This is a genomic window from Solidesulfovibrio magneticus RS-1 (assembly GCF_000010665.1).
Lineage (GTDB): Bacteria > Desulfobacterota > Desulfovibrionia > Desulfovibrionales > Desulfovibrionaceae > Solidesulfovibrio > Solidesulfovibrio magneticus.
Genome location: NC_012796.1, coordinates 4176333 through 4234003, shown reverse-complemented (window position 1 = coordinate 4234003; position 57671 = coordinate 4176333). Strand labels below are relative to the sequence as shown.

51 protein-coding genes and 1 pseudogene are annotated in these 57671 nt (G+C 56.5%); 20 read left to right on the top strand and 32 right to left on the bottom strand.

The features are described 5' to 3' along the window. Positions 1-288 precede the first annotated feature (288 nt). The 3 genes from DMR_RS17525 to DMR_RS17515 all read left to right on the top strand — a co-directional run bounded on the left by DMR_RS17525 (position 289) and on the right by DMR_RS17515 (position 6029). Positions 289-1134 (top strand): cyclase family protein, encoded by an 846-nt coding sequence (locus DMR_RS17525; protein WP_015862380.1) that lies wholly within the window; start codon positions 289-291, stop codon positions 1132-1134. Between the two features lie 969 nt (positions 1135-2103). Further along, a complete protein-coding gene (gene fdnG, locus DMR_RS17520) occupies positions 2104-5154 on the top strand; it encodes a formate dehydrogenase-N subunit alpha (RefSeq protein ID WP_015862379.1) in 3051 nt (1016 codons plus the stop codon). Positions 5155-5303: 149 nt separating this feature from the next. Then, entirely contained in the window at positions 5304-6029 is a 726-nt protein-coding gene (locus DMR_RS17515; protein ID WP_015862378.1) for a 4Fe-4S dicluster domain-containing protein, read from the top strand. Positions 6030-6355: 326 nt separating this feature from the next. On the opposite strand, the pseudogene DMR_RS25815 reads toward DMR_RS17515, so the two are convergent. The 11 genes and pseudogenes from DMR_RS25815 to DMR_RS17475 all read right to left on the bottom strand — a co-directional run. Then, positions 6356-6481: pseudogene (locus DMR_RS25815) on the bottom strand (transposase); the annotation flags it as partial. A gap of 112 nt (positions 6482-6593) precedes the next feature. Next, positions 6594-7022, bottom strand: coding sequence for a hypothetical protein (locus DMR_RS24740; RefSeq protein WP_148208477.1), 429 nt, complete (start codon positions 7020-7022; stop codon positions 6594-6596). Between the two features lie 38 nt (positions 7023-7060). Beyond that, positions 7061-7768: a cytochrome c biogenesis CcdA family protein gene (locus DMR_RS17510; protein WP_015862377.1), complete on the bottom strand. Its 708-nt coding sequence runs from the start codon at positions 7766-7768 to the stop codon at positions 7061-7063. A gap of 12 nt (positions 7769-7780) precedes the next feature. Further along, complete coding sequence (locus DMR_RS17505) at positions 7781-8149, bottom strand: thioredoxin family protein (RefSeq protein WP_043601013.1); 369 nt, start codon at positions 8147-8149, stop codon at positions 7781-7783. A 404-nt stretch (positions 8150-8553) separates the two neighbouring features. Beyond that, positions 8554-8784: a thioredoxin family protein gene (locus DMR_RS17500; RefSeq protein ID WP_015862375.1), complete on the bottom strand. Its 231-nt coding sequence runs from the start codon at positions 8782-8784 to the stop codon at positions 8554-8556. A gap of 37 nt (positions 8785-8821) precedes the next feature. Continuing rightward, positions 8822-9910 carry a permease gene (locus tag DMR_RS17495; RefSeq protein ID WP_015862374.1) on the bottom strand — a complete coding sequence of 363 codons (1089 nt, stop codon included), beginning with the start codon at positions 9908-9910 and terminating at the stop codon, positions 8822-8824. Positions 9911-9995: 85 nt separating this feature from the next. Continuing rightward, positions 9996-10379: a putative zinc-binding protein gene (locus DMR_RS17490; RefSeq protein WP_015862373.1), complete on the bottom strand. Its 384-nt coding sequence runs from the start codon at positions 10377-10379 to the stop codon at positions 9996-9998. 99 nt (positions 10380-10478) lie between these two features. After that, positions 10479-10793 carry an ArsR/SmtB family transcription factor gene (locus DMR_RS23860; RefSeq protein ID WP_015862372.1) on the bottom strand — a complete coding sequence of 105 codons (315 nt, stop codon included), beginning with the start codon at positions 10791-10793 and terminating at the stop codon, positions 10479-10481. Between the two features lie 211 nt (positions 10794-11004). Continuing rightward, entirely contained in the window at positions 11005-11304 is a 300-nt protein-coding gene (locus DMR_RS17485; protein WP_043601010.1) for an NHLP leader peptide family RiPP precursor, read from the bottom strand. 136 nt (positions 11305-11440) lie between these two features. After that, positions 11441-12538, bottom strand: coding sequence for an ACR3 family arsenite efflux transporter (gene arsB, locus DMR_RS17480; protein WP_015862371.1), 1098 nt, complete (start codon positions 12536-12538; stop codon positions 11441-11443). 21 nt (positions 12539-12559) lie between these two features. Continuing rightward, positions 12560-12907: an ArsR/SmtB family transcription factor gene (locus tag DMR_RS17475; RefSeq protein WP_015862370.1), complete on the bottom strand. Its 348-nt coding sequence runs from the start codon at positions 12905-12907 to the stop codon at positions 12560-12562. A 250-nt stretch (positions 12908-13157) separates the two neighbouring features. On the opposite strand from DMR_RS17475, the gene DMR_RS17470 reads away from it, so the two are divergent. The 4 genes from DMR_RS17470 to DMR_RS17455 all read left to right on the top strand — a co-directional run bounded on the left by DMR_RS17470 (position 13158) and on the right by DMR_RS17455 (position 18769). Next, positions 13158-13910 (top strand): 4Fe-4S dicluster domain-containing protein, encoded by a 753-nt coding sequence (locus tag DMR_RS17470; protein WP_015862369.1) that lies wholly within the window; start codon positions 13158-13160, stop codon positions 13908-13910. A 12-nt stretch (positions 13911-13922) separates the two neighbouring features. After that, entirely contained in the window at positions 13923-15059 is a 1137-nt protein-coding gene (nrfD, locus tag DMR_RS17465) for an NrfD/PsrC family molybdoenzyme membrane anchor subunit (RefSeq protein ID WP_015862368.1), read from the top strand. Positions 15060-15068: 9 nt separating this feature from the next. Beyond that, entirely contained in the window at positions 15069-18218 is a 3150-nt protein-coding gene (locus tag DMR_RS17460) for a molybdopterin-dependent oxidoreductase (RefSeq protein WP_015862367.1), read from the top strand. A 122-nt stretch (positions 18219-18340) separates the two neighbouring features. Then, the gene (locus DMR_RS17455) at positions 18341-18769 is read left to right on the top strand and encodes a universal stress protein (protein WP_015862366.1); all 429 of its coding nucleotides are present in this window, start codon (positions 18341-18343) and stop codon (positions 18767-18769) included. A 145-nt stretch (positions 18770-18914) separates the two neighbouring features. On the opposite strand, the gene DMR_RS17450 is transcribed toward DMR_RS17455, so the two are convergent. Then, on the bottom strand, positions 18915-19484 hold the full coding sequence (locus tag DMR_RS17450; RefSeq protein ID WP_015862365.1) for a sigma-70 family RNA polymerase sigma factor: 570 nt from the start codon (positions 19482-19484) through the stop codon (positions 18915-18917). A 120-nt stretch (positions 19485-19604) separates the two neighbouring features. Here DMR_RS17450 and DMR_RS23855 point away from each other — a divergent pair, with 120 nt between their 5' ends. Then, the gene (locus tag DMR_RS23855; RefSeq protein WP_015862364.1) at positions 19605-19970 is read left to right on the top strand and encodes a transposase; all 366 of its coding nucleotides are present in this window, start codon (positions 19605-19607) and stop codon (positions 19968-19970) included. Beyond that, entirely contained in the window at positions 19942-20439 is a 498-nt protein-coding gene (locus DMR_RS25810; protein ID WP_148208504.1) for an IS5 family transposase, read from the top strand. The genes DMR_RS23855 and DMR_RS25810 overlap by 29 nt, the downstream gene beginning before the upstream one ends. On the opposite strand, the gene arsM is transcribed toward DMR_RS25810, so the two are convergent. Further along, positions 20365-21204, bottom strand: a complete 840-nt coding sequence (arsM, locus tag DMR_RS17445) for an arsenite methyltransferase (protein ID WP_015862362.1) — start codon at positions 21202-21204, stop codon at positions 20365-20367. The two genes, DMR_RS25810 and arsM, sit on opposite strands and share 75 nt — an antisense overlap. 405 nt (positions 21205-21609) lie before the next feature. Here arsM and DMR_RS17440 point away from each other — a divergent pair, with 405 nt between their 5' ends. Next, a complete protein-coding gene (locus tag DMR_RS17440) occupies positions 21610-22083 on the top strand; it encodes a periplasmic heavy metal sensor (protein WP_015862361.1) in 474 nt (157 codons plus the stop codon). 341 nt (positions 22084-22424) lie between these two features. Here the strand turns inward: DMR_RS17440 and chrA are convergent, their stop codons facing one another. From chrA to DMR_RS17405, 7 genes are read right to left on the bottom strand one after another with little or no spacing between them, the layout of a single operon-like run. After that, a complete protein-coding gene (gene chrA / locus DMR_RS17435; RefSeq protein ID WP_015862360.1) occupies positions 22425-23717 on the bottom strand; it encodes a chromate efflux transporter in 1293 nt (430 codons plus the stop codon). A gap of 17 nt (positions 23718-23734) precedes the next feature. After that, positions 23735-27181 (bottom strand): PEP/pyruvate-binding domain-containing protein, encoded by a 3447-nt coding sequence (locus DMR_RS17430; protein ID WP_052279011.1) that lies wholly within the window; start codon positions 27179-27181, stop codon positions 23735-23737. Positions 27182-27199: 18 nt separating this feature from the next. Continuing rightward, positions 27200-28357, bottom strand: coding sequence for an MFS transporter (locus DMR_RS17425; RefSeq protein ID WP_015862358.1), 1158 nt, complete (start codon positions 28355-28357; stop codon positions 27200-27202). Then, complete coding sequence (locus tag DMR_RS17420; protein WP_015862357.1) at positions 28338-28910, bottom strand: HDIG domain-containing metalloprotein; 573 nt, start codon at positions 28908-28910, stop codon at positions 28338-28340. Before DMR_RS17420 ends, DMR_RS17425 begins: the two co-directional genes overlap by 20 nt. A 1-nt stretch (position 28911) precedes the next feature. Then, positions 28912-30099 carry an MFS transporter gene (locus DMR_RS17415; protein WP_015862356.1) on the bottom strand — a complete coding sequence of 396 codons (1188 nt, stop codon included), beginning with the start codon at positions 30097-30099 and terminating at the stop codon, positions 28912-28914. Between the two features lie 53 nt (positions 30100-30152). Then, on the bottom strand, positions 30153-30704 hold the full coding sequence (locus DMR_RS17410; RefSeq protein WP_015862355.1) for a ferredoxin domain-containing protein: 552 nt from the start codon (positions 30702-30704) through the stop codon (positions 30153-30155). 15 nt (positions 30705-30719) lie between these two features. After that, a complete protein-coding gene (locus tag DMR_RS17405; protein ID WP_015862354.1) occupies positions 30720-31676 on the bottom strand; it encodes a chromate resistance protein ChrB domain-containing protein in 957 nt (318 codons plus the stop codon). Between the two features lie 360 nt (positions 31677-32036). Between DMR_RS17405 and DMR_RS17400 the strand changes: the two genes are divergently transcribed. Continuing rightward, positions 32037-32582 (top strand): recombinase family protein, encoded by a 546-nt coding sequence (locus DMR_RS17400; RefSeq protein ID WP_015862353.1) that lies wholly within the window; start codon positions 32037-32039, stop codon positions 32580-32582. Between the two features lie 364 nt (positions 32583-32946). On the opposite strand, the gene DMR_RS17395 is transcribed toward DMR_RS17400, so the two are convergent. The 4 genes from DMR_RS17395 to DMR_RS17380 all read right to left on the bottom strand — a co-directional run bounded on the left by DMR_RS17395 (position 32947) and on the right by DMR_RS17380 (position 36887). Beyond that, a complete protein-coding gene (locus DMR_RS17395) occupies positions 32947-33396 on the bottom strand; it encodes an RrF2 family transcriptional regulator (RefSeq protein WP_043601007.1) in 450 nt (149 codons plus the stop codon). 324 nt (positions 33397-33720) lie between these two features. Beyond that, positions 33721-34872, bottom strand: coding sequence for a trans-sulfuration enzyme family protein (locus DMR_RS17390; RefSeq protein ID WP_015862351.1), 1152 nt, complete (start codon positions 34870-34872; stop codon positions 33721-33723). Positions 34873-34906: 34 nt separating this feature from the next. Next, complete coding sequence (locus DMR_RS17385; protein ID WP_015862350.1) at positions 34907-36037, bottom strand: trans-sulfuration enzyme family protein; 1131 nt, start codon at positions 36035-36037, stop codon at positions 34907-34909. A gap of 13 nt (positions 36038-36050) precedes the next feature. Beyond that, positions 36051-36887, bottom strand: coding sequence for an ATP-binding cassette domain-containing protein (locus DMR_RS17380; protein ID WP_015862349.1), 837 nt, complete (start codon positions 36885-36887; stop codon positions 36051-36053). A gap of 294 nt (positions 36888-37181) precedes the next feature. On the opposite strand from DMR_RS17380, the gene hydE reads away from it, so the two are divergent. The 8 genes from hydE to epsC all read left to right on the top strand — a co-directional run bounded on the left by hydE (position 37182) and on the right by epsC (position 44925). Continuing rightward, on the top strand, positions 37182-38261 hold the full coding sequence (gene hydE / locus DMR_RS17375; RefSeq protein ID WP_015862348.1) for a [FeFe] hydrogenase H-cluster radical SAM maturase HydE: 1080 nt from the start codon (positions 37182-37184) through the stop codon (positions 38259-38261). 111 nt (positions 38262-38372) lie between these two features. Next, on the top strand, positions 38373-39338 hold the full coding sequence (cysK, locus tag DMR_RS17370) for a cysteine synthase A (protein ID WP_015862347.1): 966 nt from the start codon (positions 38373-38375) through the stop codon (positions 39336-39338). Positions 39339-39383: 45 nt separating this feature from the next. Next, the gene (locus DMR_RS17365) at positions 39384-40259 is read left to right on the top strand and encodes a HesA/MoeB/ThiF family protein (protein ID WP_015862346.1); all 876 of its coding nucleotides are present in this window, start codon (positions 39384-39386) and stop codon (positions 40257-40259) included. After that, positions 40256-40480 (top strand): sulfurtransferase TusA family protein, encoded by a 225-nt coding sequence (locus DMR_RS17360; RefSeq protein WP_015862345.1) that lies wholly within the window; start codon positions 40256-40258, stop codon positions 40478-40480. The genes DMR_RS17365 and DMR_RS17360 overlap by 4 nt, the downstream gene beginning before the upstream one ends. A gap of 129 nt (positions 40481-40609) precedes the next feature. After that, positions 40610-41695, top strand: coding sequence for a quinolinate synthase NadA (nadA, locus tag DMR_RS17355; RefSeq protein WP_043601004.1), 1086 nt, complete (start codon positions 40610-40612; stop codon positions 41693-41695). A gap of 12 nt (positions 41696-41707) precedes the next feature. Further along, complete coding sequence (locus DMR_RS17350; RefSeq protein WP_015862343.1) at positions 41708-42871, top strand: cysteine desulfurase family protein; 1164 nt, start codon at positions 41708-41710, stop codon at positions 42869-42871. Between the two features lie 15 nt (positions 42872-42886). Then, positions 42887-43990, top strand: a complete 1104-nt coding sequence (locus DMR_RS17345) for an XdhC family protein (RefSeq protein WP_015862342.1) — start codon at positions 42887-42889, stop codon at positions 43988-43990. Next, a complete protein-coding gene (gene epsC, locus DMR_RS17340; protein ID WP_015862341.1) occupies positions 43987-44925 on the top strand; it encodes a serine O-acetyltransferase EpsC in 939 nt (312 codons plus the stop codon). The genes DMR_RS17345 and epsC overlap by 4 nt, the downstream gene beginning before the upstream one ends. A 479-nt stretch (positions 44926-45404) precedes the next feature. Here the strand turns inward: epsC and DMR_RS23845 are convergent, their stop codons facing one another. Next, a complete protein-coding gene (locus tag DMR_RS23845) occupies positions 45405-46535 on the bottom strand; it encodes a GGDEF domain-containing protein (RefSeq protein WP_015862339.1) in 1131 nt (376 codons plus the stop codon). A gap of 777 nt (positions 46536-47312) precedes the next feature. Here DMR_RS23845 and DMR_RS17335 point away from each other — a divergent pair. Further along, positions 47313-48416, top strand: a complete 1104-nt coding sequence (locus tag DMR_RS17335) for a tetratricopeptide repeat protein (RefSeq protein ID WP_043601001.1) — start codon at positions 47313-47315, stop codon at positions 48414-48416. A 125-nt stretch (positions 48417-48541) separates the two neighbouring features. Here the strand turns inward: DMR_RS17335 and DMR_RS17330 are convergent, their stop codons facing one another. From DMR_RS17330 to DMR_RS23825, 7 genes are all read right to left on the bottom strand, one after another. Continuing rightward, positions 48542-49225, bottom strand: coding sequence for a hypothetical protein (locus DMR_RS17330; RefSeq protein ID WP_148208476.1), 684 nt, complete (start codon positions 49223-49225; stop codon positions 48542-48544). Next, positions 49222-52911, bottom strand: a complete 3690-nt coding sequence (locus tag DMR_RS23840) for a DEAD/DEAH box helicase (protein WP_015862336.1) — start codon at positions 52909-52911, stop codon at positions 49222-49224. The genes DMR_RS17330 and DMR_RS23840 overlap by 4 nt, the downstream gene beginning before the upstream one ends. 209 nt (positions 52912-53120) lie before the next feature. After that, positions 53121-53723: a UPF0149 family protein gene (locus tag DMR_RS23835; protein ID WP_015862334.1), complete on the bottom strand. Its 603-nt coding sequence runs from the start codon at positions 53721-53723 to the stop codon at positions 53121-53123. 295 nt (positions 53724-54018) lie between these two features. Next, the gene (locus DMR_RS23830) at positions 54019-55245 is read right to left on the bottom strand and encodes a MucR family transcriptional regulator (protein ID WP_015862332.1); all 1227 of its coding nucleotides are present in this window, start codon (positions 55243-55245) and stop codon (positions 54019-54021) included. Beyond that, positions 55223-55996 (bottom strand): hypothetical protein, encoded by a 774-nt coding sequence (locus tag DMR_RS24735; protein ID WP_015862331.1) that lies wholly within the window; start codon positions 55994-55996, stop codon positions 55223-55225. Before DMR_RS24735 ends, DMR_RS23830 begins: the two co-directional genes overlap by 23 nt. Further along, on the bottom strand, positions 55983-56444 hold the full coding sequence (locus DMR_RS24730; protein ID WP_015862330.1) for a hypothetical protein: 462 nt from the start codon (positions 56442-56444) through the stop codon (positions 55983-55985). The genes DMR_RS24735 and DMR_RS24730 overlap by 14 nt, the downstream gene beginning before the upstream one ends. A gap of 25 nt (positions 56445-56469) precedes the next feature. Further along, entirely contained in the window at positions 56470-56727 is a 258-nt protein-coding gene (locus DMR_RS23825; protein ID WP_015862329.1) for a J domain-containing protein, read from the bottom strand. Positions 56728-57671 lie beyond the last annotated feature (944 nt).

The following is a 57671-nucleotide window of genomic DNA, read 5'->3' as shown; positions in this document are numbered from 1 at the left end:
GATTCGGGGGCTTTTTTTATGGTCTCTGGGCCTGGAAGGGGACGGTGGTAGGGGCTTGTTCGGGCTGCCAATGGGCCGGAGGACGGCGCGACGTCTGTCGCAGGATAGGGCGGCACGGGGCCTGAGTCTGGCGTCCCAGTGCAACCCACGAACGCTTCCCAACGGTCGAGGATGTGGGCGAGGGAGCGCGTTTGAACAGCGCCATTTGACGCGCCCGACAAATGGCGGCAGACAAAAGGGGATAAGGGAACGAGACTTGCCAAGCTGACCAACGCGGAGGGAGAATCCATGCAGCAAAAGGACCTTTTCACGGTTTTGCTACGGTGTTTCCTGGCTGTCTGGCTAACCTTATCCCTCGCCCCCAAAGCCCTGGCCGGCGGGGCCATGACTCTGGACGACGCCTGGCGGGTCATCGCCTCCAAGCGTTTCGTGGACCTCACCCACGCCTTCGCACCGGGCATCCCCCATTGGAAAGGCTTTCCCGACGAGCAGCGCGAAACTCTCTATGGCTACGCGCCGGGTCAGGGCTCGGCCGGCAGCGGCTTTTTCGCCGAGACCTTCACCCACGTCGGCCAGTGGGGCACCCATGTCGATCCGCCGGCCCATTTCGTCAAGGGATTGCGCACCGTGGACCAGATCGACGTCAAGGAAATGCTCCTGCCGCTGGTGGTCATCGATGTAAGCGCCAAAGTTGTCGGGAACCCCGATTACACCGTCACCATGGACGACGTGCGTGCCTGGGAATCCCGCCACGGCCCGGTGCCGGCCGGCGCGTTCGTGGCCCTGCGCACGGGCTGGGGCAGCCGCTGGCCCGATCAGGCGGCCATGCAGAACAAAGACGCGGCCGGGGTAGCCCATTATCCGGGCTGGAGCCTGGAAGTGCTCAAGTACCTCTACGAAGAACGCGGCGTCACGGCCTCGGGCCACGAAACCACGGATACCGATCCGGGGCTGGCCGTCTCCCGGGACGACTATTCCCTGGAGACCTACATCCTCTCCCGCAACCACTACCAGATCGAGCTTCTGGCCCATCTCGACGCCGTGCCGGAAGTCGGGGCGCTGGTGGCGGCGGCCTTCCCCAAGCCCCTGGGCGGATCTGGATTTCCGGCCCGGGTGTTTGCCATCCTGCCGTAACGGGAAGCCTGGGCGAACGATACGATACTGTACGCGGCAAGCTCCCTGGTAAGGAAGCCTGGAAAACAATCCGTTGCAGTTCGTCGCCTGGATCAATGGCCAGTAAAGCCTATGCACATCTTCGCAAGATGGAAGACAAGAGCTTGCTCGTATCGCAATGGGAAACCGAAGTCCAAAGAAACCAAGGAGAGTCTATTCTATTTCGTGCCAAGGAAAAATTAGACTATGCCAGTGGATGACAGAAATTGCATTTGACCTTGCCTCGCTATTTGAACTCGTTGAACGATACAGAATGCTGGTTGGTCAACATTGAAGACAGATAACTATTTGTATTGTTATGCATTTCTTTGCCGCCCAGAAAGTACGGCTAGGCCCGAGCAGGTCACCTTGGTCATTTCTTTAGCGGCGTCAAAATTCCCTGGCCCCAGGACCTGTTGTCACTCAGCTGTCGGTAATCATAATTAAAAAACAATATGTTGCGGCGCAAGCTGTGCCAACCCTTGAGCAATCACGCTTTGGTTGACCCTTCGTGACATGTTCGTAATAGCATAATTCAGTATCCACAGAAGACCAGAAAGGAGGAAGCGTATGGCCAGTCGTCTTTGAGTCCGATCCGCACACGTGGCACCGATGATGTTGTCGGAGGCTTACCGTGCCGTGGACCGGCATGACTACTTAAACAAAGAAGCTGGCGCATGTCTCCGCTTCTTCCCTGTTGGTTGGAGGTCCCGCTCATGCGGGAAAAGCAGGAATCCGTATTGCCTTTCAGTGGGCTTGGCTTTGACCTGACCTGCCTTCTTGCGGCCCCGGTCACGTTGCTTCGCTGCGATGTCCGGCCGAGGGCTGTTTCGTATCTTCCCCTTGCTCCCCACATTCCCACGCCTCCGTACGGTTACGCCCTGCTTGTCCTCCTTGGCCGGGAGACTCGGGGACGATGACGCCCGCTCATGCGCCTCAAGGGAGGATGCCATGGGAATCCAACGTCGAGATTTTCTCAAGATCGCCGCCGCGGGCAGCCTGACGGCCGCTTTTGGCGGATTGGGCTTTGATCTGCGGCCGGCTCAGGCCGCAGCCGAGGTTCTCAAGCTCAAAGGGACCAAGCAATCCACGTCCATTTGCTGTTATTGCTCGGTCGGCTGCGGTCTGATCGTCAGCACGGCCAAGGATGGGGCCGGGCGCGCCGTCAACGTCGAAGGCAACCCCGATCACCCCATAAACCAAGGGGCCTTATGCGCCAAGGGCGCGAGCATCTGGCAGCTCACGGAAAATGACCGGCGCTCCCAAAAAGTGCTTTACCGCGCGCCCAGTTCGGACAAGTGGGAGGAAAAGACCTGGGAGTGGGCCATTCCGGAAATCGCCAAGCGCATCAAGGCCACCCGCGACGCCGGTTTTGCCGAGAAAAACGCCAAGGGCGAGGTCGTCAACCGCTGCGAAACCATTGCTTCTGTCGGCTCGGCCGCCTTGGACAACGAGGAGTGCTGGGTGCTCCAGGCCTTCATGCGCGCCCTGGGCCTGACCTACATCGAACATCAGGCCCGCATCTGCCACAGTTCCACGGTTCCGGCCCTGGCCGAATCCTTCGGTCGCGGGGCCATGACCAACCACTGGATCGACATCGGCAACGCCGACTGCGTCCTGATCATGGGCGGCAACTCGGCCGAAACCCACCCGGTGGGCTTTCGCTGGGTGGTCAAGGCCATGGAGAAGGGGGCCAAGCTCATCCACGTGGACCCGCGTTTCACCCGCACCTCGTCCAAGGCCGACATCTACGCCCGGCTGCGTTCCGGCACGGACATCGCCTTTCTCGGCGGCATGATCAAATACCTCCTGGAAAACGAAATGTTTTTCAAGGAGTACGTCACCGAGTACACCAACGCCTCCTTCCTCGTCGCGCCGGATTTTTCCTTCAGCGAGGGGCTGTTCTCCGGCTTCGACCCGGCCGCCCGCAAGTACGACAAGAACAAATGGGCCTTTGTGCTGGACGAAAACGGCGTCCCCAAGCGCGATTTGACCTTGCAGGACCCGCGTTGCGTGCTGTCGCTGTTAAAGGGCCACTACGCCCGCTACGACCTCAAGACCGTCTCCAGCGTCACGGGCACCCCGGAAGATAAACTGGTCGAAGTGTATAAGACCTACGGCGCGACCGCTGCCGCCGAAAAATCCGGCACCATCCTCTACGCCATGGGCTGGACCCAGCACACCGTCGGCGTGCAAAACATCCGCACCATGGCCATGATCCAGCTGCTTCTGGGCAACATCGGCGTGGCTGGCGGCGGAGTCAACGCCCTGCGCGGCGAATCCAACGTCCAGGGCTCCACGGACCAGGGCCTGCTGTTCCATATCCTGCCCGGCTACCTGCCCACGCCCCGGGCCAACCAGAAGGCCTACGCCGACTACCTCGCCGGCATCACCCCCAAATCCGGCGATCCCAAGAGCCTCAACTGGAAACAGCATCAACCCAAGTACATGGCGAGCCTGCTGAAGGCCATGTACCAGGACGTCGAACCGGCCGCCGCCTACAACTGGCTGCCCAAACTCGACGCCGGCCAGGACGCCTCCTGGCTTACGCTGTTTGACCAGATGCAAAAAGGCAAGTTCAAGGGGTTCTTTGCCTGGGGCATGAATCCGGCCGCCAGCGGAGCCAACTCCAACAAGACCCGCGACGCCCTGACCAAGCTCGACTGGATGGTCAACGTCAACCTGTTCGACAACGAAACCGGTTCTTTCTGGAAGGGACCGGGCATGGACCCCAAGAAGATCAAAACCGAGGTTTTCATGCTCCCGGCCTGCGTCTCCACGGAGAAGGAAGGCTCCATCACCAACTCCGGCCGCTGGATGCAGTGGCGCTACCAGGGGCCGAAACCCCTTGGGCAGTCCAAGCCTGACGGCGACATTGTCTACGAACTGTTCCTGGCCGTGCGCGAAGCCTACAAGAAAAGCAAGGGCGCGTTCCCTGAACCGATCCTTGGGGCCAACATCAAGGACTGGGGCGACGGGCACGTGTTCGAGCCGCACAAGGTGGCTCGGATGATCAACGGCTATTACCTTAAAGACGTCCAGGGCAAGGGACCGGACGGCGCGGACATTGTCTTTAAGGCGGGAAGCCAGGTCACGAGCTTTGCCAACCTCAAGGACGACGGCTCCACGGTCAGCGGCGACTGGGTCTACTGCGGCTCCTATACCGACCCCGATCCGGCCACGGGCAACAAAGCTGCCCGCCACTCCCTGGAGCAAACGCCGGAGCAGGCCAAGATCGGCCTCTACCCCAACTGGACCTGGGCTTGGCCGCTCAATCGCCGCGTGCTCTACAACCGCGCCAGCGTGAGCGCCAAGGGCGTGCCCTACCAGCCGCAAAAGCCGGTGATGACCTGGGACGAGGCCGGCAAGAAGTGGGTCGGCGACATCCCGGACGGCAACGGCGCGCCGGGCGCGATCCATCCGTTTATCATGCAGCAGCATGGCCTGGGCGCGATCTACGGGCCGGGCCTCAACGACGGGCCTTTCCCCGAACACTACGAGCCCATGGAAGGCCCCCTGGCCGTTCATCCGTTCTCCAAGCAGCGGACCAACCCGGCGGCGCTTATCTTCCCTGGCGAAGAGGCCAACCGCAGCGTGGCCGATCCGAACTTCCCCGTCGTCTGCACGAGCATCCGCGTCACCGAGCACTGGCAAACCGGGCTTATGACCCGCTGGACGCCGTGGCTTCTCGAAGCCGAGCCGCAGATGTTTTGCGAGATGAGTTTCGATCTGGCCAAGGAACGCGGCATCCAAAACGGCGACAAGGTTATCCTCAAAAACAAGCGCGGCACGCTATGGGCCATCGCCATGGTCACCAACCGCATGAAGCCCATGACCATCATGGGCAAGGTCACGCATCAGGTGGCCATCCCCTGGCATTACGGCTGGGTCTGGCCGGCCGACGGCGGCGACTCGGCCAACCTGCTGGTCCCGTCGGTCGGCGACGCCAACACCGGCATTCCGGAAAGCAAGGCGTTTATGGTCAACGTGGCCAAGGCGTAAGCCAAAGAGTGCCTGGGATAGAAAGGCAGGAGGCCCTGACCTCCTGACAACCAGAGACGCGCATCGCCAAGCGCGCCCGGCTTCCTCGCTTCCGACCGTCAACCGGGAAGCAGATCGTGGAGCCGCGCCGCCTGGAAAGGAGACTGACCATGTCTGGAAAGTCGTTTTTCGTGGATTTGACGAAATGCACCGCTTGCCGGGGCTGCCAAGTGGCTTGCAAGCAATGGAAACAACTGCCTGCGGAAAAGACGCGCCAACTCGGGAGCCATCAGAATCCGCCCGACCTGTCGTACACGACGATTCGTCTGGTGCGTTTCACGGAGACCGGAGATGGCGACGCCTTCTCCTGGCTCTTTTTTCCCGAACAGTGCCGCCACTGTGTGGATGCGCCGTGCAAGATGGCGGCGGAATCCTCTGGAAACGGGGACGCGATTTTGCAGGATGCCGACACCGGGGCGGTCATCTACACGGACAAGACCAGTGAACTGGACTTCGATTTCATCCGTAGCTCCTGCCCTTACGATATCCCGAGGCAGGACGCCGCCACCAAGCGCATCAGCAAATGCGACATGTGCATCGACCGGGTACGCGGCGGGATGCTCCCAGCCTGCGTGAAAAGCTGTCCCACCGGGACCATGAACTTTGGCGACCGGGAAGAAATGCTGCAACTCGCAGGCAAACGGCTAGCCGAGGTGCAAAAGGCCAAACCCAAAGCCAAGCTGGTGGATATGGAGCAGGTGCGGGTGATCTATCTGGCCGAGATGGAGCCCAAGACCTATTACAAGTTCATGGCCGATGCCGGCGGACCGAGGATGTACACAAGGTTTGCCGCATTGAACAAGTTCCTTGGACCGTTGCGCCAATTGCGAGGATAACCGTTCTGTAGCAAAGGTGGATGAGGGGCTTGTTCTGCCAGACAGGCCCCTTTTGTATTGAGCGTCCGGCAGAGGCGCTTGTAGCTGAAAGGCAAGGCTGAACACATCCGAATCATAACGATGAAGGAGCGAATAAAGAAGAAAGTCCTGCCGGAGACCGCTGCACAACGCTCTGAGGTTTTTGAATTCCGTCTTTCTGGTTTTTTTGAGCGTAAAATCGGCAGTTTTGCGTGCTTTACCGTAGGTCTCAGGCTGTTTTCGCCTCCTTTGGCAGTCTTCGCCGCAAAAGGAGATGCCTGTCCTCAGCAGGCTGCCTTTGGAACGGCTTATTTCAGGTTGAAGGCCATGGCGTTCAGGGGAAACTCCAGCCCGACCTTGGTCCGTCCGAGGTCTCTCGCTCGGAAAAAGCCGTGGCCTCGCTTGAGAGTGCCGAAGGCTCGCTCCCCTTTGAACGGACGCTGCTGACCTGGCGGTTGAACTCGTGTTGCACCACTCCAGCTGCATACCCCTCCAGCCCTGACTTGGCTGCAAGTGTACGGGTCAAATCGCTTGGCAGGCGAGAGATCAAATCAGAAAGGATTGTTTGCGAAGCAGGATAGGAATGGGGTCAGGCATATCGGGCTGAATTCCTCTATCAAAATAGAGGGCCACGATATTGCGTGCAATTGGCTTGTGGAAAGGAACAGGCAAAAGCGCGAGCGGGATACCCGGGGCTTCTGCTGTTTCAAAGGCAGGAGCATAGGGCTTCTTGCATAATTTCGACGAAGCCAAGGGACACTGGCCATTGCCCTCGATGGATTTCCTCACTTTGGAGCAACACGAAACGGGACCTGAAGGGTCTGGCGTACCTTTCAAGGCAAGGTTTTCATGAGCCATACTTGCCCGGAGCGGGCCAACGACCCTGGTGACATAGCACTCAGGCACTGGAGCAAGCATCCCCATGATAAACACCATGGAAATAAGCGTGCTCACAAATGCGTTACCTTTATGCATGTCCCTTCCTTAAATCCATGACCAAACAGTTGGCAAACTCAGGCAGCTAGAAACGGCATGGCCATGAAGTAGATTCCGAGAAGCGCGATCATTGCCCCGGCGGTTTTCCGGAACCAGGTTCCTCCGTGGCGCATGGCCCCATTTTCCAACCAACGCTGCACGAGCGCCGTTGAACTGCCGGCCACCACGATGGGCAGGCAGTGCCCGATGGCGAAGAGCACTATGAGCACCACGCCGGTGAGGATCTTTTCCTGAATGGTGATGATGGCCAGGATGGGAGCGATAAAACCGAAGGTACACGAACCGGACAGGACGCCGTAGGCCAAGCCGAGGAGAAACGCTCCGCCAATGCCCTTGACCTTGAGCTTGCCCATCATGCCGCCGGAGATCGAGCACTTGGCCACCCCCATCATGTCGAGGGATACCCAAAGCAGCACGGCCCCGACGAGGATTGTCCAGTATGGCCCGATATCGCCGAGCATTCGTCCAAGGAGCGTACAGAGAATCCCGATGGCTGCTATGGTCACAAACAGGCCGGAGGTAAAGGTCATGGCATAGCGCGCCGCCTCCCGCCCCTGGATGATTCTGCCTTGTCCGGCGACATAGCCGACGATCAAGGGAATGGAAGCAAGGTGGCAGGGGCTAAAAAGAACACTCACCAGCCCCCAGAGGAAACAGCCCGCTGCGGCAACAATGAGGCTGCCGGTCATCCAGGTGTTTATGGTCAAAAAAAGTTGGTCCAGCACGTGATGTTCTCCTTACTGGGCCAACAATTTATCCAACTTCTCTCTGATCGCATCTTTTTCCATGAATCCCTCGTGGCGATACGTTTCTTTCCCCTCTTTATCGTAAAAGATTTGCGTAGGTATAAGCTTCAGTCCAAATTTAGCCCCTTGGTCTCTATGCTCCCACACATCGATAAAAAGGACTGCCGCTTTCCCTTGATATTCTTTTTCCAATTCTTCCAGAATAGGAGCCATCATTTTGCACGGGATGCAGGCCTTGGCTCCGATATCAACCATGGTCACCATGCCCTTGGCCGGGACCTCAGGAACGGGCGAGGCGGCGAAACAAACCCCGGCGCCAAGGACAATGACGAGAGCAAAACACATTGCGACATGTTTCATCGTGGTCTCCTGTTAAACGTTTGTGGTGTAAAAAGCAGGAATCATGCCATTATTTTTAGCGTATATTTCCAAATGCTTGTCCAGAGACCTTCTTTTTTTGTGCAGCATGTGCAAAATTACTATCCATAATAAACGGAGTGCCTGTCTAGTTGCGAGACACTTTCACTGGCAATATCATACTTACATGCTATGCATAGAGAAATAATACAGCCAATGAATTTGATCGTGCACGGTGGTCGCCCGCGTACCTACGCGAAGAACCGAACGCCTCTTTGAAAGCGTACGCCATCATCCGGGCGGTCCCGGGATAAACAATCTCCAGGATGGGCGCAGGTGACAAGATGACCGCCAAGCCAACCAAAGAGGAAAAGACCAGCGCCGGGTGTGTTTTTGGGACCTGCCGCCTACTTGAGCCAGGAAAGGACGTCGGTTTTAGAGGGCACTTTGCCCACCACTTTGACCTCGCCATTGATGACGACTGCCGGCGTCGAAAAGACGCCAAAGCTGGCGATCTGCTGAAAATCCGCCACTTTTTCCACGGTAGCGTCAACTCCGGATTCCGTGACGGCCTCCAGGACGACTTTTTCCGCTTCCTTGCATTTGGCGCATCCAGGACCAAGAACTTTGATTTCCATGACTATCCTCCGATGATTGATTCCGCGTTACAAGTCCTTAGTAAAGATAATTGAAAAGGTATCCCACAAAAGCAATTCCCAACCCAACGACTCCAGCGAAAACCATGATAAGGCGCGGCTTGAGTACTTTTCGCAGGATGATCATCTCAGGCAGCGACAAGGCGATCACCGCCATCATAAACGCCAGGACGGTGCCGAGCGCCGCACCTTTTCCAAGGAGCGCTTCAACCACCGGCACAATTCCTGCGGCGTTGGAATACATGGGAATGCCGACCAGGACCGCCGCCGGCACTGACCACCAGGCATCCTTGCCCATAATCGAGGCCATAAAGCCTTCCGGCACGTAGCCGTGGATGCCCGCGCCAACGGCAATGCCGATCACAACGTACAGCCAGACCTTGCCGACAATGTCCTTTACGGCATGGAATCCGGCTTCGATGCGGTCTACCCAGGTCTGATTGTCTGGAGGAAGAGCCGAGGGATCAGTCCGGATTTTCATCACCCAGTCTTCAATGTAGGGTTCCAGATTGAGCTTGCCGAGCACCCAACCCGCAACCATGGCTACGGCCAAGCCGGTGCCGAGATAGAGGGCGGCCACCTTCCAGCCGAGCAGGCCGTAGAGCAGAACCAGGGCAATTTCATTGACCATCGGGGCAGAAATCAGAAAGGAGAATGTCACCCCCATGGGCACGCCCGCAGTGACGAAACCAATAAACAGCGGCACAGCCGAGCAGGAACAAAAGGGCGTGACGATGCCAAGGAGGGCGGCCATGACGTTGCCGGCGGATTCACGCTTGCCGGCCAGAATGCGCCGCGTGCGTTCGGGCGTGAAAAAAGTGCGGATGACGCCCACGCCAAAGACCACCAGGGTCAACAGCATGAGCACCTTGGGCGTGTCGTAGAGCAAGAATTCGACGGAGTCGCCAAGATGGCTTCCCTGGGCGATCCCCAGGACATCATAGGTCAACAGACGAGAAAACCCGGGCAGCATGCCGTACGCCACCCACCAGATGACCAAGGCCGGCGCAAGCAGCAAGAGATAGCGGGCAAGCTTCCCGTCGCGAGGGCGTGAACCTTCGGCTACGGCTTCCGTGGCGCAGCAGGTCTTTTTTTCAAGCGGTTCCATGCAAATAACTCCTCAATTGCCGCTTACGCGGCCGGGCCGCCGGAGCAGTCCGCCAGATTCGCGCAGGCCTTTGGTGAAAAAGCGGTCAGGACAGATTGGCGAAATGCGGTGCCACGGCCATGGCCGCCGTCATCACCCGCTCCTCGGTCACGGGGCTTTCCCCTTTTTTAAAACCCAGATCGGCCAACTGCACATGGCCGAAGTCGGTGAATCCGGCCTCTTCCAGCGACTTGCGGGCGCAGTTGAGGGGGCAGCCGTCAATGGCCACGATCTTGGACGCTGCTTCCGTGGTCTTGAGGATGCCGCTGACCCGCCCGCCGATGCCGGCCAGACAGAACATCTTGGCCACGCCGTCCGCCGTGAGTTTCCTGGCGACTTGATCCGCCAAGGCCCCGACGTCAGCCCCGCCGGAGCAGGCGAACAACAGTTTGGGGGCGGCGGAACAGCAGCAGCTTTTTTTCTCGGACATGGGTTTCTCTCCAGCGTTTTGCAAGACGACCTCCTGCGAGAGGCAATCTTGACGGTATTTGTATGTTTTGCCAAATAGCAAAATATCAGCGCAAAAAAATCACCCGGCATTGGAGTCTGAAGACTCGCCTGGCGAGTGCGAACAAACCTGCTTAACACATGAGAAAAGCCCTAAAACGCAGGGGGTTAGCAGGCGATAGTAGACCTGCATCCCCCTTTTGTCCGAAGCGATGATCCCTGCCTCGCGAAGCTGGCTCAAATGCTTGGATATTGTCGAAATATCCGCGCCGACCATCTTCGTCAATTCACAGACACAGCGTTCTCCTCGCGAAAGCTCGTCAACAATAAACAGGCGGGTTTCATGGCCTAATGCCTTGAAGACCTTGACTTGCGACGAAAATTTTCGCGTTGGCATCGAATCTCCATCCCTCAATCGTTTTCTATTTGGCAAAATAGCCAAAAGCAAGTTCTTGTCAAGCTCCTCCCGGGAGCTGAGTGGGCGCCATGCCGCTCCGGCGTTTGTTGCACCTGTAACGCAAGTAAAGCGGTTGGAATAGATGATCGTATCAATAAGACAACAAGCGTATGAATATGTAATTGCTGCAAGATATTGTCAGGGGTGACATTTATTTTGCACACCCGGCCGCAGGATTTTTGCACGTTTTGGGGTCACATCCTTGGACTTCGACCCCATCCACTTCGCACACCGCCACATATGGGCTCAAGAATTTGACGCCTTCCTTGTGCGTTGGCAAAACAAGCCACACTTCTGTCGGAGTCGATTCTACAACGTTTACAGTGACGTCATCCGGGATAACGATGCCCTCATCGGCTAAAGCTTTCTTTGGTTCCGCAAGCAATCTTTGCTTAAACTGATTATCCGAAGAAGCCTTCTCTACTATGGAATTCCAGTTGTTGATGTCCATGTTCGCCTCCTGAGTTAAAGTGATATCACCGATATGTCGTACGACTTTATGATCCAGTGGCTGCATTAGACCAAGCCAACACTCCACTCGTAACAGAAGCCTCGCCTACATAGCCGAAGCCAGCATGGTTTTCATGTTATCGCTCAGGCGGACAGGCGACATGACAGATGCCGGTCGGCGTTTCCACAGCATACGGAAAGTACTTGCGCCGGAAAAATAGCGCGACATTCACAAGCGCGATCAGCACCGGCACCTCCACGAGGGGGCCGATGACGGCGGCAAAGGCCTCGCCGGAGTCGATGCCGAAAACGGCAATAGCCACGGCAATGGCCAGCTCAAAATTGTTGGATGCGGCGGTAAAACTGAGCGTCGTCGACTGTTCGTAAGTCGCTTTGGCCTTGGCCGAGAGATAAAATGAGGCCAGAAACATGAGCAAAAAATAGATGCCAAGGGGAATGGCGATGCGCACGACGTCAAGCGGCAACTGCACGATGTATTCGCCCTTGAGGGAGAACATCACCAGGATGGTAAAGAGCAGAAAAATCAGGGTCAACGGGCTGATTTTCGGAACGAAAACGGTTTCATACCAGTGTGCGCCCTTCATTTTGAGTCCGACAAACCGCGTGATCAGACCGGCCAGAAACGGTATGCCAAGATAAATAAAGACGCTTTCGGCAATCTGGCCCATGGAGATGTTGACCACAACACCCTCAAGGCCGAACACTTTGGGCAGCACCGTGATAAAGAAATAGGCGTAGACCGAAAAGAAGAGAACCTGAAAAATGGAATTGAACGCCACCAGCCCGGCGCAGTACTCCCGGTCGCCCTGGGCCAGATCGTTCCAGACAATGACCATGGCGATGCAGCGGGCCAGTCCGATGAGAATCAGACCGACCATGTACTCATGATGTCCGGAGAGGAAGGCAATGGCGAGAAAGAACATCAGCACCGGGCCGATGATCCAATTCTGCACCAACGAGAGCGCGAGCACTTTTCCGTTACGAAACACCTGCCCCAACTGCTCGTACTTCACCTTGGCCAGCGGTGGGTACATCATCAAAATGAGTCCCAGGGCTATGGGGATATTGGTTGTCCCCACCTGAAAGGCATTAATGATGTCTTTCGTTCCGGGATATAAATACCCCATCCCCACGCCAACGAACATGGCCGCGAAAATCCACACGGTCAGGAAGCGATCAAGAAAGGACAGCTTTTTTACAACGCTCTCGCTCATGACGATCCTCCTGGGAGACTGCTATCCGCAGTGGGTGCTCGTTTTGGTCTTCAGGTACTTACGGAGCCTTGCCTCATCGGCGATGGCGATTTCGTGGCTGCCGAGATTGTCGTGCAATGCTTCCATCACCCGGATGAGGATGGGATGTCGCGGGATGGAGAGTGTATAATACATCCATTTGCCGCCTCGCCTTCCAGAAACCCAGCGTTCCTTTTTCAAGTAGCTCAAATGCCTTGACACTTTGGGTTGCGGCAGCTCAAGCGACGCCGTTAAATCGCACACGCACAATTCTCCGTTCCGGAGCAGATTGAGCAAGCGCAGCCGGGTCGGGTCAGCCAACGCCTTTAATCCTTCAGCAAGTTCGTTCATGATCCCTCAAGTATTCGTTTAGGCGAATTTGTCAATATGTTTTGGCAAGCCAAACACGGCCAATCCCAACAGTCCTTTGGGTTCGGGACCTGTTCAAAGCCCCCTCCCATCCGGGAGGAGTTCTCTTTTTTCAGAAGCCCCTTGTCACAGTCTTTATATTCGGCTATGCAAATATACAAGCATCACGAATGCTCCTATTTCCGTGCCTTCCTCTATCTCCTCGGAACAATAGCTGAAAAGGGGAAACGCCATGAGTCCAAGCCTCCCTTCCGAAGACCCGCTCGTCCGCATGCACCGGGACCTTGCCCGGGCGCTGGCCAAGGACCCGGACAAGGTCAAATGGGTCATGGTCATCGACCTGGCCCGGTGCATCGGCTGCCACGCCTGCGCCGTGGCCTGCGTCTCGGAAAACAAACTGCCGCCCGGGGTGGTCTACCGGCCGGTCATGGAAGAAGAAATTGGCGTTTACCCCAATGTCCGTCGCAGATTTCTGCCCAGGCCCTGCATGCAGTGCGAAAATCCGCCCTGCGTGGCCGTGTGCCCGGTCACGGCCACCTGGAAAAACAAGCAAGGCGTCACCGTCATCGACTACGACCGCTGCATCGGCTGCCGCTACTGCCTGACCGCCTGTCCTTACGGGGCGCGATGTTCCGATTTCGGCGGCTTCTACACCAAGCCGACAGCTGAACTCGATGGCCTGATCCTCGGCCGCAAGGCCGCCGCCAAGGGGTATGAAGACGCTGCCGCCCCGGAATATGGCAAGACATGGCCCCCACGCGGGCATGGTTCGCCCATCGGCAACGCCCGCAAATGCCATTTCTGCCAGCATCGTCTGGCCGTGGGCCAGCTGCCCTCCTGCGTCACCTCCTGCATCGGCCGGGCCACGATCTTTGGCGACGCCAACGACCCCGCGTCCTATGTCCGGGAGTGCATGGGGTCGCCGCGTGTTTTCCGGCTCAAGGAAGAGCAGGGAACCAAACCCAACGTCTATTATCTGGCTTAAGGGAGGTGCGACATGGCCAATACCAAACTCTCAAAGCCCTTGCTCATCATCGCCGGCCTCGGGTTGCTCGCCGGCCTCTATGGCGTCTTTGAAGCGCTGGTCTACCGGACGGAACCCACGGGGCTGGGATCGTATGTGCCCTGGGGGCTTGGCGTGACGCTGTATCTGCTTTTTCTGGGGCTGTCGGCCGGCGGGCTTCTTGTCAATTGTCTGGTCTACATCCTTGGGAAGAAGGAACTGGACCGCATCGCTGGCGTCGTCACCTATGCAACGCTTTTGACGGAAGTCTGCGCCGGTATCGCCATCGCCCTGGACCTTGGGCACTGGGAGCGGATGTACCGTTTTATCGTCTCTCCCAGCCTGACCTCACCCATGTTCTGGATGCTTATTTTCTTTAATGCCGTCCTATTGGTCTATGCGCTAAAGGCCCTGGCCATCGTGACAAGCAACCAGCCTCTGGCCCGGTTGTGCTCGCTCATTTCGATCCCGGTAAGCCTGTGCTTCTACGCCACCAACGGTTATTTTTTCTCCATTATCACCAGCCATCCGGCCTGGAGCGGCGCATTCACCACCGTCTGGTTCGTGTTGGCGGCCCTCTTGTCCGGCGGCGGGCTGGTCACCGCCCTGGCTTGGTTTAGCCAGGACGAATCCGAAGTCACGCTGAGCCTGGGCAGGACCGTGGCCGTGCTCCTCGCCTGTTTTCTCATCTTTGAATGGTTGTATTTTTCGGCCGGCTACCGGGGCGGACGCCCGGACATTGCTGCGGCTTTGACCGCCATGCTGACCGGGCAAGCGGCCTGGAGCTTCTGGCTCCTCCATATTGGTCTGGGACTTTTCCTGCCCTTGGCCTTGCTGCTTGTCGGTCGCGATTCGCCCGCCGCCATGGCCTGGGCGGGCCTGTGCATCGTGGCCGGCTTTCTGGCCTACCGCTACGCCTTCGTGGTGGCTCCCCAGTCCGTGCCTATGCTGCCGGGGCTGGATAAGGCCTGGCAGGACCCGCGCCTGACGTTGGCCTACACGCCGACCCTTGGTGAATGGCTGCTGACGCTGTGGGTCTTTTCCCTGAGTCTGGCCGGCTTTGTTCTTGGCCCCCGTTTGTTTCCGCGCCTGTTTGCCCGGCCGGTCTGGCTCCAACCCTTGGCCCGATGAGGTGACGCCATGGATCGCAGATGTTTTCTCAAGACTTCAGCCTTGCTTGGCGGCTCCTTGGCTGTCTCGGGCTGGCTGCGCCCGGACGCTTTGGCCGACGCTTCGGCCTCCACTTCTGCATATACCGGCAACATGCCAGAAAATATGATTTTCTCAGCCTGTCAGCAGTGCAATACCCAGTGCGGCATCAAGGTGAAGATCGTGGGTGGCCAGGTGGCCAAGATCGACGGCAATCCACTGAGCCCCTGGACCATGACGCCGCAGCTGCCCTACGCCACGCCCATGGCCGAGGCGGCCAGCTTCGACGCCTCCCTGTGCCCCAAGGGCTATGCCGGCATTCAAACGCTCTATGACCCCTACCGCATCATCAAGGTGCTCAAGCGGGCCGGCAAGCGCGGCGAGAACAAGTGGAAGAGCATCCCCTTTGAACAGGCCGTGGCGGAAATCGCGGACGGCGGCGACCTGTTTGGCGAAGGGCATGTCGATGGATTAAACGCCATCATCGCCTGCCGCGATCCCAAGATTGCCGAGGCCTTGCAAAAGGACACGGCCGATGTCCTGGCCAAGAAGCTCACCCTGGACGAGTTCAAGGCCAAACAGGCCGCCAACCTCAAATATCTGATCGATCCGGACCACCCGGACCTGGGGCTGAAAAACAACCAGTTTTGCCTGAACTGGGGCCGGCTCAAGGGCGGACGCAGCGAACTCATCCGCCGGTTTACCGAGTTTTCCTGCGGCTCTTACAATTACCACGGCCACACCACGGTCTGCCAAGGCTCGCTCTATTTCTCGGGCAAGGCCATGTCGGACCAGTTCGTGGAAGGCAAGTTCACCGACGGAGCCAAATTCTACTGGCAGGCTGACACCGGCAATGCCGAGTTTCTGCTGTTCGTCGGGGCCAGCCCCTTTGAGGCCAACTACGGGCCGCCGCTTCGGGCCGGCAAGATAACGCGCCTCCAGCACGAGGGCGTCAAGGTCGCCGTGGTGGACCCGCGCTGCTCCAAGGCCGCCTCCCGGGCCTGGAAATGGCTGCCGAACAAGCCCGACGGCGTCGGCGCCCTGGCCCAGGCCATGATCCGCTGGATCATCGAAAACAAGCGATACGACGAGCGTTATCTGAAAAACGCCAACAAGGCAGCGGCCAAGGCCGACAACGAACCGACCTGGAGCCAGGCCTGCTGGCTGGTGAAGCTCGACGCAAACGGCAAGCCCGGCCTGTACCTGCGCGGCTCGGACCTGGGCATGGCGCCGGAGAAGCGCCCGAAAAAGGACGGCAAGGGGGAGTGGGACTTCGATCCCTTCGTGTGCTTAAACGACTCCGGCGAACCGGTTTTCTTCGATCCCAACGACGACAAGGCCGTGGCTGAAGGGCAGGTGCTGTGGACTGGCGAAGTGGGCGGCGTCGCGGCCAAGACCGTGCTGCAGATCTACCGGGAGGAAGCTGAAACCAAATCCCTGGCCCAGTGGTGCGAACTGGCCGGCCTGGCCCAAGGCGACGTCGTGGACGTGGCCCGGGAGTTTACCTCCCACGGCAAGCGGGCCGTGGCCGATCTGCACCGAGGCGTGTCCCAGCATACCAACGGCTTTTACAACGTGGTGGCCTGGTATACCGTCAATACGCTCATCGGCAACCACGACTGGATGGGCGGCCTAGCCAAGGCCACCAACTTCAACTACGACGGCTCGGCTCAGGGCAAACCCTACGACTGTCTGGCCCATCCGGCCAAGTTCAAGGGCTGGGGCGTGTCGATTATCCGCCATCAGACGGCCTACGACAAATCCACGCTGTTTTCCGGCTATCCGGCCAAGCGCGTCTGGTATCCATTCTGTTCGGACATCTACCAGGAGGTCGTCCCCTCGGCCGGGGACGGCTATCCCTATCCCCTCAAGTGCCTCATGCTCTACATGGGCACCCCGGTCTATGCCCTGCCGGCCGGGCACGAGATCGCCAAGATCCTGGCCGATCCGAAAAAGATCCCCCTGTTTATCACCTCGGACATCACTGTGGGCGAGACGAGCATCTTCGCGGATTATGTCTTTCCCGACTTGACCTATCTGGAGCGTTGGGAATTCGTAGGATCGCACCCGTCCATGACGCCCAAGGTGGGGGCCATCCGTCAGCCGGCGGCCGCGCCCCTGACTGACACCTGCACGGTCTACGGCCAGCAGATGCCCATCTGCCTGGAGTCCATGCTGCTGGGGCTGGCCGAGAAGCTGGGGCTGGCCGGCTTTGGCGAGAACGCCTTTGGCCCGGGCCGGCACCTCAAGCGCATGGACGACCTGTATCTGCCCATGTGCGCCAACATGGCTTATGGCGACAAGGCCGACGGCTCGGAGAAAATCCCGGCCGCCGATGCGGCCGAAGTGGCGATATTCCTGGCCGCCCGCAAGCATCTGCCGGCCACGATGTTCGACGCCAAGCGCTGGGAAGGGCTGGTCGGCCCGGAGCTGTGGCCGTCGGTGGTGGCCATGCTCAACCGGGGCGGGCGCTTCCAGGCCTACGACAAGGCCTACAAGGACGGCCAGCTCGCCAACAAGTACGGCAAGATGGTGGGCCTGTACTTTGAGAATCTGGCCAAGGCCAAGGATTCCATGACCGGCAAGGCCTATCTGCCCTACGGCGGCTATGTGGCCTCGCCGCTGGACTGCACGGGCAAGCCCCTCGACGACGCGGCCGCCGGTTATGACCTGACCATGATCACCTACAAGGCCGTGACCCAGACCAAGAGCCGCACCTCGGGCGACTACTGGCTCCAGGCCCCGTATCCGGAGAACTTCGTGGAACTCTCGGCCGCCGACGCGGCCCGCCTGGGCTTGAAGGCCGGCGACGCGGTCAAGATCGTCTCGGCCTCCAACACCGAAGGCGTATGGGATCTGGGACCGTTCGGCAAAAAGTTCATGATCGGCAAAGTGCGTATCCTGGAAGGGCTGCGTCCGGGCGTCACCGCCTTCTCCCTGGGCCACGGGCACTGGGCCTACGGCGCTGGGCAGTGGCAGATTGACGGCCAGGCCATTGCGCCCGACCCGCGCCGGGCCACGGGCGTGCACGGCAATGCGGCCATGCGGGTGGACCCGGTGCTCAAAAACACCTGTCTGGTGGACAAGGTGGGCGGCTCGGCAGTGTTTTACCAGACCCAGGTGAAACTGGTGAAGGTGTAGCGGCAGCGTGGCGCGTACGGGCTGCCCTGATAGTGCCTTCGGGCAGCCCGTTTTGATGTGGTCGTTTCGCTGCAGGCATCCCTGTGCCAACCGAACAAGCCACTCGTTTAAAGGAGCATCGTGTGAAAATACTGCTCGCCTACGACAACTCCGAGTATGCCGAAGTCGCCATGGAGCGTGCGGCCCGGCTGGCCCAAACCCTCGACGCGCAACTGTTTGTCATCTCTGTGATCCCGGAACTCAGTTGCTCGGCGGCGGGATTTCCGGAAGGCTACTGCGAGACGGTAAACAACGCATTCGCCAAAGAATGCAAAGAGCTTTTGGACAAGGCTTGCGCTGTACTGGCCGACAAGGGGATACGCGCCCAGTCGATTCTGGAGTTTGGGCATCCTGCGGGCAAAATCCTGGAAGCCGCCGAGACACTTGACGCGGACCTGATCGTTCTTGGCTCCAGAGGAACGCATGGCATTGAACGCTTTCTCCTCGGCAGCGTCTCCAGCAAGGTTTCGGCCCACGCCAAATGCGATGTTCTGATAGCCCGTAAACGCTGACAGTATCCCGTCTCACCCCTCCACCCGGCTGCCCCGAAGTCCTCCCCGGGGCAGCCACTTTTTTGGCCATGCATCATGCATGGGTCAGGAATGGAGTATGCATCTGCTTTGTGCCCAACCTCCAGATGCTACGAGGCTTGACGTATCAGTTTTCGGTGCCCACGGCACTCCACCGGGAACATCCTCCCGGTTTGACGACAAAATCCGTGATGCTTCCCCGGGCATCCAACTCCAGCTGGCAACACTCCTCGATCATACGTCGCATTTGCAGCCTCGCCCGCAAAACGCGGGACTTGACCGCAGCCAGGGAAATGCCCAGCCGACTGGCCACCTCCCGTTGTCGCATCCCCTCATAATCGGCCATGACCAATGGGGCTCGCATCTTCTCCGGCAAGGCGTCGATCATCGGCTTCAGGCAAGCTCCCATTGCTCTGGGGGCGCCCACACTCGGGTCAGGGCTTGCAGAGGCCAGCGACGACGGGAGTTCGACCGTGGGACGCCTGCTCCGGTAATGGTCGGCAATAGTTGTTCGGGTAACCGCGAAAAGCCAGCCTCGCGGTTGCGTAACATGGCCTTGTGCCAAATGCGATAAGGTCTTGCAGAATACGTCTTGCAGGATATCGTCCACGGCAGCCTGACAAGGCACCCGCCGGGCGATGAAAGCCCTGAGTTCATCCCGATGCGCAATCCACATGATTTCCAGCTCGTCCTGCATGACAATCTTCCCTAAGCCTTGATCGCCTCGATGCTTGCCGAGGCAAGGATCTTTTCCAAGTTAAGAGCATGTCCGGCACGGGTATTGCTAAATATCTAATTTCCTTTAATAATCTTGGGCATGAGTACCCCGTATGATTTTACCGAACTGCCGGACGAGTTATGGGCACAATTAGAACCGCTCCTTGACCCGTTTAAGCGAAAGCGTTCTGGCGGAAGCGCTCCGATTTCCTCTCGGAACATAATGAACGGCATCATCTTCCGTCTGAAAACAGGATGTCAGTGGAGTATGATCCCAAGGAGCTATGGATCAAAAAGCGCTATTCATGAGCACTATCGCCGATGGGCGAGACGTGGAGTATTTGACCAATTGATGAAGATATGCCTGGAAAATTATCATCTTCAGCAAGGTCTTCATTTTTCCTGGCAATCCATGGACGGCTCTTTGATTCAGGCACCTGTTCGCACAAAAAAAAGAAGCGGCTGAAGGCCTTGGAGCGAATCCAACAGACAGGGGACGCTCTGGAACAAAGATTCATTTGCATGTCGACCAAGAAGGGACACCCCTCGGGGTCATTGTCGTTGGAGCAAATGTTCACGACAGTCGACTGGTTGGCTTAACGATTGAAAATAATAGTGATCTTATTTCCATGTTTAATATTTGCACCGATATCTATCACTTATGTCTGGACAAGGGCTATGATTATCCACGTGTACATGAAGAAGTGTATTCATATGGGTTTGAATCGCATATCCGTTCCCGAGGGGAGGAAAAAATTGAGAAGCAAGAAGGTCTTCATCCCGCTCGCCGCTGGGTCGTAGAGCGCACATTCGCTTGGCTGAAAGGCTTTCGCGGTATTCGAACGAGATATTGCCACTATTTATCTACCTTCATTGCCTTTGTGAAATTGGCCTGCGCAATTATCGTGTTCAGGAAGATTTATGCAAAGCAATAGTCGTGCCGGATATCCTCTAAGTCCTGGAAGCCACGCCGCAAGCAGTGCTGCGCTTTCCGGTCGGGGGCGAATGGAAATTTGCCTGAATCCGGCTTCCCGCATCATCGCTTCGAGGACAACAATTCGCTCGGCTCCGGCCACACAGGCAGCATGCAGCTTGATGTCCCGACGCACCATTTCGGGGAGCTCCTCCGTCGCCACGATATCCGCTATGGCTAGTCGCCCGCCGGGCTTGAGTACCCGATAGGCCTCCCGGAATACCTGGGCCTTGTCCGTGCTCAGGTTCACCACGCAGTTGGACAGCACGACATCGGCGATGCCGTCGGGAACCGGAAGATATTCGATCTCGCCAAGGCGAAACGACACGTTGCCGCATTGTGCAGTTACAGCATTTCTTCTCGCTTTTTCAACCATCTCCGGCGTCATGTCCACACCGATGACGCGCCCGGTTTCCCCCACCTGCCTGGCCGCAAGAAAACAGTCGAAGCCCCCGCCGCTGCCCAGGTCCACGACGACCTCCCCCGGGCGTAATGCGGCTATGGCTTGCGGATTGCCACAGCCGAGGCCCATGTTCGCCCCTTCCGGGACGCTTTGCACTTCCGCCGTGGCATACCCGGCCATCCGAGCCAACTCCTCCGATGCATTGGCGCTTTGGGGGCCACAGCATCCGCTCCCGCAGCCGCAGCCGGACTTCCCGGACAAGGCTGTCTCGGCGTATTTTGTACGGATTGATTGCCTGATCTCGACATCGCGAGGCTCTTTCATCTGAGTTCTCCTGTGCCAGCAAAATACGCGGCTTTAGGGGGAAGACGGCATCCGATCAAAAAGGATGCAGATTTTCTTTCGTTTCGGGAAAACGTTATGCGTCAATACCACGGTAATGAGGTATGAAATAGCAGGTTACTTTCGATTTACGGACTTCATTCAGCGATGATGGCGCGAGTTGATTTGCGTTGAAAGTATACACTGACCATTTTTTAGTTGTCGAAATGATTACTGTCTATGCAGTTCAACGACATCTCTGTGGCTAATTCTTTCGCAATAGACTGCATTCCTGGGCTTAAACTGCCATGGCACGGATGCTGCTTGATTTGTGCAGGAACTGGTCGCTCGCCTCTTCACAACCAAACGGCTCCGGTTTCGGCCGGATATCCAAAGGAAGGTTTTATCATGCGCGTTAAGATGTTTCATATTGCACTGACGGCGTTGGCTGTTCTGGCGATGACTTCTTCACTGGCCCTGGCCCGCCCCGGCGGCGGACCTGGCGCGGGGCAGGGCGGCTGCTCCAACATGGGGAGCGGCATGTCTCAGCTAACACCGGAAAAGCAGGCAATCTTTCAAAAGCTTCGTGACGCATTTGTTGCCAAAACAGCGTCACTGCGGGCCGTGCTTGCCGTGAACATGGCGGAACTCAACGCGTTGTCTGTGCCCCAAAATCCCGATCAGGCGAAGATAGACGCTCTGTCCAAGCAGATCGGCGATTTGCAGGGCAAGCTGTTGTCCGAGCGAACGCAGTTTCGTACCCAGGTGACAAAGGATGTCGGCCCTGGGATGGGAAGGGGAATGCGCAGCGGCATGGGCGGTGGTATGGGAAGCGGCATGGGCGGCGGCATGATGGCAGGCTGCCAGGGCGATGGTCTTTAGTAGCCACACAAAGACACTCCTGAGCCGGCGGTCCCTCCCAGACACACCGCCCTCATCCGCCTCCATTTTGCTGGCCCCCAACCGATCATCCCACCCCTTGTCCTAGTGAAGACTTCTCTCCCCCGACATTCTCAAGGGAAACAGGGAGGACGAGGCGGAAAGCCCAAGATATCGGATATTGGCTTCCGTCCTAAGGCCTGCTTACGGCCAGGGTCCGCCCCACGCATTTGGAGCCGGTTTTTCCTTTGCCATAAGGGAAGTTCCGTCTCCCACACCAAGTGTCGTCAGGATTACCGTAACGGCAAACCACTGTTTTTCCCGCATTCGCATTCTCCTTGAAGTTATTGAACCAATTGCCACAACAGACCCGTCACGCCGCTCAAACCGACCAGGGCGTGCATGGACAGCTTCCATCGCACCAGGGCCACCAAGGCACCAAGGGCGATGACCACGGCAAAGATATCGAACCCGGAAGCTGGAAAGAACGTATGCCAGGCGAAGAAAACGCCGAGTTTGAGCACCACGCCGACGACGGCCGCCGAAATACCCGTCAAGGCCGCTGCGAATTTCTTGTTTGACGTGATGGCCTCGATGTAAGGAGCCCCCGCAAAGATGAACATGAAGCTCGGCAGGAAGGTGGCGAACGTAGTGAGAAGGCCCCCCAGTACGCCAGCCTGCAACGGCCCAAGTGAGCCGGGGTTGTTCCAGGCGGCGAAGAAGCCGACGAATTGCGTCACCATGATCAGCGGGCCGGGCGTGGTCTCCGCCAGCCCGAGCCCCAGGAGCATGTCCTTCTCCGCGAGCCAACCCAGGCCGACGGCGTTGTCGGCGATGTAGGCCAGCACGGCGTAGGCTCCGCCGAAGGTGACGAAAGCCGCCTTGGTGAAGAAGAGGGACACCTCGGACAAGGCGTCGCCAAGGCCCCGCCAGGCGAGGACAGGCAGCACCACCACGCCCCAAATGGCCCCGAAAAGACCGACGACCTTGATGATGTGCTTCAAGGAGGGCAACTCCCGCGCCGGCGAAGGCTCCTCCACGATGCATTCCTTGCTCCCGGCGGATCGATGGCAGAATATCTCGGGGCGGGTTTTAGCCAGCAGCGTTCCGGCAATTCCGGACAGCAGCACGATGGCCGGGAACGGGACATTGAAAAACTGGCCCAGGATGAACGCGGCACCCGCGAAGGCATACAATGCGCCGTGCTTCAGGGATTTCTTCGACAGCCGGAAGAGCGCTTCAATCACGATGGCGACGACGGCGGCGGAGATGCCGTGGAAGATCCCGGAAACGGCCGGGACCTGGCCCTTGGCGGCGGCCAGCCAGGCAAGAATGAGCATCAGGATGATCGACGGGAGCAGGAAGCACATTCCCGCGATAACGCCACCTGGGTAACCATTGAGCCGCCAGCCGATGTACACCGCCAGCTGATGCGCCTCTGGACCGGGCAGCAGCATGCAGAAGTTGAGGGCGCGCAGGAACATGCTCTCGTTCATCCACTTACGGCGTTCCACGATGTCCTTATGCATCATGGCGATCTGCCCGGCAGGGCCGCCGAAGTTGATGAAGCCGAGCTTGAACCAGTACAGGAAGGCCTCTTTCAAGGGTACGGCTAGCGATTGTCCGTTAGTATTCATACGAATAAGTCCTGGCGCTATTCAAGATTCTTCCAGGCGGCCAGTCCACCTTCAAGGTAGGGGATGGTCATCCCCTTTTGTTCAAAATGCTTTTGAACCGATTGGCTGATGCTTCCTCCTCTGGCGCAATAAATAACCGTATTGGGCTTTCCCGCGACAAGGTCTTCCCAGGTCGAAACCTTGGAAGGATCGAGTTTGACAGCGCCTTGGAGAAGAACGGGGTCGGCATCGAAATCCTCCTGTTTGCGCAAATCAAGCAGGAGGATTTCCTCCCCGGATTCGATTCTGGAACGAAGCTGCGCAGGCGAAATGGTCTTGTCCATGACATCTCCCGTTTTCGTTGTTGCCGGTACATGAGAGAGGAACGCAAGTTCCGAGCGATTATCCATGCGACGGAGGTCCGTGAATTCGACGACGGAATCCGCTTTGGACCACAGACCCACCAAACCTCTCGGCGTATAGTCAAAATGGTGCATGATGTAGGGCTTGCCATCAACAAATCCGGTGACGGCGTTTCCCTGCACCTCTACCGCCAATTCACGCCATTGGCCGGTTTCAATGGGCAGGTGGACGCTTGCCAGTTCGCTGCGCCGGCCGTCCTTGAACGCGAAGAGCATCAGGTTGTTTTCCAAGGCGTTGATGCGAAGGACGAGATATGTGCCGGCTGTGCGGATGGCGAAGGCCAGTCCCCCGGCCTGATCGATGGCCCCGGCCGTAGGCTTCACCTTGAGGCTTGCCCGTCCGTCTTCCATGTCCGAACCTTTGGCCACGGCGAGGGGGAAATAGAAGTATGCCTCAACGGTATCGAGAAAACGCTGATATTTTTGCCCAGAGAGCCTGCCCATGAAATGAGCGAAACTCATGGATAGACTAGGAGCCCAGCGCGTCCCGTCCTGCCGGGCGACCCTAGTCCCTGTTTCGTCAGCCACGCATTCCCAGTCGCCTACGGCAAGATGGAATTCCGGAAGCGGGTTCTCCTGGCGTTGGCCGAGCAGGTCATAATCCCCCCGAAAGAAAGCCGCCGCCATGGCGTCTATTTCGGACTGCCCGGTGATGGCCATGTCCAGGAGACGGCTCACCGCCATCAAACGACCGAGTTGATCAAGGGTTTCCTCGGTCTGCCGGCGTGGCGCTCCCTTGAGGGAGGCGTCCAGCACGTCGCCGGCCGTATCCACCGTGAACCCCAGTCGGGCGAGAACCTTGGCCAGAAACGTCACCCGCAGGCATTTGCCGGAGAATGTCCCCGCGCCCCCGGCAAAACGGACTTTGATGTGATTTTTTGCGTCCGCGTCCCCGCAAAACGAGTCGATGTTGGCGAAATGGTAGCCGAAGCGGGCCGAGAGATTCATGTAATCGGAACCGAGCAGGGCGTAGGAATCCCCTCCGGGAGTGCCTCCGCCTTCCGTGGTCACGGAAGAAGCCATGAGGCTCATGAAGCTTCGGGCGTCAATGGCGACGGCTCCCGACCAGGTGATGCCGGGATGGGTGAACCCTCGCCAGATGGCGCACATGGGGGCGCTGCGCAGGTCCTCGGGTTTGATGTCGTCGCAGGTGGTCAGGAACTCGCGCAGGCCGCCTCCCAGATCGACGCAGTAGAGCGTCAGCGGTATCTGGGCCTTGAGGCGGGCGACGTTGGCCGCGCCCTCGGCATTCTCGCACAGACCGAACATCTCGCGCATGGCCTTTTCGTGCGTGTAGCGGACGATGTCGTGGAGCGTTTTGCAGCCTGCGGGCGCAAACGTGTCCGCGTCCGGATCGGTGAGGGTGAGCGGAGAGATGACGTCCAGGGCGGCCCGCAGACGCAGGTGCATGGGGCTGTCCACCATGCGGGAACGGGGCCTGCCGGAAATGGTGAGCAGCGCATCCGCGCGCCCCTGAAGCACCCGGAGGTTGGACGCATCCAGAGTGACCTCCTGGCCCTCCTGCAACAATTCGTTGCAGCCAGGAGCCGCGAAGATCGCGGGAATGCCCATCTCGCGCGCAACAGAGGCAAGGTGGCTCGCCGCTCCGCCCATGGCGGTCACGATCCCCCCGGCCCTGTCCAGCAGTGCGGCCAGTTCGGGCGCGGCGTTGATGGCCACGAGGATCGCGCCCTCGGGAATGGTCTCGGGGATGGCCCCTTCCACATGGAGCACGGGGCCGCTGGCTGCTCCCGCGCTGGCGCGGACCCCTCCCGAGAGCAGCGTGGGGAATCCTGAGAGTTCGACGTTTTCCGGAGTGGCCGCCTGCGCCGGCGTCTCCTCCGGGGCGTCCAGCGGCCTGGATTGCACGATGACGAGACGGCCTTGCCCGTCCAGGCACCATTCGACGTCCTGCGGGGATTGGAAATACTCCTCAAGAAGCATCCCCATCCTGCCCAGTTCCAGCGCCACCTCATCGGAAAATAGCGGCGTATCAGACGATGCAATGACTCCATGAGGCGAGCGGGCGAGGCGAGTCGTCACCGCCCTGGACTCCCCGGACACAAGCTTGTCGCCCAGACCAAGTACCGCATCCAGGCGCATGGCCGGTCCGCCGTCCGCGCCGGGGTCGATGGTGTAGAGTACGCCGCTCACACGGCTGTCGACCATGGTCAGCACCAGCGCAGCCATGGGCGCGTCGTCATCGTCCAATCCCCAGCGGAGCCGGTAAAGCACCGCGCGTGGAGTGTACTTGCTGGCGAAGACCTCCTTGAGGGCCTGTCCGACATGCTCGAAGGGCACATTGAGCACGGACTCGTACTGACCCGCGAAACTCGCCGCGCCGTCCTCGCCCACCGCGCTTGACCGGACGGCAAGCAGCGTTGGGATTGCCGTCTTGTGCTGCAACGTCTCCAGAGCCCCGTCGAGAGCGGTCAGAAGCACGCCAGGCAGGTCGGCTTCTAGGATGGCCTGCCGGATGCGTTTGCAGCTGTTCTCCAGTTCCGGCAAATCCAGCGGGGAAATCGTTTCGAGTTCCTTCCTGGCATATTCGTCAAGCCCGGCGTGCCTCATGAACGCACGGAAACCCGCCGTGGTGACGACAAACCCGTCTGGGGTCGGCAACTTGAGCGCGTTGTGGACCCTGGCCAGGTTCCCGGCCTTGCCTCCCACCTGCCGCGCGTTTTCCGGCGCGACAGTTTCAAGGCCTTGAACGAGGGGCGCACCCTCCATTTCCACTGGGGAATCCAAGGCGGCAAGGGCCTGGGCAAGAATCCGCTGCTGTGCTGCGTCCAGTCCGGCATGGCGATTGGGAGCCAGGCTGCCAAGGGAGCGCACCATGCAGGCGGTGGCTTCTCCAATGGTCTGCACGGTCTGGCGAGCGGCCCCGGAAGTGAAAACCTCGCCGCCGTAGTACGTCTGTTCCAGAGCCGCCAGGGCATCGAGGACGGCATCGTTTTGTTCGAGCAACGCCTTGAAGTGGCGGTATTTGACGGCCGTTCTGTCGTCCGGGTCGGCGAGAAGCTGGCAGGCATTCTTTTTTTTCAGAAAACCGAACAAGCTCATGGTGTTCCCCCGGTCAGGTTAGTTTTTTGCGGGTCCAGGCACGGTCCACACCCAGGCCGTTACGGCCAGCAGCACAGCCGCGCCAACGGCGAAGGCTCCGGTGCTTCCGAAAATTGCGGCGGCCAGGCCCGCCGTCAGGGGGCCGGCGCTGTGCCCCACATCCATGATGGCCCCCAGGAGTCCCATTGCGCCACCCCGGTTCTCCCGGCTGCTCAAGTCCGCCACATAGGCGGTGGTGGCGGAGGTGGCCACGGACAAAGCGAGCCCCAGCAACATGGACAGCACGAACAGCGACACAACCCCTGGTGCGAAGGGGATGGCCGCGCAGGCCGCTGCGGTCAGAGCCGCGCCGCAAAGCATCTGCCCCATGCGCCCATGCCGGTCGGAAAAACGCCCGAAGAAGGGTCTGGTCAGCGCCACGGTGACCACCTGGGCCGAGAAAAGCGCGCCCGTCAGCCAGGCGGGATAGCCTCGCTCCTGCGAGACTATGGGCAAAAAAGCCTCAAAGCTGCCGTAGGCGAACAGTATCCCGGCCTCCAGCAGGCACCCGGCCAGAATCCCCTGACTGGCCAGCAGATCACGCAGGCTGTCCTGTAACGAGGAGCGGCACTTTCGCGGCCCCTCGTCACGGCCCTCGAACGTCGGCAGCTTCCAGGTCAGCAGCATGGCCCCCATCCCGGCCAGGCCACACAGTATGTACACGCCGGGAAATCCCAGGCTCAGCGCCGCGCCACCAAGCATCGGGGCCAGGAAGCGGCCGGCCAGCGTGGCGGAGGAAAACGACCCCAGTTTTTCGCCGCGCGCGGCGTTAAAGGCGTCGGCCACAGCCGCCTGGGCAACCGGCATGAAGATTCCCGTGGCCAGCCCATGGTAAAACCGCGCCAGGGCCAACCCCCACACCCCAGACACCAGCAGGTACGCGAATGGCGCGCTGGCGAATATCAGCGAGGAGACCAACAGCATGCCCCGCCTGCCGAAACGATCCGAGCACAGGCCGCCGGGAATCCCCACCAACACCCCGGCCAGGGGTGAGAGCGCGGACACAAGCCCTACGCCCTCCAGCCCGGCCCCCAGGTGCGCCGCAAACAGCGGCAGTACCGGGTTCTTGGCCATGGTGGTGGACAGGATGGCCAGAAATCCCGCCCCGCACAGCAGTCTAAACGGTGAGGGACGCATCCCCCGCCGCCGTGATCAGGCCCTGTATCTCCCGGTGGTAGCCGAAATAACGAGCCATGGTGATGTCGTTCTTGCCGTACTTGGGGTAGGCCTTGAGGATCTCCTCGAAACGCTCCTCGGCGTCGCGCGGGTCCTTCAGAGGGACTTTGCCTTCGGTTAAGATGTCCACCAGCCTGTCCGCATAGATAATGACGCGTTCTTCCAGCTTGTGGAGGGTGTAGTCCTTTTCGGGCAGGCCGAATTCGCGCGCCTCTGGCGCGGTCAGCCCTCCCCAGATGTGTTTCTCCATGACGGCGCGCACTTCAGGCGGAAGCCCGAGCTTTTCGCCCAGTTCCGCGCCAATGCGTCCATGTTCCATGGCGTGGGTCTTCACCTTGCCCAGGTCGTGGAAGAGCGCTCCACGCGACACCAACTCCATGTCCAACGGAACAGGCAACCGCCCGGTGATTTCCAAGGCCAGTTCCGCCACAGCCACACTGTGTGCAACATCCTCCTCAGACATGCCCTGGGCGCGCAGCAACTCAATATCTGACGTGTCGATTGCGGGATGCATATCAGTCCTCCTGTGGAACATTTTTCAAGAACAGGGGGATCGCGGCGACGAGTACAATGGACATGAGGGGGAAGCTTATTTGATATCCCAGCCAGCCGACCAAAAGTCCAGCCAGGATGGGGCCGGACGCGTGTCCGACGTCAAAGATGGTGCCGAACGCCCCCATGGCCGAGCCGAAATGGCGCTGCCGGCACATATCCGCGACCAGGGCGGCGGAAGAAGACGTGACGAGCGCTTCGCCCAGGCCGAAGACCAGGCTTGCGGCCAGAAGCGACCAGAACCCGCCCATGAACGGCACCGCCGCGAACGAGACCGCGCACAGCGCCAACCCGGCCACGATAAGCGGCCTGCGCCCCTGCGCGTCCGAGACGCGGCCCATGAGCGGCTTGGAAAACATGGTCACGATGATCTGCGCCCCCCACAAAAGGCCGGCCTGGAATTCGCTGAGGCCGGCCACTTTGACCGCATAGACGGGCAGGAAGGCTTCCAGGGCTCCCATGGTCATGTTCTGCACGCCCTCCATGGAAGAGGTCGTGACGATGCGCTTGTCCGAGAGCACCTCGCGGATGCCTTCGCGGAAATTCGCCAAGCGCTCTCCAAAGCCCAGACCGTGTTCCACCTTTTCCTCAATGCCGAGCGTCTTGAAGCCAAGGACCATGGCCGCGACGCCGGCCAGGGCGCTCAGGGCGAAAACGAGCCTGAACTGCCACAACACCGGGCTACCGTTGGTCCCGGCGTCCAGAATGAAGCCGCCGATGGGCGCGCCAAGCAACGTGCCGATGATGCCCACGGAAGAAAACCAGGAGAGCATTTCGCCTTTGCGCGAGCCGGCCACGTCGGCGACCACGGCCATGGCCACCGGGCCATAGATGGCCGTGGCCAAGCCATGCAGGAAACGCACAACGACCAGGGCCGAGTAGGATTCAATAAGCAGGTAGAAAAACGGCATCACGCCGAAGACCACCAGGCCGGCCAACATGGTCCGACGTCGTCCGACCACGTCGGACAATGCGCCCGCCGGGAGCTTGAAAAAAATGCCCGTCACCGTGGAAATGCCGACGGCAAGGCCGATGGCCTCCGGCCCCGCGCCCAGAAACAGGGCAAAGAGCGGCAGAACTGGATTGCGGGCCAAAGCGTAGGAAAAACGGGCCAGAAAGCCCACCGTGCACAGATTGTTGAATGCGGACATGCGTATCCTCAGCGGGATGGGGGAAGCCCGACGAGCCTCCCCCGGTCCTGGGTCTAGTGTTTGGGGGCGGCCCGGTCGAAGAAGATGGATTTGCCGTAAAAGCCCACGGGGATGCCCATGGCCACCTCGGCCTTGATGTAGCCCAGGGCACGGGCGGCCGCGCCCACCCGCTGCTGGACGCGATTGTCCAGATTGAGCAGGCTTGCGGTCTTGGCGGCGGAGACCAGGGCCGCGCCGATATCCATCATGCGCATGACGCAATGGGGGCCGCTGTAGCCCATGTCTTTTTCCGTCGTCTGCCGGTGCTTGAGGAATTCCGCGCAGGTGGCAATGCCGCAGGCTCCGCAGTCATAGCCGGCTCCCAGGGACTTCCCCAGTCCGACAAGGACCAGGGCCTGACAGTTCTCGATGTTGGACGCGTCCCGCAACCAGAACGCTTCGTTGGTGCTTTTGGGAGCGTAGTCCCGCATGGCGGCGGCAATTTTTTTGAGGTCGTCGTCCAGGGTGATGACGGCTATTTCCAGGAAGTCCTTCCCCCCGGCCTTCGGTGCGGTCCGGGCGGAAGCGGCCATGAGCTGCGCGACTTGAATGGCGGTTTCTTTCACGGCGGTATCTCCTTGTTATGGTTTGTAGGTTGCCGACAGGGCATCAAAAAGCGGCAGCGCGGCCGCGACGAGCTGCTCGTCGTCCCGCAGCGTCGCAAGCAAGCCGTCCAGGAGGCGTTTGAGGCCGGCGGCCTCGGCCGGGGCCGTGTCCATTTCCTCAAGGTCGATGGCTCGAAGCGTGGCGACAAGGCCGGCGGGAACTTCTTGAGCAAGCTCGAATGAGGCGATCACGACTTCAAAGGTGATACGCCCGCCACGATGGGTGAACTCGGTCTCGGGCATGTCGAACCAGACCGCGTCCTGGTTTTTGTCCACTTTGGCGTCGTGGGCCACGAAGACGAGGCGGGCATCCGGGTCGATAAAGCGTTTGACCGCCCAGATCGTCGCCAGCCGATCCACGTAAGGCCGCTGCCTGGTGATCCAGGTCTTGCCGACATAGTCTTCCCGGCGAAGGGTGGTGATGGCGGGCGCGGTGTCAGTGTCGCGGCCATCCAGGAGCGCGGAGAGCTCGTGGAGCAGAGCGGCGGTCCTGGTCCCTTTGCCGCTGGGGAAAAAGTCGCGGGAACGGATGGCTTCCAACCGTCTGCCGCATTTGCGGCGCGTCGAAAGCAGCTCTCGGTCAAGCGATGCGAGGTCTTTGCCTCTGGCCAGGGCCAGGGCTGCGTGCAGTTCCTCGTCCAGGCCGGCGTACTCGGCGTCGCGCTCCCGGGCGAAGGCGTCCATGATGGCCTGATCGTCCAGATAGCGGATGGCTTCGGTTTCGAAAAAGAGCGCTTCGCCTTCCGCCTCCTCGACCTCTTTGGCCAGCCAGGTGAAGTGTTCCGTATGGGCCACGCTGGCAGGCAGGACATAGAGGGAGTTCTTGGCCTGGATAGCGCCGATGGCCTGAAGCCGTCGCCAGACCTTGACGCGGATGGCCTGGCTTTTTGCCGGGAGGGAGAAGGAAAGGACAAGCCATTTGTTGTTCTTCATGAGAACATATTTGATACATATATATCCAATGTCAAGCCCTGATTTGTGGCCATTGTCCTTTAAGTGACCCGGAATGTCTCAAAAAGGGTTGACTGATTTTTGAAGCATAGCTACAGTTTTGATACGTTTTTGACACATCCAAAAGCCATCGTGTGTGGGTCGCTTCGATGTCGGCGCAAAAACGACCGTTTTTGAGGCGATGTCGTCAGAACTTCACGCCCGGACCCTCGCTATTGAGGTGAAGAAGTGAATAGATATATACGCTCTGCAACAAGAAGCATTAATACTTCACTGCCAATTGAAATATCTGATGGGTAGTTTGAAAAGATCAAATTCATGCAAAACTATAGAGAAAGGTAAATGATAATTGGATACGCAAGAGTTAGCACTGACAAGCAAGACCTTAGCTCCCAGATTATACGTTTAAAACAAGCTGGAGCTGAGCGTGTCTACCAGGATGTCATGAGTGGAAAGCGCTTCGACCGTCCGGGCTTGGCCGAAATGATGGCCTTTGCGCGAGAGGGGGATGCCCTCTGTGTGGTACGTCTTGATCGCTTGGGGCGCTCCATGCGGGAACTCCTAGAGATCATGGACCGCCTTAAGTCTCTCAAGGTGGGTTTCAAATCCCTGGAAGAGCAACTTGACACCACGTCGGCAGCCGGTTCCTTGATCTTTCATGTTTTTGCCGCACTGGCTGACTTTGAACGCAGCCTTCTTGCCGAGCGAACTCGTGATGGCTTGGCCGTGGCCAGGGCCAAGGGCAACATGCCTGGTAGACCCAAGGTCGACGACGCCAAGGTCGAGCTTGCCCAACGCCTCCTGGCTGAAGGCCATTCCAAAGCCGCAGCGGCCCGGGCCGCAGGCATCAGTCGAGCCACCTTTCTCCGTCGTCTGGCGCAACTTTAGAATTTTCAGGCAAACGTAACCTGAGAAAACGAAGGGCAGGTGCTTTGAACTCACCTAGGCTCTTTTTCACAGCGTATTCCTTCGCTTGGATATCGAAAACGGTCACGCTCAATTGAAGGTGCAGATGAGGGCTTTGTCTGGCGTATCACCGTACAAAGTGTCCCCGAGGCGGTGTAAACGTTCCTGGCGACTTTCTAAATCGGCTGCCACAAGATGCGCGGAAGCGTATTGGTGATAATTATCCTTCCTCTGGCTGATGAAGGCCTCCCTGGAGAAGGATGAAAAACGTGTCCTTTTGTAATTGTATTAAATATTTGGTTGATCGCTGGGGATTCATGACTCGTCTGTTTTTGGATCGTCTTCTCTATATGATGTAATTAGCTGGTTGTTCGCAAGACATGGCGGATTCTTTGTCGACCAGTTCTTGGAGCGTCTTGGTGTCGTAGACACGCTCCAGGGCCTCTCGCGCTTCATCCCATAAGCCCAGGAAAACACAGGACCCCTTGAGGGCGCAATCGAAGTGGGGGCGGTCCAGTTGGCAGTCGACAGGCGTCATGGGGCCGTCGATGAAGCGGATGATGTCGCCCACGGTGATGTTGGCCGGGGGGCGGCTGAGAAAAAAACCGCCTTCCTTGCCTCGCTGCGAATCCACGAAGCCGCCCTGGCGCAGCTGATGCAATATGACTTCCAGAAACCGCTTGGGAATGGCCTGGTTGGCGGCGATGTCCACCGAGCGCACCGCGCCCTCGCCCTGGCGTTTGGCCAGTTCGAAAAGCGCCCGCAAGGCATATTGGCATTTCTGCGTCACCCACATCGTGTCGTCAGGCCTCATTTGCCCAGGCCGTGGCCCAAGCGTCGGGCTGGGCGGTCAGGTTTGCGCAACGCGCGCCTAGCCGGCCTTGGCTTGCGAGGCCGGACCCACGTCGTGGCCGGGTCGGACGTTGCCCGCCGATCATCCCGTTGCAATGCCGTGGCCGGCCAGGACCCCGCCGTACGCAGCCCGCCTGCGGGCGAACGCGGCCGGGCCGCCTGGCTGGCGCGCCGGCGCGGGGCTGTCCGGCATGGAATTCCAGTAAGTTGATCGTCAAAGTCAAGATTAGCCTTGCCGGCGTCGCCCGTCAAGGCGACGGGGCAGGCGTCAGGCCGCGTCCGCCGCCGCGCGCAGGGCTCGGTCCAGATCTTCCTGGAGATCGGCCGCCGACTCCAGCCCGACAGACAGGCGGACCAGGGCGTCGGTGATGCCCCGCGCCGCCCGTTCGGCCGGGGGCATGGCGGCATGGGACATGGCCGCCGGGTGGGACAGGATGGATTCCACGCCGCCAAGACTGACCGCCACCTTGGGCAGGCGCATGGCCCGCATGAAGGTAGCGGCCGCCTGGGCGTGGGCGAGTTCGAAGCTGAGCACCGCGCCGGGGCCGTCGGCCTGGCGCGCCTGGATGGCGTGGCCGGGGTGGTCGGGCAGGCCGGGGTAATGGACGCGCGCCACTTCGGGCCGCGCCGCCAGCCACGTCGCCAGTTGCCGCGCCGTTTGCTGTTCGGCGGCCAGACGCACGGCCAGGGTGCGCATGCCCCGGGCCAGCAGCCAGCAATCCTGGGGGCCAAGCACCGCGCCGCAGGCGTTTTGCACGGCGTAGAGCCGGCGGCCGAGGTCCGCGTCGGCCGTGACGGCCAGACCGGCCACGAGATCGCTGTGTCCGCCCAGGAATTTTGTCGCGCTGTGCAGGGCGATGTCGAAGCCGTGGGCGAGCGGGCGTTGGAGAAAGGGCGTCATGAAGGTGTTGTCGATGATGGCGAGTACCCCCCTGGCCTTGGCCAGGGCGGCTACGGCCCCGAGGTCGGTCACGGTCAGCAGGGGATTGGAGGGGCTTTCGATGTAAACGGCCTTGGTGCGGGGGCCGATGGCCTTGTCCAGGGCGTCCGGGTCGGTGGTGTCCACGAAGGTCGTTTCCAGGCCCCAGCGGGCGAAGACCGTGGTCAGCACCCGGTAGGCTCCGCCGTAGAGGTCGCGGCCGGCCACGATGTGGTCGCCCGGGGAAAAGAGCAAAAGGACGCTGGTGATGGCGGCCATGCCCGAAGCAAAGGCCAGACCGCGCTCCCCGCCTTCCAGAGCGGCGATGTGCGTCTCCACGGCTTGCCGGGTCGGGTTGCCGCTGCGGGCGTAGTCGAAGCGGCCGGGGCGGGCGGGATCGGCCTGGGCAAAGGTGGAGGCGGTATGCAGGGGCAGGCTCAGGTCGCCGTAGGGCTCGTCGGGGTCCTGTCCGCCGTGGATGAGCAGGGTGGTGAAGTCCATGCGATTGCCTTGGTTCGGGTTTGGCCGGTTGGCCTCACAGCATCGCCTGCAGATCGGCCACAAGGTCGCCGGGGTCTTCCAGGCCGATGGACAGGCGCAGCAGGCCGTCCGTGACGCCGAGCCTGGCCCGGGTTCGCGGGTCGATGTCGGCATGGGTCTGTACGGCGGGAAGCGTGATGAGGGACTCCACGCCGCCCAGGCTTTCGGCGAACAGAAACAGCCGCGCCCGGGCCAGGATTTCGCCCGCCCGGGACGGCTCGGCCAGCTCGAAGGAGACCATGGCCCCGAAGCCGGCGGCCTGCCGTTGCTGGCGGGCGTGTCCGGGATGGTCGGGCCGGCCCGGGTAATGGACGCGGGCCACGGCCGGATGGTTGGCCAGGAAATCGGCCACGACCCGGGCCGAGGCCTGCTGTCGGGCCAGGCGTACGCCCAGGGTTTTCAGCCCGCGCAGGACCAGCCAGCTGTCCAGCGGCCCCAGCCCGGCCCCGGCGGCATTGTGGAAAAAGGCCAGCCGCTCGGCCAGCTCCGGGGCCTTGGCCACCAGGATGCCGGCCACCACGTCGTCATGGCCGCCGAGATACTTGGTGGCGCTATAGACGGCCACGTCGGCGCCGAGCTCCAGCGGGCGCTGGAGCAGGGGCGTCATGAAGGTGTTGTCCACGAAAAAAAGCGCTCCATGCTCCCGGGCAAGCCGGCCAAGGGCCGCCAGGTCGGTCACCTTGAGCAGGGGATTGGTCGGACTTTCGACCAAAAGCGCCCTGGCCCCGGAGGCGAGGGCCGCGGCCACGCTGGGCGTGTCGGCCGTGTCCACGTAGACGGCCTCGATGCCCAGCGGGCGTTGCAGGCGCTCAAAGAGCCGGTAGGTGCCGCCGTAGAGATCCTCGGTGACGACGATCCGGTCGCCCGGGGCGAACAGGCGGCACAGGCAGTCCAGGGCGGCCATGCCCGAGGCGAAGGCCAGGGCCTGGCAGCCGCCGTCGGCAAGGGCCAGGGTTTCCTGCAGGACGTCGCGGGTGGGATTGGCGGTCCTGGTATAGTCATAACCCGTGGACTGCCCCAGGCCCGGATGGCGGAAGGTGGCGGTCTGATAGATCGGCATGGACACGGCCCCTGTGCGGTCATCCCAGCGGGAACCGCATTGGGCCAGACAGGTTTCGAGACGCATGGCCGGTTCTCCCTTAGATGCCTTCGCCCAAGCCAAAGAATTCCCGGGCGGCAAGACGCCGTCGCCGATCCTGGCGGTAGCTGTCGTTGATGGTGCGCCGCAAGTCCTGGAAGGGCCGCGTTCCGTAGAGAACATCACGGTTCACGGGGCGTGGTCCGGGCGTGGTTTCGTCGCAGACCGTCGGCCCGGGCACGGGCGAGAGGCCGATGACGCGTTCGCCAAGGCCCAGGGCTTCGTCCAGATCGGCCGTGGCAATGACGATTGTCCTTGCCGGGGTGACGTCGCCGACAAGCCTGGACAAAAACGCCTCCAGGGCGGGCCGCTCCCCGTGGTCCAGGGGGCCGCACGGGTCGTCCAGGAGCAGCACCGGCGAGCCAAGGACCAGGGCGCGGGCCAGATTGGCCCGCTGCCGCAGCCCTGGGGAGAGTTCCAGGGGCCGCTTGTGCCGGACGTCGCCAAGCCCGGCCAGGACCAGGGCCGCTTCGGCCTGGGCCTGGATCGGTCCGGGCGGCGTGTCGGGCCGGGCCGCGTCGCCGGCCATGACGCAGTTTTCCAGCAGGCTCAACCAGGGAAAAAGCCCGCTATCACAAAGGACAAGCCCCCGGTCCAGATCTTGGCCGGCCACGTCGCGGCCGTCCCAGGTGACGCGGCCAAAGGCCGGTATCTCCAGGCCGGCGAGAAGCCGCAGCAGCAAGGACTTGCCGCAACCGGGCGGCCCATACAGGCAGACGTGCTGTCCCGGCGCGATATGGAACCGCAGATCGTCGAACAGCGTGCGGCCGTCGCGGACGAAACGAAGATCGCCGACGACCAACCCCTTTGCCCGGCCAGCCGGTCCGTTTGGCGACATGGCAAACTCCTAACTCCTTGCGGTTTTGCAGCGGCGCAAGCGCTGGCGTTTAAACATCATTAACTTGGTCGAGTTTCTCGATAAAATAAAGATCTCGGCACGGTCAACCCCTCTTCTCGCGGATGTCCTTGATAAATCAAATAATTACAGTGAGTAACAAATATATACTTTTTTAGTCTAGATTATGGTGAAAAGAGGGCGCGCCCGTGGCCCGCTTGGCGCGCCACCGGGAAGAGACGCGTGGTTGTGTATTTCCTAGTATTTTAATATGAAACTAGCGCCAGGGAGGTTCGTATGGCTGGACCGCAACGTTGGACGCGCCCGGAACTCATGGAACTGCTCGACATCAGGGGCGGCCTGTCCCGGCAGGAGTTGTACGACCGGGCCGACGCCGTGCGCCGGGAGCGCATGGGCGACGCCGTGCCATTGCGCGGGATCGTGGAGTTTTCCAACATCTGCGCCAATGACTGCCTGTACTGCGGCATCCGGGCCACGAACGCCAACATCCCGCGCTACCGCCTCGACGACGCGGTCATCCTGGACCTGGCCAGGGGCATGGAGGGACAAGGGCAGACCACCATTGTGCTGCAATCCGGGGAAGCGCCAAGCCGGGATGGCGATGCGGCCTTGGGGCGGCTGGTGTCGCGCCTCAAGGCGGAAACCCGTCTGGCCGTGACCTTGTCCGTGGGCAACCGGCCCCGCGAAGTCTACGCCCATTGGCGCGACTGCGGCATGGACCGTTATCTGTTGCGCTTCGAGACGAGCGACCCCGCGCTTTTTGCCCGGCTGCATCCGGATTGCACCCTGTCCCAACGGCTGCGTTGCCTGGGCGACCTGCTCGACCTCGGCGTGCAGACCGGCGGCGGGTTCATGACGGGACTGCCGGGGGAGACCTTGTCCACGGGCGCGGACAACATCCTGCTGTGCCGCGACCTCGACCTCGACATGATCGGCCTTGGTCCCTACATCCCCCATCCGGACACGCCCATGGGGCAGTCGCAAAACGTTCACGTCCTGGACCCCGAACGCCATTTCGTGGCCCTGGCCGCCACGCGTCTGGTCAACCCCGACGCCCACATCCCGGCCACCACGGCTTTCGACGCCCTGTTCCCGGGCACGGGCCGCAACCTGGCCCTGACGCGCGGGGCCAACGTCTTCATGCCTAGCGCCACGCCGGTTGCCCGGCGGCCGGAGTATCAGCTCTACCCGGGCAAGCCCTGCCTGGACGAAACCGGCGAGGCCTGCGCCCGCTGCGTTCTCGGCCGTCTGGCCGCCCTGGGCCGCCAGGTGGACCAGGGGCCGGGGCATTCCCGCAAGCCGGGCCGGGCAGTGTCGGGGGAAGGGGCTGTCGGTCGCGGCAATATTCTCGACTAATTTGATATGAAAATGCTCGACAGCCGAACGGGCCTGGTTTATTTTATCATTAACATCATCAAGTTAATGATGATTTTGTTCGCCGCAAACAGCTGACCGGAGGGAAGCGTCATGGCGCAACAGATTTATGCAAATGCTTCGCAGGCCATCGGCGGCACGCCGCTGGTGCGCTTGGGCCGTCTGGCCGCCGGGAAGGGGGCTACGGTCCTGGCCAAGATCGAGGGGCGCAATCCGGCCTATTCCGTCAAGGACCGCATCGGCGCGGCCATGATCGAGGACGCCGAGTCGCGCGGCGTGTTGCGGCCGGGCATGGAGCTGGTCGAGTCCACCAGCGGCAACACCGGCATCGCCCTGGCCTTCGTGGCCGCGGCCAAGGGCTATCCCCTCACCCTCGCCATGCCCGAGACCATGAGCCTGGAGCGGCGGCGGGTGTTGGCCTTTCTGGGGGCCAAGCTGGTGCTGACGCCGGGCGGCGAAGGCATGGCCGGGGCCGTGCGCCGGGCCGAGGCCATGGCCGGGGCCGACCCGCAGCGCTATTTTCTGCCCCAGCAGTTCAAGAATCCGGCCAATCCGGCCATCCACGAGCGCACCACCGGCCCGGAAATCTGGGCCGCCACCGATGGCGCGGTGGACGTGGTGGTCAGCGGAGTGGGCACCGGAGGCACCATCACGGGCATCTCCCGATTCCTCAAAAACACCCAGGGCAAGGCGGTCGAAAGCGTGGCCGTGGAACCGGCGGCAAGCCCGGTCATCAGCCAGACCCTGGCCGGCCTGTCCCCGGCTCCCGGACCGCACAAGATTCAGGGCATCGGCGCGGGATTTATCCCGGACACTCTGGATATGACGCTGCTCGACCGGGTGGAGCGGGTGGAAAACGACGAGGCCATCGAGGCGTCGCGGCGGCTGGCCCGGGAGGAGGGCATCCTGGCCGGCATCTCTTCGGGCGCGGCCGTGGCCGCCGCCTTGCGCCTGGCCGGTCTGGACAGCCACGCCGGCAAGACCATCGTGGTCATCCTGCCCGACGCGGCCGAACGCTACCTGTCCACGGCGCTGTTTGAAGGCGTGGGGGAAGCGTAACCCCCTTTCCCCGGCAAGGCCTTGGGGAGCCGGACGGAGGCAGCCATGGGATGTGCGCCAATCCTGGAAGACCAGTGCGACGATGCCTTTCTGGAGCGCTACAGCCGGCATATCCTGTTGCCGGAAGTGAGGCTTGAGGGACAGCGTCGGCTCCGCCGGTCCCGGGTGCTTATCGTCGGTGCCGGCGGCCTCGGTTCCCCGGCCGCCTATTATCTGGCGGCGGCCGGGGTCGGCGTCATCGGGCTGGCCGACGCCGACGTCGTGGACCTGTCGAACCTGCAGCGCCAGATCCTCCATGCCACGGCCGATGTCGGTACGCCCAAGGTGTTGTCGGCCGCGCGAAAAATGCGGGCCCTCAACCCGGACGTCGAGGTGGTCACGTACCAGGCCTGCCTTGACGCCGACAACATCGGCCCCATCGTGGCCGACTACGATTTCGTGGTCGAGGGCGTGGACAACTTCGAGTCCAAATACCTCATCAACGACGCCTGCGTCATGGCCGGCGTTCCCTTTTCCCAGGGCGGCATTTTGCAATTCGTCGGCATGACCATGACGGTGCGGCCCGGTGAAACGGCCTGCTACCGTTGCGTCATGGGCGACCCGCCCGCCGGCGCGGTGCCGACCTGCGCCAGCGTCGGCGTTTTCGGGGCCATCGCCGGGATGCTCGGCGCCATCCAGGCCGCCGAAACGCTGAAATACCTCACCGGCGTGGGCCGCCCGCTCTACGACGCCTTGCTGTGCTTCGACGCCAAGGACATGGAATTCATGAAAAGCCCCGTGCGCAAGGACCCGGCCTGCCGGGTCTGTGGCGAGCGTCCCGACATCACGGTGTTGCAGCGCGCCGCTCGCCCGACGTGTGCCGCCAAGGCCGGCGACGGCGCGAGGACTTGCCCGGGGCCGCGTCCGGGAGGCGCGTCATGAACGTCCGCCGGCTCGACATCACGCGTTACTACTGTCCGATGACGTTCGTGAAGGTCAAAGTGCAATTGTGCGAGATGGCTGCTGGCGACGTCTTGGAGGTGCTGCTCAAGGGCGAGGAGCCGCTGCGCAACGTTCCTGCCGCCGCAACCCGGGACGGATACAGCGTCCTCGACGTCTTCCCGGTGGAGCAGGACGTGTACTGCGTGCGCATCCGGAAATGAGCGGCAGCGGTGCGGCCATATTTCATATCGCTATAGTGTAGAATTGGCGGAAAACGCTTTGAACCCCATGCGCCGATCCCCTGAAGGGGAGGCCGGGCGGCCTTGGCGCGAACCCGGATGGAGGACCGAATGGAAGCGTATGTCCCACCGGCGTCAGACGCCGCGTCCGTGAGCCAGGACGAGACGGCGGCGCGTATCCGCGAGCTCAAGGCCAGCCTGGGCAGCGACGTGCTGCTCCTGGCTCACCACTACCAGCGCGACGCCGTGGTGGCCCTGGCCGATGTCGTGGGCGACTCGTTGCGGCTGGCCCGGGCGGCGGCCGAGGCCACGGCCCGGCACATCGTGTTTTGCGGCGTGCGCTTCATGGCCGAGACCGCCGACATCCTAACCGATCCCGGACAGGCCGTGTACCTGGCCGAAGCGAGCGCCGGCTGTTCCATGGCCGACATGGCTTCCGTCGACGCCCTGGAAGCGGCCTGGGACGAACTGGCCGCCGCCGGGGCCGGGAAGGTGCTGCCCTTGGCCTACGTCAATTCCACGGCCGCGCTCAAAGCCTTCGTGGGCCGCCACGGGGGGCTCACCTGCACCTCGTCCAATGCCGCCCAGGCCCTGTCCTGGCTCCTGTCCCAAGGGGCCAAGGCGTTTTTCTTTCCTGACGAACATCTTGGCCGGGTCGCGGCCCGGGAACTGGGCTTGCCCCTGACGGAGACGGCCGTGTGGGATCGCGGCAAGGCGCGCGGCGGCCTGGACGCCAGGGCCATGGCCGAGGCGCGGGTCTATCTCTGGAACGGCTTCTGCGTGGTGCACCAGATGTTCGAACCCCAAGACGCGGCGGCCTGGCGGGAAAAGGAGCCGGGCATCCGCGTCATCGTCCACCCGGAGTGCCGCCTGGACGTCATTGGGGAAGCCGACGCCTACGGCTCCACGGAAACGCTGTCCAGGATGGTGGATGCCGCCCCGGCCGGCAGCAAGTGGGCCGTGGGCACGGAAATCAACCTGGTGGCGCGCCTGGCCGAGCGCAATCCCGACAAGCTTGTCGTGTCCCTTTCGCCGTGCCAGGCCATCTGCGCCAACATGTACCGCACCCGCCCAAAATCGGTGCTGCGGGTGCTGGAGGCTGTCGCGGCGGGCACGCCTCCGCCGCCGGTGCGCGTGGACCCGGCCGTGGCCGGCCAGGCCCGCCTGGCTCTTGAACGCATGCTCGCCTGCGCCTGACGGAGGTGTCCCATGGCGGCCGTCTATTTCGACAACAACGCCACCACGCCCCTGGACTCCAAGGTCTTTGCGGCCATGGAGCCGTATCTGCGGGAATGCTGGGGCAATCCCGCCAGCCCCCACCAGTACGGGCAGCGGGCCAGGCAGGCCGTGGAGGAAGCCAGGGGGCAAGTCGCGGCCCTGCTCGATTGCCCGGCCCAGCGGCTCGTGTTCACCAGCGGCGGCAGCGAGGGCAACAATACGGCCATCCTGTCCGCCGTGCTGGCCGACCCGGCCAGGAAACGGGTGGTCACGTCCGCCGTGGAGCACCACTGCGTGCTGCGCCGGTTGGAGCACCTGCGCGAGCATGGCGGCGTCGAGGTGGTCATCGTGCCCGTGGACGGCCAGGGCCGGCTCGACCTGGATGCGCTGGCCCGGGCCGTCACGCCGGACACGGCGCTGGTAAGCCTCATGGCCGCCAACAATGAAACGGGCGTGCTGTGGCCGCTTGGGGAAATCGCCGCCCTGGTCAAATCCAAGGGGGCGCTTTGGCACTGCGACGCCGTGCAGATGGTCGGCAAGGAACCCCTGTCCCTGCGGGACGTGCCCGCGGACTACCTGACCGTCTCGGCCCATAAGCTCCATGGCCCCAAGGGCGTCGGGGCGCTGTACGTTGGCCGGGGCGCGCCCTTTACCCCGCTGATCTTCGGTGGCGGCCAGGAATCCGGCCGGCGGGCCGGCACGCATAACGTGGCCGGCATCGTCGGCTTCGGCCAGGCCGCCGCGCTGGCCCAGGCCTTTTTGTCCGTGGACGGGCACAACCGCCTGCGGGAACTGCGGGACCACCTGGAAGACGGCATCCTGGCCGTCGTCGCCGACGCCATCGTCCACGGCGGCCAGACCCGACGGCTCGCCAACACCGTAAGCCTCGGCATCGCCGGCGCGCCCCAGGAAGTGCTCCTGGCCGAACTCGACGACCGCGACTTCGCGGTTTCGACCACCTCGGCCTGCCAGTCCGGCTCGGCCGCCCCGTCCCATGTCCTGGCCGCCATGGGCGTGCCGGACCGCTATCTGCGCAGCACCCTGCGGCTGTCGCTTTCCCGGATGAACACCCTGGAAGAGATCGAAGCCTTTCTGGCCGTCATCGCCGATGTCGCGGCAAGGGCCCGCTGCCTGGGCGGCACGGTAGCGCCGTAAACCAAGGAGTTTCCCATGCGCGACCTCATTGACGCCATCAACCGTGTGTTTGACCGCAACGAAAGCCTGGTCGCCGCCGCCGTGGTCGCCAAGGCCGGTTCCTCTCCGGGGCCAGCCGGGGCCAGGCTGCTGCTTTTCGACGACGCGGACATCGCCGGCACCGTGGGCGGCGGCCCGCTGGAAGGCCGGACCATCGCCGCCGCCGTGGAGACCATGGGCACGGGGCGGTCCCAACGGTTCGAAATGGACCTGTCCGGGGACATCGGCGACGAGGTGGACGCCATCTGCGGCGGCGTCGCCGAAATATTCGTGGAACGCCTTGACCCGACGCCGGCCAACCGCGCCGTGTTCAGGACCCTGGCCGCGCGCCTGGCCGCCAACCAGGGCTGCCTGCTCGTTTCGGCCCTGGAAGACGGTGGAGCCGCCGGCCGGGGCCTCCTCGACGCTGCCGGCCGCCTCCTGGCCGGCAACCTTTCCGAGTCCGCCGTCCGTGAGGCCGGCCGGCTTGCCGCGACCCTGCCCGAGGCGGGTATCGCCGTTCTCGGCGGCGGGCGCTATTTCCTGGAGCCGTTTCGCCGCGCCGACACGGTCTACCTGTGCGGCGCGGGGCATGTCGCCATGCCGACGGCCCAGTTCGCGGCCATGGCCGGATTTCGGGTCGTGGTCCTCGATGACCGGGCCGCCTTCGCCAACCGGGAACGCTTCCCCCTGGCCGACAAGGTCGTGGTCCTGCCGTCCTTTACGGCCTGCTTCGCCAGCCATGGGCCGGACGCCGACGCCTCGGTGGTCATCGTCTCGCGCTGCCACAAGCAGGACCGCACCATTCTCGTCCAGGCGCTGGGCACCGACGCCGGCTTCATCGGCATGATCGGTTCGGCGCGCAAGACGGCGGCCGTGCTCGATGAAATGCTCGCCAAGGGGTTTTCCCGGCGCGCCGTGGCCCGTGTCCGCGCCCCCATCGGCCTGCCCATCGGCGGCAACACACCGGTGGAAATCGCCATTTCCATCGTGGCCGAACTCATCGCCGCCCGCACCGCCCGCACCGCCCGCACCGCCCGCCGCGCCGGACAAGCCGCGATCCTGGCCTCGACAGCCGCTTTCCAAGGAGTTGCGTCATGACCGAATGGAGAAACGCCTCCGGCAGCGAAACCTTGCTCGGAGCAATCGTCGAGCGCTTGTGCGCCCCGGCTTCCTACGCAAAAGTCTTCCATCGGACGCTGCACGACGAACCCATGCCGTCCGTCAGCGTCTTGGTCGAGTTCATGGACAGGCTGCGGGCCGTGCTGTTTCCGGGATACTTCGGCAATCCGAGCGTTGGGCCGCAAAGCATGCGCTACCATGTCGGTGCGAACCTGTCCGAGGCCCACCGGTTGCTGACGGATCAGGTCCGCCGGGGGTATTGTTTTTATTGCGACCTGGAACGCGGCGGGGAGTGTCAGGATTGCGACGGGCGGGCCAGACAGCTGGCCGACGCTTTTTTGCAAACCCTGCCGCGTCTGCGGGAACTGCTGGCCGACGACGCCCAGGCGGCCTATGAGGGGGACCCCTCGTCGCGAAGCCCTGGCGAAACCATTTTCTGCTACCCCAGCCTCACCGCCCTGACGCATTACCGGGTGGCCCATGAACTCCAGCTCCTCGGCGTGGATCTCATTCCGCGCATCCTCTCCGAAATGGCCCATGCCGCGACCGGCATCGACATCCATCCCGGGGCAAGCATCGGGCGGCGTTTCTTCATCGACCACGGCACCGGCACGGTCATCGGCGAAACCTGCATGATCGGCGACAACGTACGCTTATATCAAGGGGTGACGCTCGGGGCCAAAAGCTTCCCCAAGGACGACCAGGGGCGGCTGGTCAAGGGCATTGCGCGCCATCCCGTGGTGGAGGATGAGGTGGTGATCTATTCCGGGGCAACGGTGCTTGGTCGCATCTCAATCGGTGCGGGTTCGATCATCGGCGGCAACGTCTGGCTGACCCATGACGTGCCGCCGGATTCCCGCTTCACGCAGCAGCGGCCAATGGGCATGCCGCTTATCGATGGAGCAGGGATATGATCGTTGGGATGATCGTTGGGATGATCGTTGGGATGCTGTTGCAGCGCTTTTCCCGATCATGCGCTGCCGTTTGGATGTTCCCTGGAGAATCGGTTCCAGTCGTTGTCCGGTCGATATCCTTTGAGGGTGCTGACACTATGCGTTCCACTTCACAATGCCGCCATGCTGTTGGCGTGTGTTCCTAGGGTGGCAGGCGCCGCATGGCATTTGCGCCTGGCAGCACCAAAGGGGGGCCTGGCTTTTTGCCGGGAGCGAGAAGGAGAGGACAAGCCATTTGTTGTTCTTCATGACAACCTATTTGATATAAATCTCTTATATCAAGCCCTGGCAGGTGGTGCTTGGCGTCCCCTCCCAAATGGTTCTGATTTCTCGATGAAGGCAAACCATTTGGTTTTGGCTCAACGATCCAACTGAACCGTATGCGCAGGATCCTGCGCATACTTCCAGTCACAGATTGCATGTCGGAATCAATTGCCGTGCTACTTCATGCGGCTTTTCCGCTTTTCACAAAACATTGATGCATCTGCAGCATTAATCAATGCTTCTAAAGAATTCCCATCGTCAGGATAAACAGACACTCCGATGCTGGCGCTGGCATTGATTTTATGGCTATCTACATCTATGGTGATTTCTAGGGATTCAGTTATCTTTTGTGTTACGGCATCAACTTCGTCTTTGCTATTTACATTTTTTACTATGACAATAAATTCGTCTCCGCCTAACCGTGCAACGACATCACTTTTGCGAACCGCATTCCTCAAGGTGTCTGCTAAAAGAATTAGAGCCTTGTCCCCAACTTCATGCCCATGCTCATCGTTGATGAGTTTGAAATTATTCATGTCAATGAAAAGCGCTGCAAACTTTTCGTTGTTGTGGGAGAAGCCATTTGCTAGATTTTCGAATTGTTCTGCGAGTAATCTTCTGTTCGGCAGGCCAGTTAGTGCATCCGTTCTAGCCATATCACTAAGTAATTTTTGTTTGTCTTGTAAGCGATTAATCAGTAACCCTTTTTCATGCTTGGCTAGCAACAGTTCATGCACACTGTCTCGTGTGTAAATGCAAGTCAAGTAAATAAACAAATAAAAAACTATAACACTGGAAATTGCAGCATATGGAGTTGGTGAAATTTTTGTAAACAAGCAAATTATAATAGAAATACTGATTGGAGTAGATATGCATAGAACACAGCGCAGTTGGCCAAGGTATGCGTTGATTGATCCAGTCATGATGCCACTAATGATTAATGTGGTCATTACGAATTCTGCTGTTGATGAAATATTGATAAAATTAATTGGAGCACTCCAAAGAACACCTGTTAGGGCGGCGCTAATTATTGCTACAGCATTTCTTAGTTGCAAGCTAAGTTTTTTACAAACCCTCTTTTTGCTACACTGATAAATTATTGTTTTGAATAAGCTTACAGAAAATACAGCTAACGTCCAATGCCACGTATAAGGAAGTTCGTATCCAGATGAGTTGTAGTAAACGAGAAGCGCTAGTAATGCTGTGGAAATGCCTCCGAGAAGCTGTCTGTGTTCAATAGATTCAATTATGGCTACATGCAATTCTTCGTAGTGTGCCAAGGCGTCGTGCGGGCTGTTGTTTAGCATGTTTATGATCCGCTGTGTGCTTTTGTTTATAGGGACAGTAAGAAACTATTTGCAGTTATGTGTTTGAAATGAATGTTGAGCAAAAGATATGTCCGCGTCGGTGAATCTATTGCAGGCGATGTCCGACCATTGTTGTGGTGCTCGACAGTTGTTAGGGCATTGATCATCATTTTTATCGGTGCAGTCTCCTTGTGAATGCAATGTGCTGTCCTACACTATGTCTATATCATTTAACATTTTTGTTTTTGTGTTAATTTGTTCATGTTTAGGTTGAAGTGTAGGCCTAGGGGGCGGAGAAGGGGTGCCACGATACTACTATGCTTTTAGTATGGCGGGAACATTTTTTCTGAATAATATTTTTCAAAAGCTGGAGCGCCTAGTTCTTTGAATTAACGGGAAAATTTCGAAGGACACCGGCGGGATTTTGAAAATTGTGTCCAGTCGTGAGCCCAAAAAGAAAAGGGTTATCCTTTCGGATAACCCTTTGATTTCTTTGGCGTCCCCAAGGGGATTTGAACCCCTGTTAGCGGCGTGAGAGAGGCAGAGCTTTTGTAGCTAAATGAAGGAGTTGGGACGGTTACCCAATGTCACACAGGGCAAAAAAACGAGAATTCGCTGTGGGCATGTGGCCTGCGGTGTGGCCGGGGTCCCATTGATAAAGAGTTCTTTTGGAGTTATATAACTATCAGATCTTGTAGATAATGAATGCCACACATAGGATATACTTCTTCTCAATGCATCTGTACTCAAAACTGGTTAATCAGGAATGGAATAATAATGAATATTCAGCAGTGCGCAATTAATGACACCTGTAAAAATATCATCGATAAGATATGCACTAATCCTAGTGACACACTTTTATGGAAAAAGCTTGGTTACGAACTCCGTGCCCAAGGTGAATATGATAAATCGAGATTTTGTTTTATGAATGTGTTAAAAATAAACGAAAAAGACGCGTTCTCGCACAGAGAAGCAGCAAGACTTAGTTGTTTACTTGGCCACTACGATCAAGCTGTTCTGCACTATGAACTGTCACGCACTATCGACCCAAACGATACGCAAGTCTTGCTTGAAATAGCAAAATGCTATGAACTCAACCGTCAACCACAGAAGGAAATCGAATATTTTGAGGCATACTTGGCGTTAAATAGATTCAGAAGCGACGTTCGGTCAACCCTTGCGGACCGCCTGTATCAAACAGAACAATACCAAAAAGCACTTGAATGCTACAGCGAGGTTCAATCATACCTCGATTACGACGATATGGGCCTAACGCGGATGAAGGGACTGTGCAACTACGAACTTGGCAATTACGAAAAGTCCAAGGAGTACCTTGAAGAATGTCTACGCGAGTATGGCCTTTATTTCCTCATTCCATACAATGAAAGTATATTTATACAAGGAAAAAGTGAGTTCATTGGCAACGAATGCTATGTAAAATTACTAGAATCATACTTCAAGACTGCTCTGAAGTTGAAGGACTATAATCTTGTCAGAATGGCCTGCGCAGAACTCAACTATGCCACATCCAACGACGAAACAATTCGGTGGATTGAAATACAAAAATATTTTACAAATCTCGAGATAGAAGCAATCATAGAAGGGTGTCAATGCACTGAAAAGTATATGCCAGAGAATGGCCGCATGGCCAAGAGGCTTGGTGTTGCATATTATTTAGCAAAGCAGTATTCTTTGGCAAAACAAACACTTGAAAAATACATAGACAAAAACAAACAAGACGCTTTAGCTTTCTATTGCCTTGCGAAGTGCTACAAAATTGAGGGTTCAAATCGGGAGGTCTTAAAGATATATGCGCGGCTCAAAAGCATGGACAACAAGATTAATTCTGAAGTATTTAACAACATTCTGGAAGAAATTTAGGACTATCTTTGACAACCCCCGCGAGATTACTATATTTAAGACAAACAAGTGGCAGTTCCTCCGAAAAAAACGGGGAGGTCATGCCGCATGACAGGTTGGACAACCGGTCCTCTCGGAAATAAAAATCAAAACCATTTTATTTTTTTTATAGAATCAAGGCGTTTCCCCTGGCTGGCGATATTTTCTGTTATCAAATTAAGCTGCTTGTCAATTGAAGACACGAAGGTAGTCATGCGTATGTCGATCTCGCTTTGACGATTTGACAAAGACGCAGTAGTTTCAATATTGCTTCTTACCAACTGATCGATTGAATCTATTTTCTGAAAAATACAATCGCTGGCATTTGACAGTGAATCCAGCATATCGTCTTTTAGTTGTAACAAGCCCAAAACCAGTTTTTGGAGATTTTCAAGTTGCTTTTTGTTTTCTTCTACTAGTAGTTTGTTTTGATATAAAAATTTTTCCATTTCAAAGCTTAATAAGTCTTGGAACTTCTTTAGGGCATTAGAAATGTCCGTATTTTCGATGCTTCTGATTGCGTTTTCCATAGTGTTATTAAAAGCATTAATGCTATCTATTGCCGTGCAAAGTCGTTCTTTGTTGTCGTTAATTCCGTTTAGAATGATATCTGTTCCGATTTTAGCGTTGCGAAATTCGGTCGACAGAGCTTCTATCGACTCAGAAGCATAATTTAGCCGGTCGCCAGCATTGGCGTATTGAGAAATTTTATTTTTTAACAGTTCTAATTGCGCAAACAGAGGCTCGAATTCGTCGACCAAGGCCGACATTGTACTTGTATTTGTGTTCATTGGTCTGGCCAGTCCAAATTTGGAATAAGGTTGTTAACGCGTTTTAAAACGTGAGCCATAAACAACTTGCGCACAGTGTCCAAATGAAAAAAATATTGGACGGCCTCTTCTTCAAAAGAGTTCTTGATTAGCCATTGAGAAAATATTTTTTCAAATGTGCCATAAGTTGAATCATTATATTTCTTAGAAAAACTCAAGGCCATGTAACCATTTTTTTTGGCTTGATCTGTACCTATGAGGTTAGATAAATAATGCAAGGCTGCAGCAAATTCTTCTTTGCTTCGGCTTAACTCATTATCCGATGGCGACATTCTTGTCAATGAGGATAGTGTCAACACTCCGGGATGATCAGAATAATCTTCAAGAAATCTGAGACATGCACCACTTAACTCCTTGAGTTCGTCAAAATCTCCGTCTGTTGTTTCTAAAAGATTCGCCCATGAAAATATATCATTGTTTCTTACAAGTTCAAGCAATTTGTTATCGTATTTTGCGGACGCTTGTAGATATTCTATAATTTTATCGCGAAATCTTCTAGGATTGTCAACACCTTCTCTGGCGCATTCGAGCATTTGACGCGATGCTTGTCTTCTTTTCTTTTCAATATGATCATATATAAAGTTGATTAAATAAATTATGCTTTGTCTTTCAATTCCATGGACGTTATCACAAGAGACAAATCTATTTTTTTCCTCTTCGCTGGAGTAAGATTTGTATTTTTTTCGATATGCAATGCATTGAGATTGCATGTATTCCGACAGTAAAAAAAAGTCGTTTCTGATTTCATTCCATTGTGAATTGACAATGATTTTGAAAGTGTTACATTTGTAGTCTTTTGTGTAGTCGCATACAATCCCAAGATTAATCAATCGGATCAGCGAGTATTCAATCGAGTGTTCCTGTCTTGAGCAGTATTGTTTAGCTTCGCTTAGCGAGTTGGAATCAATACTGGTGTCATAAGTCAATATTACTGGCCTATTGCTTTCGAGCATTCTTCTTACTTCACTGAGAACAGACTCTGTGCAATCAATATCGTCCTCTATCCCAGCAAAAGAATTGTTGTGAAAATAAAAAGTTTTTACAAAATCACCGCCTCCAAATGGGTTGTTTTTTTTGTAATTATCATATAAATTTTTTGCGTCTTTTAAGCTCGTGGTTGGGTCAAGAATTTTATTGGCAATTTCTCCGTCTTCGTCAGAGAACAAGAGGATTGCCTCTGACTGTCTTCCGTCTCGTCCGGCTCTTCCTACTTCTTGATAATACGCCTCTGGTGATTCTGGCGTTGTATAATGAATAACTTTTCGGATAGAAGGTTTGTCAATTCCCATTCCAAAGGCTTTGGTCGCTACTAAAAATCGGTAATTATTTTTTTTTCCGCTTATGAAATCGCGTTGGCTTTTTATTTTCACTTTATCCCAGTCATAATTTGAACTGGGTGTTTCGCACGAATTTTCACTCGCCCAAGAGGGTATCGCGGCGACTATTTCTTTGTCTTTCAATGCTGCTGCTTTTTTCTTCAATTTAAAAGCCGCTAAATGTTTCCAGCTAGGACTTTCACCACAATAAAATCGCACATCGTCTTCGAGCAAAATACTCAATAGTTCAGAAGACACTGCCAATACGCCATCGCGACTAGTGATATACCTGCAAAAAATCAAAACACCATCCCTGTTGCCATGATCTTTATTCCTCACACATTCATGTATTATTCGTTTCAAGACCCCTGTCTTATGGTCTTGAGCAACTTGAATGCATTCAAGAGCAATTTCAGGCCTGTCCATTTTGACAGGTTTTATGACGGCATCGGCCCCCAAAATGCCTAACTCTCGCTGTATGTCAGACAATACCACTGGAGAGGCTGTTCCGGTTAATGCAACCAGGGGTGATGATATGCCGAATCTCGTAGTTCGTTCTTTTGCAATTCGACTTAAACATAGATATGCAGGTCGAAATTCATGCCCCCATTCACTTACACAGTGACATTCGTCAACAACTATCTGGTTGACTTCCCCGTACATTGTTCGGTAAATGCTTAGGTCATTTCTGAAGTCTTCTTTTAAAAATCGTTCAGGAGCTATGAGTAGAAAACGCACACACCCAAGCTTTAACAGTAAACTCGCTTTTTCTTTTTGAATATAATTCAAAGAACTCGAAATTTCAGCGACCAGATCAATTCCAAAATCACACAAGCGCTCTCTCTGATCTTGCAGCAAAGACTTCAGGGGTGAAACGTAAATTGTCAACCCGCCCATCAAAAGGCCGCAAAGTTGATATGTTAAACTTTTGCCTCCACCTGTTGGGAGCAACCCAATGACATCATGGCCTAACAAGATGCGAGCAATTATTTTACATTGCTCTGTTCTTGGCCTTTTAATTCTAAAAAAATCTTGGACAAATGACTTTATTAATCCATCACTAGGCTCTGTAGGGGCTAAAACACGACCTAAAAACACCCTTGATTGGTTGTTTGCAGGGTAATTTGATGCGCGTGACCACCCGATGTTGACATTGCTTTGAACAATTTTAGAATAAGGGTCGGCAACAGAAACATCGATAACGTAATCACACGCTTTGATTCTATTTTTTTGGTGAATTTTTATTTGCGAGACTGGCGTTTCACCAAATAAAAATCTTATCCTGCTGAACCAATTTCTAAAATCGTCGATTGCAATAGTAGCAACCGATGTTTCTTTTTCAATCACACAGACATTCCACGGTTCTTCCCAAGGCAACAATCCCAGCCCAAGAGCCTCTAAAAGTAAAAACTGAATCCTTGCACTTACAGTTGCACCCCAAACACAACTCATGACATCTTTCGAGCGAGGCTTTTCTAATTTTTCATCAACACCCCAGTGGTAAGTATTCTTGTCTTTGACAAGATGCCGCTTTAATGTTGACTTTAGTCTCTCGATCTCGGAAAGCTCGTGAGTTTTGACTCGCCAGACATTCCATCCAGCTTTTTCGAGCGCCAAGTCTCTTTTATTGTCAAGAATTGATTGAGATTCATCTTGATGTTGTATTCCATCGATCTCAATCACCAGACGCAACCCTCGGCCTGTAAACAATACAAAGTCAACTCGTTGGCCAGAAAAATCATCGCCTTGATTCAGCATTTCCATTGGCAATTGAAATTGAAGATAATCAAGAAGAGGATATCCAAGAACAGGTTGTAAAACTTTCAAATAAAATGAAGCTTCTGCCGGGCTGTCGACATACTCAACCAATCGTTTAGATTTAGTTTTAATTTCTCGGTCAGATAATTCAATTGGAAAACTAGCTGAAACCAAAGCGCTTCTTATGTCTCTACTAGCAGTGCCTGCGTTTGCTATTAGCTTCAATCTTCCAGGTTCATTTTTGTCATATTTTATAGTCCAACCCATTTTCTTATGAAAAAAAGCGGAAATTTTTTTCTCTAAATTCCATGAGGGCAGCGTCCAATTGCCTCGTTCTAAAATGCCTTTCGCAATAGATATTATCTTTTGGTGTTTATCATTGATTTCATACTTTCGTCCACATTTGTCAATAATTGCCCACTTGTGGCTTCCAGACATCCTTATTAAATCTTCATAGTTGTTATCGCTACAGTAGCGTGTAGCAGGACAAAACACGCCATTCCAATGCAAGTCATCGTGGAGAAACATTGGCATAGAGGACATAGTCGATATTGTGAAAACAGGACTAGTCATAAATTTCTTCCAAAGTCAAAATTAAGATTTTACCCAAAACCCAACAGCTGCAGCTGATAGATTTAAGACCTGCGGACTGAAGATCCAATGGTATCGCGTCGATTTCTGGTAGCGAAAAGTATTCAGCTAAAAGCAGGGGAAAAGTAACCCTAAAAGAGGACGGATAGAAGACTATGTCACAAATACAGAGTACATTCGGCAGATATCTGTCACCAAGATTTTCTTTTGTATTCTTCGACATTCTGAGTACGTACATCAGCAAAAAGGCGAAATACAATTGGAATAGTTTGCTTCACTTCAGAAAACCATTTTTTTCTTACATTCAAAGTCATTGACTTTAACACCACAGGAGGATACTGGTCAAGTGGAGCAGCAAGACGATATAGCAGGTTCTGAAATTTATTAAACCTATGACTTTCCCAAAAAGGGAGCCACGCATCTTTATGTAAACGTATGCCCTCAATAAATCCCAAGGCCCAGTCGTAACCATATAGCTGGCTATTATTATAATATTCTTCATGAGAAAAAACCATCGGGCTATACCTACAGTCGCCGATACACAACCGATTGAATCTTAAATGTCGAACCGCATAAGGTAAATACTTTTTAAAATCTTCTACACTTTCGCCAGATTGAAACCCAAGAACTGGAGCAAAAATAGTTACTGGATTCTCCACTTCCGGAGAACATATTATAGCTGCAAAAAACCCTTCGACTTCTTCCAATCTCATAGCGCCTGGAGAATTCAAAAGATAACTTCGAAAATCATCGATCTCATCAGGAAAAAGAGGGACATCTTTATCTCCAAACACAAAATTTTCCTCATTTGTTAGGTTGAAATGGAGACAACCAACTTTCGACTACTCTACTGTCATTCTAAAAGCCAATTCTCATAAAACACTGAACACATACACATACAGTAAGTTTCACAAAAACACTTTCGGCACGTTGAGATACAAAACTGAATATTATTTTAAATACCATACCAAGAAGCCTAAACCTTCAAATAGACTCCATGGACAACATAGATTGACGAGCATCAATTGCCTCGGCAGAGACAAATACCGGCTGTTCTCATTGACAATCTAGAACGAACCAGTTGGTTTGTTACCTACAATTCTTATGAAATCTAGACTTTGACAATGCTCTTTTTTTTTCAGCAAAAAGTATTTTTCTCGATCCACACTTGTACTTCTCTAAATAAGTTTCCCTAGTAAGTTCATGCTTTCTAAGGTGTGAGTTTGTTATTTCTGAAAATATCTTTCCACATTCCAAACATGCCACACAATCAAACCCAATAGCACTCTCGGGTTGCGATCGAAGCAATGCCAATTCCTCTTTAGATAAATTCTCTTTAAAATCAAGAATGCTAATATCAGAAGGACTGATCTTGACAATTGATTCTTTGATCTGTAGCAGAGATGAATTCTTAAAACACTCTAGAAGATAATCCACATGCTTGACATCTAATTCGTCTGCGAACTTGCGCAATACACTGCGCACCATGTCGAGATCCAGACCTTTTTTCTTATAAACTCCATAGGACTTAAGAACATCAGCTCTTGACATTGGCAAGAACTGATGGAATTGGCCACATTCAGAAGCATAGAAATTTGACTTCTGAGTAACAAAAGAAAAAACCAAATATATACCCAAGTCGGTTAAATCCTGGACTTGTATAGACAAATCATACTTAAAAAAGAGTGAATCTTCACCATTGCTTTTAAAGTACTTACGAGCCAACTTGTTTAAGTATTGAAAATATTCGATATTCTCTTTTTTTCTTTTGCTATACTTTTCTGCCAGATTGATGAAACCAAGCCATGGCCTGCCAGGCACAAGTTGATTATCAACTAAATAATTTTTTAAATTTGGTTTAACCACATCAGCATGACAAACAAGCATATAATTACGCAATCTAACTATACCCTGTTTGAAGTATTGCCTAAGAACACCTGGATCTGCACCAATATCATTTACAAATTCAGAAAAACTGGAAGGATTGCCAGGGGTACAATCGACAGAAGTAGCTACGCCTTTATTTAAGATTTCCAGATTTTTTTTTAAATCCTCATTTTTCAAAAAACTACTCTCCATTTGCGTATACAAATAAAAATTGACCACCCCCATAGTGATATAAGCAGCCTCCAACAAGCACGGCGCTTCAACTGCATTAAAATATTTCAAAGCAACCGACTTGGCAATTTTAGAGAGTTCCTTTGCAACCCGTTCTTGCAAGTCCAAATTTTTTTTATTTTTTAATTCATTGAATAAATCCAACAATGGAGTTGAATTCGCAACCTTCGGTTGGCTAGAGGTCTTCAAAAAGGTCATCTTCCGCCTCACCTGTTGAGAGTGAATTATCTAAAGAGCGTGAAACTGCCTGCCTATACATTGAATGCATTTTGTAGACTAGCGATGATTCAGAAAACAACTCTTTGTGTAAGCGTCGAGCGATCTCTAAATTTGAATGAGCAATTAAAGAAAATAAGTGTTCTGGAGTCCCTTCATATGGGATGCTGGGCAGAGAATCCTCCTGATAAGTATTGTTTATGTATATAGAATCAAAATCCGAGGTTAAATATTTTCCGTAAACAGATCCTAAAAAGTCTCCTATAAATGGCAAAAGAAGATAATCAAAACTACCGCTGGAACTACCTATCTTCTCCAAAAAAAGTTGCCTATCTTCAATTTTGTCCATCGAAAGAAGAATAGACATTAGCGTGTTTGTCGCCTTTTCTTGTATCAACATAATGTTTTGTGAAAAAATCTCTTCATCATATTCTTGACCAGAGGTCGGCAAGACATTATGCCAAAGGAGTGGAAGTTGATTAAAAATATCTACGGCTTTATCGCATGACAAAAAACTATAAATCAAGGTTGGCTTAGTATAATCGTGCACTTCAAGAATTCTCGCGAGAGACAAAGGGTGCATCTCCTCTATAACTGACGAAGCAGCTACGTCACCTTTTTCGTCGACGTAAACACTCAATGCAGATTCAGCGGCCAGTGGGGATTCGTTGCAAACCTCTGTAATAAATCCAACCGGATCATCTATGAGCTTCGGCAAATCAATAGACTTCATCTTGTTCTACCTCTTCTGAAATATTTTCATCACGATCTGACTGGTCTTGATAGTCTACCTCAACTACAAAATTCTTATCATGCATCTCCAGACAATACACAATTGCAATCGCATAAAAACATTTCTCTCCATCAATCGAAAACAACTTGCGGATAACTTCGCCACCTTCTTTTTTTACCTTCACGAAAGGCTTAACTTCATCTAATGTAGGTAAATATTGTTTTTTTATCCACATATCAAAAGGTGAAGGTACTAAAAACTGAATTTGATCATGAATTGCAACGGCAACATCGCCAATTTCAAGCACTTGATGATCATCAAGACATTGTTTTCTCAATGTTTTTGTAAGGCTATTGAGTCTAGAAGGATTTTTAATATCCTTCAACAACTGAACGGTTTCCCCAGCAGCGCGATATTGCTCTTCAACAAATCTATCAAACTCGGCCATCGCAACCCCCCTTGTATACAAAATGCTATTTAAACAGAGTCAAGAAGTAGTCAAACAAAAAGGAATCCGCATCAGCTACCAATTCCAAACGTCCTTGTGAATCATACTTCGCTCGAAGCGATGGATCTGAAAGAGTCTTATGAGCTTTTGCTATTTTTTCAAAAAGGATCCGCCCGTTCGGGTTAACATCCGGATGAAACTTTAACGCAAGAGAATAATATGCTTTTTTAATTTCTGCCTGTGTGGCCTTTTTATCTAAACCCAAAATATCGTAATAATTCAAAGCGACACTCCTCAGCTACATGGAAGGTCCTAGTTCAGACCGAAAAGACCAAATTAAGCACCTACCCGTTGAAGTTGGTAGGCTCAAAGGCCTGACTGAAAGTCAAACTTTATCAGGAAAAATCAAACAATCTATTTGCCAGTAGGCCATAAAAGGCCGTCTTTGCTTTGGTGCTATGTGTCCCAAAAAAAATGCTCGGTGAAAGCTACCAAGCTAAAGCTAGGGATTTTAACCCACAAGATGGCCAAATACACTACCATATAACAATACCCAATTGTATTTCCTCATGTTTAAGACTTATTTTTCAATCAAAAATCAGGGATTTCACAACAAAAAAAATGCCTTAGTCAATATATTTACACCAAACCCAAAACAACCATCCAGCAGAAAAATCTAAATTTTTATCATTCCTGAATTTTTGGCAAAGAAATAGTCAACAGATAAGCTGGTCGTCAGTAATCATAACACCAGATTTACTGGCGTCAGATTTCATTTTTTTCAACAGCAACAATAAATCTGTAAAAAATATTAGCCAAGAATAGCTATTTTGAAACAAAATAAATACAAGCAAAAACGACACCAACCCATTCCTAGCTATCTTAATAGCCCACGAAATAAGCGCATACATCAAACAATATTCAATAAATTCGTAGCTAAAAATTGAATATATTCTAATCCAAGTTAAAACACAGAACAAATACTTGTTTTAATCAGCCACCATTACAAAACTACACTTCTAAAAGCACATTGCCCTAAACCGAAAAAACAGAAATCACCCCTTGAGCCTGTCCCGTGAACATTTTTCAGAGAAAATTTTTTCCACCATCCATCCCATTGTCGAGGGGAAAAGTGGCTCAGAAGCCCGGATATCGACGTAGTTTATCCAGAGTGTAGATATTTCGCTTGCGCCTAGCCATTCGCGGGGCAGGCTCCCTTATCCACAC

What these genes read in the sequence shown, in the direction of transcription:
- DMR_RS17525 (WP_015862380.1), top strand. Translation starts at nt 289, where the DNA reads ATGCAGCAAAAGGACCTTTTCACGGTTTTGCTACGGTGTTTCCTGGCT.
- fdnG (WP_015862379.1), top strand. Translation starts at nt 2,104, where the DNA reads ATGGGAATCCAACGTCGAGATTTTCTCAAGATCGCCGCCGCGGGCAGC.
- DMR_RS17515 (WP_015862378.1), top strand. Translation starts at nt 5,304, where the DNA reads ATGTCTGGAAAGTCGTTTTTCGTGGATTTGACGAAATGCACCGCTTGC.
- DMR_RS24740 (WP_148208477.1), bottom strand. Translation starts at nt 7,022, where the DNA reads ATGCATAAAGGTAACGCATTTGTGAGCACGCTTATTTCCATGGTGTTT.
- DMR_RS17505 (WP_043601013.1), bottom strand. Translation starts at nt 8,149, where the DNA reads ATGAAACATGTCGCAATGTGTTTTGCTCTCGTCATTGTCCTTGGCGCC.
- DMR_RS17500 (WP_015862375.1), bottom strand. Translation starts at nt 8,784, where the DNA reads ATGGAAATCAAAGTTCTTGGTCCTGGATGCGCCAAATGCAAGGAAGCG.
- DMR_RS17495 (WP_015862374.1), bottom strand. Translation starts at nt 9,910, where the DNA reads ATGGAACCGCTTGAAAAAAAGACCTGCTGCGCCACGGAAGCCGTAGCC.
- DMR_RS17490 (WP_015862373.1), bottom strand. Translation starts at nt 10,379, where the DNA reads ATGTCCGAGAAAAAAAGCTGCTGCTGTTCCGCCGCCCCCAAACTGTTG.
- DMR_RS23860 (WP_015862372.1), bottom strand. Translation starts at nt 10,793, where the DNA reads ATGCCAACGCGAAAATTTTCGTCGCAAGTCAAGGTCTTCAAGGCATTA.
- DMR_RS17485 (WP_043601010.1), bottom strand. Translation starts at nt 11,304, where the DNA reads ATGGACATCAACAACTGGAATTCCATAGTAGAGAAGGCTTCTTCGGAT.
- arsB (WP_015862371.1), bottom strand. Translation starts at nt 12,538, where the DNA reads ATGAGCGAGAGCGTTGTAAAAAAGCTGTCCTTTCTTGATCGCTTCCTG.
- DMR_RS17475 (WP_015862370.1), bottom strand. Translation starts at nt 12,907, where the DNA reads ATGAACGAACTTGCTGAAGGATTAAAGGCGTTGGCTGACCCGACCCGG.
- DMR_RS17470 (WP_015862369.1), top strand. Translation starts at nt 13,158, where the DNA reads ATGAGTCCAAGCCTCCCTTCCGAAGACCCGCTCGTCCGCATGCACCGG.
- nrfD (WP_015862368.1), top strand. Translation starts at nt 13,923, where the DNA reads ATGGCCAATACCAAACTCTCAAAGCCCTTGCTCATCATCGCCGGCCTC.
- DMR_RS17460 (WP_015862367.1), top strand. Translation starts at nt 15,069, where the DNA reads ATGGATCGCAGATGTTTTCTCAAGACTTCAGCCTTGCTTGGCGGCTCC.
- DMR_RS17450 (WP_015862365.1), bottom strand. Translation starts at nt 19,484, where the DNA reads ATGCAGGACGAGCTGGAAATCATGTGGATTGCGCATCGGGATGAACTC.
- DMR_RS23855 (WP_015862364.1), top strand. Translation starts at nt 19,605, where the DNA reads ATGAGTACCCCGTATGATTTTACCGAACTGCCGGACGAGTTATGGGCA.
- arsM (WP_015862362.1), bottom strand. Translation starts at nt 21,204, where the DNA reads ATGAAAGAGCCTCGCGATGTCGAGATCAGGCAATCAATCCGTACAAAA.
- DMR_RS17440 (WP_015862361.1), top strand. Translation starts at nt 21,610, where the DNA reads ATGCGCGTTAAGATGTTTCATATTGCACTGACGGCGTTGGCTGTTCTG.
- chrA (WP_015862360.1), bottom strand. Translation starts at nt 23,717, where the DNA reads ATGAATACTAACGGACAATCGCTAGCCGTACCCTTGAAAGAGGCCTTC.
- DMR_RS17430 (WP_052279011.1), bottom strand. Translation starts at nt 27,181, where the DNA reads ATGAGCTTGTTCGGTTTTCTGAAAAAAAAGAATGCCTGCCAGCTTCTC.
- DMR_RS17425 (WP_015862358.1), bottom strand. Translation starts at nt 28,357, where the DNA reads ATGCGTCCCTCACCGTTTAGACTGCTGTGCGGGGCGGGATTTCTGGCC.
- DMR_RS17420 (WP_015862357.1), bottom strand. Translation starts at nt 28,910, where the DNA reads ATGCATCCCGCAATCGACACGTCAGATATTGAGTTGCTGCGCGCCCAG.
- DMR_RS17415 (WP_015862356.1), bottom strand. Translation starts at nt 30,099, where the DNA reads ATGTCCGCATTCAACAATCTGTGCACGGTGGGCTTTCTGGCCCGTTTT.
- DMR_RS17405 (WP_015862354.1), bottom strand. Translation starts at nt 31,676, where the DNA reads ATGAAGAACAACAAATGGCTTGTCCTTTCCTTCTCCCTCCCGGCAAAA.
- DMR_RS17400 (WP_015862353.1), top strand. Translation starts at nt 32,037, where the DNA reads ATGATAATTGGATACGCAAGAGTTAGCACTGACAAGCAAGACCTTAGC.
- DMR_RS17395 (WP_043601007.1), bottom strand. Translation starts at nt 33,396, where the DNA reads ATGTGGGTGACGCAGAAATGCCAATATGCCTTGCGGGCGCTTTTCGAA.
- DMR_RS17390 (WP_015862351.1), bottom strand. Translation starts at nt 34,872, where the DNA reads ATGGACTTCACCACCCTGCTCATCCACGGCGGACAGGACCCCGACGAG.
- DMR_RS17385 (WP_015862350.1), bottom strand. Translation starts at nt 36,037, where the DNA reads ATGCGTCTCGAAACCTGTCTGGCCCAATGCGGTTCCCGCTGGGATGAC.
- DMR_RS17380 (WP_015862349.1), bottom strand. Translation starts at nt 36,887, where the DNA reads ATGTCGCCAAACGGACCGGCTGGCCGGGCAAAGGGGTTGGTCGTCGGC.
- hydE (WP_015862348.1), top strand. Translation starts at nt 37,182, where the DNA reads ATGGCTGGACCGCAACGTTGGACGCGCCCGGAACTCATGGAACTGCTC.
- cysK (WP_015862347.1), top strand. Translation starts at nt 38,373, where the DNA reads ATGGCGCAACAGATTTATGCAAATGCTTCGCAGGCCATCGGCGGCACG.
- DMR_RS17365 (WP_015862346.1), top strand. Translation starts at nt 39,384, where the DNA reads ATGGGATGTGCGCCAATCCTGGAAGACCAGTGCGACGATGCCTTTCTG.
- DMR_RS17360 (WP_015862345.1), top strand. Translation starts at nt 40,256, where the DNA reads ATGAACGTCCGCCGGCTCGACATCACGCGTTACTACTGTCCGATGACG.
- nadA (WP_043601004.1), top strand. Translation starts at nt 40,610, where the DNA reads ATGGAAGCGTATGTCCCACCGGCGTCAGACGCCGCGTCCGTGAGCCAG.
- DMR_RS17350 (WP_015862343.1), top strand. Translation starts at nt 41,708, where the DNA reads ATGGCGGCCGTCTATTTCGACAACAACGCCACCACGCCCCTGGACTCC.
- DMR_RS17345 (WP_015862342.1), top strand. Translation starts at nt 42,887, where the DNA reads ATGCGCGACCTCATTGACGCCATCAACCGTGTGTTTGACCGCAACGAA.
- epsC (WP_015862341.1), top strand. Translation starts at nt 43,987, where the DNA reads ATGACCGAATGGAGAAACGCCTCCGGCAGCGAAACCTTGCTCGGAGCA.
- DMR_RS23845 (WP_015862339.1), bottom strand. Translation starts at nt 46,535, where the DNA reads ATGCTAAACAACAGCCCGCACGACGCCTTGGCACACTACGAAGAATTG.
- DMR_RS17335 (WP_043601001.1), top strand. Translation starts at nt 47,313, where the DNA reads ATGAATATTCAGCAGTGCGCAATTAATGACACCTGTAAAAATATCATC.
- DMR_RS17330 (WP_148208476.1), bottom strand. Translation starts at nt 49,225, where the DNA reads ATGAACACAAATACAAGTACAATGTCGGCCTTGGTCGACGAATTCGAG.
- DMR_RS23840 (WP_015862336.1), bottom strand. Translation starts at nt 52,911, where the DNA reads ATGACTAGTCCTGTTTTCACAATATCGACTATGTCCTCTATGCCAATG.
- DMR_RS23830 (WP_015862332.1), bottom strand. Translation starts at nt 55,245, where the DNA reads ATGACCTTTTTGAAGACCTCTAGCCAACCGAAGGTTGCGAATTCAACT.
- DMR_RS24735 (WP_015862331.1), bottom strand. Translation starts at nt 55,996, where the DNA reads ATGAAGTCTATTGATTTGCCGAAGCTCATAGATGATCCGGTTGGATTT.
- DMR_RS24730 (WP_015862330.1), bottom strand. Translation starts at nt 56,444, where the DNA reads ATGGCCGAGTTTGATAGATTTGTTGAAGAGCAATATCGCGCTGCTGGG.